Annotated in this window: 49 protein-coding genes, 1 tRNA gene and 1 riboswitch (2 of these 51 only partly in view); of the genes, 24 read left to right on the top strand and 26 right to left on the bottom strand. The window is 70.9% G+C overall.

The window, feature by feature from the left end; genetic code table 11:
* A protein-coding gene (locus tag RF645_RS11710; RefSeq protein ID WP_058870746.1) for an FAD-dependent oxidoreductase crosses the window boundary here: on the top strand, positions 1-1195 show its 3' portion. 551 nt of this gene lie to the left of the window's left edge; 1195 of the gene's 1746 nt are visible here — the last part of the coding sequence; its start codon lies off the left edge, out of view; it ends in the stop codon at positions 1193-1195.
* A 392-nt stretch (positions 1196-1587) separates the two neighbouring features.
* Here RF645_RS11710 and purD read toward each other — a convergent pair whose 3' ends face one another.
* Positions 1588-3945, bottom strand: coding sequence for a phosphoribosylamine--glycine ligase (gene purD / locus RF645_RS11705; protein WP_259903624.1), 2358 nt, complete (start codon positions 3943-3945; stop codon positions 1588-1590).
* Positions 3946-4009: 64 nt separating this feature from the next.
* On the opposite strand from purD, the gene RF645_RS11700 reads away from it, so the two are divergent.
* From RF645_RS11700 to purM, 5 genes are all read left to right on the top strand, one after another.
* Positions 4010-5056 carry an asparaginase gene (locus RF645_RS11700; protein WP_259903626.1) on the top strand — a complete coding sequence of 349 codons (1047 nt, stop codon included), beginning with the start codon at positions 4010-4012 and terminating at the stop codon, positions 5054-5056.
* Positions 5056-5418: a sterol carrier family protein gene (locus tag RF645_RS11695; protein WP_006213814.1), complete on the top strand. Its 363-nt coding sequence runs from the start codon at positions 5056-5058 to the stop codon at positions 5416-5418. Before RF645_RS11700 ends, RF645_RS11695 begins: the two co-directional genes overlap by 1 nt.
* Positions 5419-5487: 69 nt before the next feature.
* Positions 5488-5856 carry a hypothetical protein gene (locus tag RF645_RS11690; RefSeq protein WP_137801827.1) on the top strand — a complete coding sequence of 123 codons (369 nt, stop codon included), beginning with the start codon at positions 5488-5490 and terminating at the stop codon, positions 5854-5856.
* A gap of 4 nt (positions 5857-5860) precedes the next feature.
* Positions 5861-7540 carry an amidophosphoribosyltransferase gene (gene purF, locus RF645_RS11685; RefSeq protein WP_006213816.1) on the top strand — a complete coding sequence of 560 codons (1680 nt, stop codon included), beginning with the start codon at positions 5861-5863 and terminating at the stop codon, positions 7538-7540.
* Between the two features lie 59 nt (positions 7541-7599).
* On the top strand, positions 7600-8763 hold the full coding sequence (gene purM, locus RF645_RS11680) for a phosphoribosylformylglycinamidine cyclo-ligase (protein ID WP_259903633.1): 1164 nt from the start codon (positions 7600-7602) through the stop codon (positions 8761-8763).
* Between the two features lie 144 nt (positions 8764-8907).
* On the opposite strand, the gene RF645_RS11675 is transcribed toward purM, so the two are convergent.
* Together RF645_RS11675 and clpB are read right to left on the bottom strand one after the other, a co-directional pair.
* Positions 8908-9123: a DUF3073 domain-containing protein gene (locus tag RF645_RS11675; RefSeq protein ID WP_024289822.1), complete on the bottom strand. Its 216-nt coding sequence runs from the start codon at positions 9121-9123 to the stop codon at positions 8908-8910.
* 223 nt (positions 9124-9346) lie between these two features.
* Positions 9347-11947 carry an ATP-dependent chaperone ClpB gene (gene clpB, locus RF645_RS11670; RefSeq protein WP_137801830.1) on the bottom strand — a complete coding sequence of 867 codons (2601 nt, stop codon included), beginning with the start codon at positions 11945-11947 and terminating at the stop codon, positions 9347-9349.
* 186 nt (positions 11948-12133) lie between these two features.
* On the opposite strand from clpB, the gene RF645_RS11665 reads away from it, so the two are divergent.
* On the top strand, positions 12134-12601 hold the full coding sequence (locus RF645_RS11665) for a hotdog fold domain-containing protein (protein WP_368819115.1): 468 nt from the start codon (positions 12134-12136) through the stop codon (positions 12599-12601).
* Between the two features lie 92 nt (positions 12602-12693).
* Positions 12694-13311, top strand: coding sequence for a GNAT family N-acetyltransferase (locus tag RF645_RS11660; RefSeq protein ID WP_259903639.1), 618 nt, complete (start codon positions 12694-12696; stop codon positions 13309-13311).
* Here the strand turns inward: RF645_RS11660 and RF645_RS11655 are convergent.
* Both RF645_RS11655 and RF645_RS11650 read right to left on the bottom strand, forming a co-directional pair.
* Positions 13295-13945 (bottom strand): CDP-alcohol phosphatidyltransferase family protein, encoded by a 651-nt coding sequence (locus tag RF645_RS11655; protein ID WP_368819114.1) that lies wholly within the window; start codon positions 13943-13945, stop codon positions 13295-13297. The two genes, RF645_RS11660 and RF645_RS11655, sit on opposite strands and share 17 nt — an antisense overlap.
* 40 nt (positions 13946-13985) lie before the next feature.
* Positions 13986-14540, bottom strand: coding sequence for a hypothetical protein (locus tag RF645_RS11650; RefSeq protein WP_137801834.1), 555 nt, complete (start codon positions 14538-14540; stop codon positions 13986-13988).
* A gap of 146 nt (positions 14541-14686) precedes the next feature.
* Between RF645_RS11650 and RF645_RS11645 the strand changes: the two genes are divergently transcribed.
* The 3 genes from RF645_RS11645 to RF645_RS11635 all read left to right on the top strand — a co-directional run bounded on the left by RF645_RS11645 (position 14687) and on the right by RF645_RS11635 (position 18186).
* Positions 14687-15739 carry a cation diffusion facilitator family transporter gene (locus RF645_RS11645; RefSeq protein ID WP_137801835.1) on the top strand — a complete coding sequence of 351 codons (1053 nt, stop codon included), beginning with the start codon at positions 14687-14689 and terminating at the stop codon, positions 15737-15739.
* A gap of 91 nt (positions 15740-15830) precedes the next feature.
* On the top strand, positions 15831-16703 hold the full coding sequence (locus RF645_RS11640) for a VanW family protein (RefSeq protein WP_137801836.1): 873 nt from the start codon (positions 15831-15833) through the stop codon (positions 16701-16703).
* A 10-nt stretch (positions 16704-16713) separates the two neighbouring features.
* On the top strand, positions 16714-18186 hold the full coding sequence (locus tag RF645_RS11635) for an HAD family phosphatase (RefSeq protein WP_249933741.1): 1473 nt from the start codon (positions 16714-16716) through the stop codon (positions 18184-18186).
* A gap of 172 nt (positions 18187-18358) precedes the next feature.
* On the opposite strand, the gene RF645_RS11630 is transcribed toward RF645_RS11635, so the two are convergent.
* On the bottom strand, positions 18359-20089 hold the full coding sequence (locus RF645_RS11630) for a DEAD/DEAH box helicase (RefSeq protein ID WP_058870755.1): 1731 nt from the start codon (positions 20087-20089) through the stop codon (positions 18359-18361).
* Between the two features lie 490 nt (positions 20090-20579).
* Here RF645_RS11630 and RF645_RS11625 point away from each other — a divergent pair, with 490 nt between their 5' ends.
* Positions 20580-20981 carry a hypothetical protein gene (locus RF645_RS11625; protein WP_006213830.1) on the top strand — a complete coding sequence of 134 codons (402 nt, stop codon included), beginning with the start codon at positions 20580-20582 and terminating at the stop codon, positions 20979-20981.
* Positions 20982-21102: 121 nt separating this feature from the next.
* On the opposite strand, the gene RF645_RS11620 is transcribed toward RF645_RS11625, so the two are convergent.
* The 3 genes from RF645_RS11620 to RF645_RS11610 all read right to left on the bottom strand — a co-directional run bounded on the left by RF645_RS11620 (position 21103) and on the right by RF645_RS11610 (position 24925).
* Positions 21103-21939 (bottom strand): D-hexose-6-phosphate mutarotase, encoded by an 837-nt coding sequence (locus RF645_RS11620; protein ID WP_058870756.1) that lies wholly within the window; start codon positions 21937-21939, stop codon positions 21103-21105.
* A 111-nt stretch (positions 21940-22050) separates the two neighbouring features.
* Complete coding sequence (locus RF645_RS11615) at positions 22051-23490, bottom strand: sodium:alanine symporter family protein (protein ID WP_040560477.1); 1440 nt, start codon at positions 23488-23490, stop codon at positions 22051-22053.
* A gap of 211 nt (positions 23491-23701) precedes the next feature.
* Complete coding sequence (locus RF645_RS11610; RefSeq protein WP_058870757.1) at positions 23702-24925, bottom strand: multidrug effflux MFS transporter; 1224 nt, start codon at positions 24923-24925, stop codon at positions 23702-23704.
* Between the two features lie 87 nt (positions 24926-25012).
* Here RF645_RS11610 and trmB point away from each other — a divergent pair, with 87 nt between their 5' ends.
* Entirely contained in the window at positions 25013-25822 is an 810-nt protein-coding gene (gene trmB, locus RF645_RS11605) for a tRNA (guanosine(46)-N7)-methyltransferase TrmB (protein WP_171004075.1), read from the top strand.
* On the opposite strand, the gene RF645_RS11600 is transcribed toward trmB, so the two are convergent.
* The 5 genes from RF645_RS11600 to dnaK all read right to left on the bottom strand — a co-directional run bounded on the left by RF645_RS11600 (position 25804) and on the right by dnaK (position 32327).
* Positions 25804-27822 carry a BCCT family transporter gene (locus RF645_RS11600; protein WP_058870759.1) on the bottom strand — a complete coding sequence of 673 codons (2019 nt, stop codon included), beginning with the start codon at positions 27820-27822 and terminating at the stop codon, positions 25804-25806. The genes trmB and RF645_RS11600 overlap by 19 nt on opposite strands.
* 125 nt (positions 27823-27947) lie before the next feature.
* Positions 27948-28430, bottom strand: a complete 483-nt coding sequence (locus tag RF645_RS11595; protein WP_058870760.1) for a heat shock protein transcriptional repressor HspR — start codon at positions 28428-28430, stop codon at positions 27948-27950.
* A 101-nt stretch (positions 28431-28531) separates the two neighbouring features.
* Positions 28532-29542 (bottom strand): DnaJ C-terminal domain-containing protein, encoded by a 1011-nt coding sequence (locus tag RF645_RS11590; RefSeq protein WP_058870761.1) that lies wholly within the window; start codon positions 29540-29542, stop codon positions 28532-28534.
* A 168-nt stretch (positions 29543-29710) separates the two neighbouring features.
* Complete coding sequence (gene grpE, locus RF645_RS11585; RefSeq protein ID WP_058870762.1) at positions 29711-30304, bottom strand: nucleotide exchange factor GrpE; 594 nt, start codon at positions 30302-30304, stop codon at positions 29711-29713.
* Between the two features lie 163 nt (positions 30305-30467).
* Complete coding sequence (gene dnaK / locus RF645_RS11580; RefSeq protein ID WP_368819113.1) at positions 30468-32327, bottom strand: molecular chaperone DnaK; 1860 nt, start codon at positions 32325-32327, stop codon at positions 30468-30470.
* Positions 32328-32592: 265 nt separating this feature from the next.
* Between dnaK and RF645_RS11575 the strand changes: the two genes are divergently transcribed.
* Positions 32593-33084 (top strand): low molecular weight protein-tyrosine-phosphatase, encoded by a 492-nt coding sequence (locus tag RF645_RS11575; RefSeq protein ID WP_058870764.1) that lies wholly within the window; start codon positions 32593-32595, stop codon positions 33082-33084.
* A gap of 3 nt (positions 33085-33087) precedes the next feature.
* The gene (locus RF645_RS11570) at positions 33088-33678 is read left to right on the top strand and encodes a hypothetical protein (protein ID WP_006213843.1); all 591 of its coding nucleotides are present in this window, start codon (positions 33088-33090) and stop codon (positions 33676-33678) included.
* 10 nt (positions 33679-33688) lie between these two features.
* Here the strand turns inward: RF645_RS11570 and RF645_RS11565 are convergent, their stop codons facing one another.
* The 9 genes from RF645_RS11565 to RF645_RS11525 form a co-directional block, all read right to left on the bottom strand.
* Positions 33689-36118 carry an ATP-binding cassette domain-containing protein gene (locus tag RF645_RS11565; RefSeq protein ID WP_058870765.1) on the bottom strand — a complete coding sequence of 810 codons (2430 nt, stop codon included), beginning with the start codon at positions 36116-36118 and terminating at the stop codon, positions 33689-33691.
* A complete protein-coding gene (locus RF645_RS11560; RefSeq protein WP_201023854.1) occupies positions 36115-36783 on the bottom strand; it encodes an ECF transporter S component in 669 nt (222 codons plus the stop codon). The genes RF645_RS11565 and RF645_RS11560 overlap by 4 nt, the downstream gene beginning before the upstream one ends.
* Before the next feature lie 113 nt (positions 36784-36896).
* Positions 36897-37001: riboswitch (TPP riboswitch) on the bottom strand.
* 145 nt (positions 37002-37146) lie between these two features.
* Positions 37147-37428, bottom strand: coding sequence for a DUF4235 domain-containing protein (locus tag RF645_RS11555; protein ID WP_058870766.1), 282 nt, complete (start codon positions 37426-37428; stop codon positions 37147-37149).
* Positions 37429-37535: 107 nt separating this feature from the next.
* Positions 37536-37925: a monovalent cation/H(+) antiporter subunit G gene (gene mnhG, locus RF645_RS11550; protein WP_024289798.1), complete on the bottom strand. Its 390-nt coding sequence runs from the start codon at positions 37923-37925 to the stop codon at positions 37536-37538.
* Complete coding sequence (locus tag RF645_RS11545) at positions 37925-38311, bottom strand: monovalent cation/H+ antiporter complex subunit F (RefSeq protein WP_082676849.1); 387 nt, start codon at positions 38309-38311, stop codon at positions 37925-37927. Before RF645_RS11545 ends, mnhG begins: the two co-directional genes overlap by 1 nt.
* Positions 38308-38991: a Na+/H+ antiporter subunit E gene (locus RF645_RS11540; protein WP_058870767.1), complete on the bottom strand. Its 684-nt coding sequence runs from the start codon at positions 38989-38991 to the stop codon at positions 38308-38310. The genes RF645_RS11545 and RF645_RS11540 overlap by 4 nt, the downstream gene beginning before the upstream one ends.
* Positions 38988-40823, bottom strand: a complete 1836-nt coding sequence (locus RF645_RS11535; RefSeq protein ID WP_058870768.1) for a Na+/H+ antiporter subunit D — start codon at positions 40821-40823, stop codon at positions 38988-38990. Before RF645_RS11535 ends, RF645_RS11540 begins: the two co-directional genes overlap by 4 nt.
* Positions 40820-41341, bottom strand: a complete 522-nt coding sequence (locus RF645_RS11530) for a Na(+)/H(+) antiporter subunit C (protein WP_024289794.1) — start codon at positions 41339-41341, stop codon at positions 40820-40822. The genes RF645_RS11535 and RF645_RS11530 overlap by 4 nt, the downstream gene beginning before the upstream one ends.
* Positions 41338-44562 (bottom strand): Na+/H+ antiporter subunit A, encoded by a 3225-nt coding sequence (locus tag RF645_RS11525; protein ID WP_058870769.1) that lies wholly within the window; start codon positions 44560-44562, stop codon positions 41338-41340. The genes RF645_RS11530 and RF645_RS11525 overlap by 4 nt, the downstream gene beginning before the upstream one ends.
* Before the next feature lie 232 nt (positions 44563-44794).
* Here RF645_RS11525 and RF645_RS11520 point away from each other — a divergent pair, with 232 nt between their 5' ends.
* Complete coding sequence (locus RF645_RS11520; RefSeq protein WP_058870770.1) at positions 44795-46165, top strand: MFS transporter; 1371 nt, start codon at positions 44795-44797, stop codon at positions 46163-46165.
* Positions 46166-46215: 50 nt separating this feature from the next.
* Here the strand turns inward: RF645_RS11520 and dcd are convergent, their stop codons facing one another.
* The gene (gene dcd / locus RF645_RS11515; RefSeq protein WP_024289791.1) at positions 46216-46797 is read right to left on the bottom strand and encodes a dCTP deaminase; all 582 of its coding nucleotides are present in this window, start codon (positions 46795-46797) and stop codon (positions 46216-46218) included.
* Between the two features lie 78 nt (positions 46798-46875).
* Between dcd and RF645_RS11510 the strand changes: the two genes are divergently transcribed.
* The 7 genes from RF645_RS11510 (at position 46876) to RF645_RS11480 (ending at position 53139) form a co-directional block, all read left to right on the top strand.
* Positions 46876-46946 (top strand) — tRNA-Gly (locus RF645_RS11510).
* Between the two features lie 184 nt (positions 46947-47130).
* Positions 47131-47580, top strand: coding sequence for an aspartate 1-decarboxylase (gene panD / locus RF645_RS11505; protein WP_058870771.1), 450 nt, complete (start codon positions 47131-47133; stop codon positions 47578-47580).
* A gap of 1 nt (position 47581) precedes the next feature.
* Positions 47582-48604 carry an AEC family transporter gene (locus RF645_RS11500; protein ID WP_058870772.1) on the top strand — a complete coding sequence of 341 codons (1023 nt, stop codon included), beginning with the start codon at positions 47582-47584 and terminating at the stop codon, positions 48602-48604.
* Positions 48605-48753: 149 nt separating this feature from the next.
* On the top strand, positions 48754-50052 hold the full coding sequence (locus RF645_RS11495; RefSeq protein WP_058870773.1) for an extracellular solute-binding protein: 1299 nt from the start codon (positions 48754-48756) through the stop codon (positions 50050-50052).
* Positions 50049-50987, top strand: coding sequence for a carbohydrate ABC transporter permease (locus RF645_RS11490; protein WP_058870774.1), 939 nt, complete (start codon positions 50049-50051; stop codon positions 50985-50987). The genes RF645_RS11495 and RF645_RS11490 overlap by 4 nt, the downstream gene beginning before the upstream one ends.
* Before the next feature lie 4 nt (positions 50988-50991).
* Positions 50992-51825, top strand: a complete 834-nt coding sequence (locus RF645_RS11485) for a carbohydrate ABC transporter permease (protein ID WP_058870775.1) — start codon at positions 50992-50994, stop codon at positions 51823-51825.
* Positions 51826-51879: 54 nt separating this feature from the next.
* The gene (locus RF645_RS11480; protein ID WP_058870776.1) at positions 51880-53139 is read left to right on the top strand and encodes an ABC transporter ATP-binding protein; all 1260 of its coding nucleotides are present in this window, start codon (positions 51880-51882) and stop codon (positions 53137-53139) included.
* A 126-nt stretch (positions 53140-53265) separates the two neighbouring features.
* On the opposite strand, the gene RF645_RS11475 is transcribed toward RF645_RS11480, so the two are convergent.
* Complete coding sequence (locus RF645_RS11475) at positions 53266-53928, bottom strand: hypothetical protein (protein WP_058870777.1); 663 nt, start codon at positions 53926-53928, stop codon at positions 53266-53268.
* Between the two features lie 52 nt (positions 53929-53980).
* Here RF645_RS11475 and RF645_RS11470 point away from each other — a divergent pair, with 52 nt between their 5' ends.
* Positions 53981-54964, top strand: coding sequence for a hypothetical protein (locus RF645_RS11470; protein ID WP_040560442.1), 984 nt, complete (start codon positions 53981-53983; stop codon positions 54962-54964).
* Positions 54965-55050: 86 nt separating this feature from the next.
* Here the strand turns inward: RF645_RS11470 and RF645_RS11465 are convergent, their stop codons facing one another.
* Positions 55051-56900, bottom strand: partial view of an NHL domain-containing thioredoxin family protein gene (locus RF645_RS11465; RefSeq protein ID WP_368819112.1) — the 3' portion only. Its footprint extends 49 nt past the window's final position; 1850 of the gene's 1899 nt are visible here — the last part of the coding sequence; the start codon falls outside the window, past its right edge; it ends in the stop codon at positions 55051-55053.

Here is a 56900-nt window from a genome sequence, read left to right as displayed (position 1 = left end):
GGACCACCTGTATCGGATGGGCACTCCGCACGGGATGCACTCCCCGGATTCCGAGACCGGACGGCGGATCCTGGCCAAGACGGAGGAGGAGATCCGCTGGCCCATGATCAGCGCCTCGGGCCTGCCAGCCGAGCACTGCCCTTCGGCCCGCCACCTCGCCCGGAGGCACTCGGCGAATCACGCCCTCACGGTCGAGCAGCTGCCCGATGAGCTCGATGTCATCATCGTGGGCGCGGGACCCGCCGGGTTCGCAGCGGCCGTCTATGCGGCCAGCGGGGGACTGAGCACGCTCGTGCTCGAATCCGACGCCGTCGGCGGCCAGGCCGGCACGAGCTCGATGATCCGCAACTACCTGGGCTTCCCGCGCGGCATCTCGGGCATGCGCCTGACGTCGCGGGCGCGCACCCAGGCGCTGCGCTTCGGCGCCGTGATCCGCACCGGCTGGCCGGTCGAGCGCCTGGAGCCCGGGATCGACGGAGACCTGCACACCGTGCACACCGAATCCGAGGCCCTGCGCGCACGCACCGTCCTGATCGCCAGCGGGGTCAGCTACCGCCGGCTCGGCGTCGACTCCCTCGAGCAGCTGGTCGGCCACGGCGTCCACTACGGCGCCGCGATGGCCTCGGCCCCGGAGATGGAGGGCCAGGACGTCGTGGTGGTCGGCGGAGGGAACAGCGCCGGGCAGGCCGCAGTGCACCTGGCACGATTCGCCCGCTCCGTCACGATCGTCGTGCGCAGGCCCGGGCTCGGAGAGACCATGTCGCAGTATCTGATCACCGAGATCGAGGCGAACCCCCGGATCGAGGTCCAGGGCGGGACCCGAGTGGTCGACGGCGGCGCCGAGGAGGGAGAGCTGTCCTGGGTCGAGCTCGAGGAGATCGCCACCGGGCAGCGCCGGCACCAGGAGGTCGGCGGGCTCGTCCTCCTGCTGGGGGCGGCCCCGCACTGCGACTGGCTTCCCGCGGCCGTGTGCCGGGACGAGCGGGGCTTCGTGCTCACCGGCAGGGACGTCCCGGCCGACCACTGGCTGCAGGACGTCCCGCCGGCGCAGCTGTCCACCGCGGTGCCCGGCGTGCTGTGCGCCGGAGACGTCCGCGCGGGGTCCATGAAGCGGGTGGCCTCGGCCACCGGCGAGGGAGCTGCGGCAGTGTCGCTGATCCACGAGCACATCTCGGCTGCGCCCGAGCGGCGCTGAGAAGACCCCGGGAAACGTTGAGCGGCCCCTCCATGGGCAGAAGGGGCCGCTCGTCGTTCCACCTCAGGGACCTGCTCCGCGCCGTCCTGCGAGGGGATCCAGTCCTCGCGCGGCTGTCCGGAGTCGAGGCGGTGGGGAGAGCACCGGTCCTCGACAAGTCCTTCAGGAGCGACACCGACACGGACTCCGCGCTGCGCCCTGGATCCGGAAGGTGGAACTTCCCGGGAGCGCGGCGAGGAGTTCCTCACCGAGTCGTCAGCCGCGTCTGGTCGTCACGACTTTCGCTCACCACGAGTATCCGACGAGTCCATGCCTTCGCACTATGGACTTTGGTCCAGGTTCTCGGGATTTTCTGGCGGACCCCGGGATCCGAGCCGCCGGAGGGGACCCGATCAGTCGACGGCGTCGACCTCCAGGAAGGGCCCCTGGGGGCTGAAGCTGCGCCCCGTGAGCCGCTCGAACGCCTCGATGTAGCGGGCCCGCGTGGGCTCCACGACATCGGCCGGCAGCGCGGGCGCCAGCCCCTCGCCGTTCCAGCCGGAGGCCTCGCTGTGCAGCCAGTCGCGCACGTACTGCTTGTCGAACGACGGCTGCGAGCGCCCCGGCTGCCAGGTCTCGGCATCCCAGAACCGGGAGGAGTCCGGTGTCAGGACCTCATCCCCCAGAGTGATGGCCCCGCGGTAGGAGTCCAGGCCGAACTCGAGCTTGGTGTCGGCCAGGATGATCCCCCGCTCCCGCGCAATCGCCTCGGCGCGGGCGTAGATCTGCAGGCTCAGCTCGCGCAGCCGCTCCGAGACGGCCGTGCCCATGCCCTCGGACATCTCCTCGAAGGTGATGGGGAGGTCGTGCTCGCCGACCTCCGCCTTGCCCGTGGGCGTGAAGATGGGCTCCTCGAGCCGCGAGCCGTCCTCCAGCCCCTCGGGAAGGGCCACGCCGCAGATCTCGCCGTCGCGGCGGTAGTCCTTGAGCCCGGAGCCGGTCAGATAGCCGCGCACGATGCACTCGACCGGGAACATCGAGAGGTTCTTGCAGATCACCGCCCGTCCGCGGACCTCCTCCGGGACATCGGTGCTCCACAGGTGGTTGGGGACCTCGCTGAGCTGCTCGAACCACCACAGCGACAGCTGGGTCAGCACGACTCCCTTGTCCGGGATCTCGGTGGGCAGGACCTGGTCGAAGGCCGAGATGCGGTCGGTGGCCAGCACCAGCACGCTGCCCGCCCGGTACTCGGCGTCATCGCCGACGGACGCGCCCGTGGCCGCCATGTGCTCGTCCTCGGGGACGTAGAGCTCGCGGACCTTGCCGGAGTAGATGTGCCTCCAGCCCGGCAGCTCGGGCGGGGCGGGGTGGCCGGGGAACTCGGGGTGCTCCGGTCGACGCTCGCCCTGGGCGGCGGCAGCTGCCGTCGGAAATGCAGGGGCCGGTGCCGCAGCCTCGTCCTCGGCCTGCGCGCGCGCCTGCGCTCGCAGGGCGCCCTCGGCGATGTCGGTGCGGTGCTGAGAGCCCTCCAGCCGGATCAGCTCCACGCCCTGATAGGCACGGGCCCGTGCCTGAGCCAGGTCATCGCCCAGGGCCACGACCGAGAGCACGCGGCCTCCCGAGCTGAGCACGGCCCCGTCCTGGGCGCCTGTGCCGTGCGCCGTGCCCGCATGGATGACCTCGACGCCCTCGAGCGCCTCCGCCTCCTCGATGCCGGTGATCGGATCGCCGGTGCGCACGGTGCCCGGGTAGCCGGCCGAGGCCACGACCACGTTGACCGAGCTGCGCGGGCTCCAGCGCAGCGGCAGGGGGCCGTCGTCGGGCGAGGCCTGCTCCTGGGCCAGCCGCCCCTGGGCCGCAGCCTTCAGCAGCTGGCCCAGCGGCGAGACGAGCCGCGCCAGCACGGATTGGGTCTCGGGGTCGCCGAAGCGCACGTTGAACTCGATGACCTTCAGGCCCTCGGAGGTCACGGCCAGGCCGCAGAACAGCACGCCGTTGAACGGGGTTCCGCGGCGGGCCATCTCCTCGAGCACCGGACGGGCCACGGTCGCCACGACCTCGTCGGCGAAGCCTGCCGGAAGCCACGGCAGCGGCGTGTAGGCGCCCATGCCTCCGGTGTTGGGGCCCTCGTCGCCGTCGAAGATGCGCTTGAAGTCCTGGGCGGGCGTCAGGGCCACGGCCTCGGTGCCGTCGCAGATCACGAACAGCGAGACCTCGGGGCCGTCCAGGAACTGCTCGATCACCACGGTCGAGCCCGCCTCGAGGCAGGCCAGCGCGTGGGCCGCGGCCGCCTGGCGGTCCTCCGTCACCACGACGCCCTTGCCCGCGGCCAGGCCGTCGTCCTTGACCACGTGCGGAGCGCCGAACGCGTCGAGGGCGTCCTGGACCTGCTGCTCGGTCGTGCAGGTCCGGGCCTGGGCCGTGGGCACCCCGGCCTTGTCCATGACCTCCTTGGCGAAGGCCTTGGAGCCCTCGAGCCGTGCGGCCTCGGCCGACGGCCCGAACACGTCGATGCCCTCGGCGCGCAGGGCGTCGGCCACTCCCGCCACGAGCGGGGCCTCAGGGCCGACGACTACCAGGTCCGCGCCGATCGTCCGCGTCAGGGCGAGGACCGAAGCCGGATCCTGGGGGTCGACCGGATGGACCGGCACCTCCCGGGAGATCCCGGCGTTGCCGGGGGCTGCGTGCACCTCCCTCACGGCCGGATCTCGCAGGAGGGTGCGGACGATGGCGTGCTCTCGACCGCCTGAGCCGATGACCAGAATCTTCACGGGGCCAGCCTAGTGCCGACCCGGGACCGGGTGCGCGGACCCGCACATGCCCGATACTGGGGCCATGACGATGCAGAATCCGAGTCCCGACGAGACCTTCGCCGCCTCCTCCGCCGTGGAGATCGCCCGCCTGCGGCGCAGCGGCTTCGTGGAGACCCGCCACATCGGCTCCGCAGTGGTGACCGGCCCGGACGGCTCCCAGCTGATCAGCCTGGGCGATGTCGACACGCCGATCTTCCCCCGCTCCACTCTCAAGCCGTTCCAGACGATCGCCGCCATGAACTCCGGGGCGATTCTCAGCCTGGGCCAGATCGCGATCGCCTCCGGCTCCCACCGCGCCGACGACGACCAGGTTGCCGCCGTGCGCTCCATCCTGGAGGAGGCCGGCGTGGCGGAGACGGCCCTGCAGTGCCCGGCCGTGGGGCGCCACCGCCCGGAGGAGCAGGACTCGCGCCTGTTCTACAACTGCTCGGGCAAGCACGCGGCCTTCCTGGCGGCATGCGCGGTCAACGACTGGGATCCGCAGACCTATCTGGATCCGCAGCACCCGCTGCAGCAGGAGGTGCTGCGCGTGATCGCCGAGGTCACCGGCGAGCAGCCCTCCCTCGTGGGGGTCGACGGCTGCGGGGCTCCCCTGGCCGCGATCTCGCTGAGCGGACTCGGCAGGGCGTACGCCTCCCTGGGCGCCGCCGCGCGCAACATCCGCGCAGAGGCCCGCATGGCCACAGTCGCCACCGCCATGCTCGACTACCCCGAGTTCGTCGAGGGCCCCGGCCGGTCGAACACCGTGATCATGGAGCAGCTCGACGTCATCGCCAAGCTCGGCGCCGAGGGCGTGCTGGGGCTGGGCACCACCGACGGCTACTCGGTGGCCGTCAAGACCCTCGACGGCTCCGGGCGCATCAACGCGCTCGTGGGCCTGAACCTGCTGATCGCCGTCGGGGCGCTCGACCCCGAGCGGGCCCGGCCCGTGATCGAGGACGCCACCCCGTCCATCACGGGCGCCGAGGCGGTCGTGGGCGGATTCGAGCTGGCCCCCGCCGTCGTCGACGTCCTGCGCGAGCACGGGCAGGAGCCGGTCGAGCCGGCCGGAGACCGGAGGCGCGGCTGATGGCCCGGCGACGAATCGATCCCGCCGACGGCACCCTGGCCGTGGCCGCCTGGCGACGCGACGACGAGCCCCCGCGCAGCACGATCGCCACGGCCGTGCGCTTCACCCTCGAGGAGCTCGCCGAGCGCGCGCCGGGCAACTCGGTGGAGGTGCGCGTTCCGCCCCTGGGCGTGACCCAGTGCATCGAGGGCCCGCGCCACACCCGCGGCACCCCGCCGAACGTGGTCGAGACCGACGCCCGGACGTGGCTCGAGCTGGCCACCGGGCGCCTGAGCTGGGCCGATGCCGTGGCCGATCGCCGAGTGGCGGCCTCCGGGACCCGCACCGATCTCTCGGGCGTCCTGCCGCTGCTCGGGGCCTGAGACGCACGCCTCCCAGCGAGAGGCCTCCGGCGGGATCGCTCGGCCTCCGCGGCCGTTATCCTGAGACCCATGCCCTCCGAAGACTCCCCGACCACCCCGCTGCGCGGCTCCACGGCTCCCGTCGAGGACCAGGAGCAGCTCACGACCCTCAGCCTCCGCCGGGCGCCCAGGGTCTCCGTGTTCCTGGGCACCGGCGCAGCGATCGGCCTGATCGCGGGCATCGTCATCGGCGTGCTGGGATCGGGCAACGTGGAGTTCACGACCACCCAGGTCATCGGCTACATGGCGGTGATCTTCGCACTCCTCGGCATGGCCCTGGGAGCGGTGGCCTACGTGGTCGCCGACCGCATCTCGGTGCGACGAGCCCGGGAGGTGCAGGCTCGCCTGGAGTCCCCCACCGCCGCCCCGAACGACCGATCCGCCGACGTGGGAGACTGAACCCGTGCTGCGACCTGATGGACGACTGACCCACGAGACCTTCGACGACGACAGGGCTCCGCAGGACGAATGCGGGGTCTTCGGCGTCTGGGCCCCCGGCGAGGACGTCGCCAAGCTGACGTACTTCGGCCTGTACGCGATCCAGCACCGCGGCCAGGAGTCCGCGGGGATCGCGACCTCCAACGGCGAGCGCATCAGCGTCTACAAGGACATGGGGCTCGTCTCCCAGGTCTTCGACGAGACGACGCTGAACACCCTGATCGGGCACATGGCCGTCGGGCACTGCCGCTACTCGACCACCGGCGGCTCGACCTGGACCAACGCCCAGCCCACCCTGGGCGCCACGCCCCACGGCACGGTCGCCCTGGCCCACAACGGCAACCTCACGAACTCCGCGGAGCTCTACGACAAGCTCATCGACAAGTCGGGCTTCCCCTCGCGAGGCGAGATGGCCCGGGGCAACACCACGGACACCGCCCTGGTGACCTCGCTGCTGGCCGAGCACCCGCACGACTCCCTCGAGGAGGCCGCGCTGGCGCTGCTGCCGCAGCTCGTGGGCTCCTTCTGCCTGAGCTTCATGGACGAGCACACCCTCTACGCCGCGCGCGACCCGCAGGGCATCCGCCCGCTGGTGCTGGGCCGCCTGGAGCGCGGCTGGGTCGTGGCCTCGGAGACCTCCGCCCTGGACATCGTGGGCGCCTCGTTCGTGCGGGAGGTCGAGCCCGGCGAGTTCATCGCGATCGACGAGGACGGCCTGCGCTCGCACCGCTTCGCCGAGGCCCGCCGGGCCGCCTGCGTCTTCGAGTACGTGTACCTGGCCCGCCCGGACACCGCGATCCACGGCCGCTCGGTCTACGAGTCCCGCGTGGACATGGGCCGAGCCCTGGCCCGCGAGCACCCCGTCGAGGCCGATCTGGTCATGCCCACCCCCGAGTCCGGGACGCCAGCGGCGATCGGCTACGCCGAGGCCTCCGGGATCCCGTTCGGCAACGGCCTGGTCAAGAACTCGTACGTCGGCCGCACGTTCATCCAGCCCTCGGACACGATCCGCCAGCTCGGCATCCGCCTCAAGCTCAACCCGCTGAAGTCCGTGGTCGCGGGCAAGCGGCTGATCGTGGTCGACGACTCCATCGTGCGCGGCAACACCCAGCGCGCGCTGGTGCGCATGCTGCGCGAGGCCGGCGCAGCCGAGATCCACGTGCGCATCTCCTCGCCGCCCATCAAGTGGCCCTGCTTCTACGGCATCGACTTCGCCAATCGCGCGGAGCTGATCGCCAACGGGCTGGCCGTCGATGACATCCGCGCCTCCCTGGGCGCCGACTCCCTGGGCTACATCTCCGAGGACGGCATGATCGAGGCCACCCGGCAGGAGCCCTCCGAGCTGTGCACGGCGTGCTTCTCCGGGCGCTATCCCACCGAGCTGCCCGCAGCCGATGCTCTCGGCAAGTCCGTCGTGGAGGCTCGTCGCGCCCCCTCGGCGCCCCACGGCCGGACTGAGTCCGCAGCCGCCGCGAGCGAGGAGAAGACCGTCGAGGCCTCGGGCGAGCGCATCCGGCTGGCCGACGACGCCGAGCCCTCCTCCGAGGTCGGCTCGTGCGATCCAGGACCCGACTCCGAGCTCGAGGACCTGGTCCTGGAGCAGGACACCCGCACCTCCCACGAGCACAGCTCGTCCCAGCGCTGAGCGCGGCCGTCGGCCCCGCATCGCACACCTCACGACCACCACGCCACCCCAGGAGCATCGTGACCGATCAGAAGAGCACAGACGCGGCCCAGAGCATCACCTACTCCTCGGCCGGCGTCGACGTCGAGGCCGGTGACCGCGCGGTCGAGCTGATGCGCGCCGCCGTCAAGGACACCCACTCGCCCCAGGTCGTCGGCGGGTTCGGCGGCTTCGCCGGGCTGTGGGACGCCTCGGCGCTGACCGGCTACCGCAAGCCGTACCTGGCGTCCTCGACCGACGGCGTGGGCACCAAGGTCGCGATCGCCCAGGCCCTGGACATCCACGACACCATCGGCTGGGACCTGGTGGGCATGGTCGTCGACGACATCGTGGTGGTCGGCGCCGAGCCGCTGTTCATGACCGACTACATCGCCACGGGCAAGGTGGTGCCGGAGCGCATCGCCGATATCGTGCGCGGCATCGCCGCCGCCTGCTCCGCGGCCGGTGCCGCCCTGGTGGGCGGCGAGACCGCCGAGCACCCGGGCCTGCTGCGCCCGGACGAGTACGACGTCGCCGGCGCCACGACCGGCGTGGTCGAGGCCGACGAGCTGCTCGGACCGCACCGCGTGCGCTCGGGCGACGTCCTGATCGCCATGGGGTCCTCGGGCATCCACTCGAACGGCTACTCCCTGGTCCGCCGCGTCCTGGACGTGGCCGGCTGGTCGCTCGAGCGCGAGGTCGAGGAGTTCGGGCGCACCCTGGGCGAGGAGCTGCTCGAGCCCACCCGCGTCTACGCGGCCGACGTCCTGGATCTGGCCCGTTCCTTCCCCGTCAACGGCCCTGACGGCACGACCGGCTCGGGTGTGCGCGGGTTCACCCACGTGACCGGCGGAGGACTGGCCGCCAACCTGGCCCGCGTGCTGCCGCAGGGCACCGTGGCCGTGGTCGATCGTGGGACCTGGTCGGTTCCGCCGGTCTTCCAGCTGATCGGCACCCTGGGCAGCGTCCCGCAGCCCGATCTGGAGCGCACGCTGAACCTGGGCGTGGGCATGATCGCGGTCGTCGATCCGTCCGCGGCCGACTCCGCCCTGGCCCGCCTGCACTCCCGCGGCATGGACGCCTGGATCATGGGCCATGTCGAGGACCTGCCGGGCGGCGGCCTGGGCGGAGGACCGGACTGGGTGCAGGGAGCCAAGGGCGTCGACGGCGGCGCAGTGCACCTGGTCGGCGACTACGCCGGCTGAGCGATCGAGCCCCGCGAGGAGTCGCTCACAGCCCACGGGGCGCCCGCCCCGAGATCAGCTGGCATGCGAAGAGCCCCCCACCGAACGGTGGGGGGCTCTTCGCACGCCGGTCGCACCGGCTGACCCCTTCAGGAGAGGGGAGGCTCAGCGGCGACGATCGTCGTACTCGTAGCTGTCCTGATCCTCGGAGTGCGAGTCGACCGCGCTGTGCTGGTCGTCCTCGAACGCCGGGCGCCGACTCTCGGTCGGCCCCGACTGCCGCAGCTCGCGCTGCAGTGCGGTGAGGTCGGTGTCGGGGGTGAAGTACTTCATCTCCCGAGCCTGTCGCGTTGCCTTCGCCTTTTGACGGCCGCGCCCCATGAGCGTGACCCCCTCTGTCTCTCGGTTCCGGTCGGCAGCCAGTCGACACACAGTGCTGCCCCGGTGATGTGCGTATGAATCGTGGCCCCAGGGTACACGTTCGAACGCTCCTGGATCGACCCGGCCCTACCTGGCAGAGACCTGGCCCTACCTGGCAGAGACCTGGCAGTCGCCCCTCCGCGGGAGGAAGGGGCGACCGCCGGGCGGCTGCGGCGTCTGACGATCAGTCGCGCTCGGCGGTGACGACCAGTCCGTCGCTGTCTATGCCCGGATCGACATCCACGCGGACGGTGTCGCCGTCGACGATGTCGCCGGCGAGCAGACCGCGGGCCAGCCGATCGCCGATCTGCTGCTGCACCAGGCGGCGCAGCGGCCGGGCACCGAATGCCGGGTCGAACCCGGCCAGCCCCAGCCACTCGCTGGCCGCCGGGGTCACCTCCAGGCGCAAGCGGCGCGGCTCGAGGCGACGCGCCAGCTCGCGCACCTGGATCTCGACGATGCGCGAGAGGTCCTCGGTGCTCAGCGGATCGAACATGATTGTCTCGTCGAGCCGGTTCAGGAACTCCGGCTTGAACGAGGCATTGACCACGCTCATCACGGCCTCCCGCTTGGCGGTCTCGTCGAGCTCGGGATCCACCAGGAACTGGCTGCCCAGGTTCGAGGTCAGGATCAGGATCGTGTTGCGGAAGTCCACGGTCCGGCCCTGTCCGTCGGTCAGGCGGCCGTCGTCGAGCACCTGCAGGAGGATGTCGAAGACCTCGGGGTGGGCCTTCTCGACCTCGTCGAGCAGCACGACCGAATAGGGCCGGCGCCGCACCGACTCGGTGAGCTGACCGCCCTCCTCGTAGCCCACGTATCCCGGAGGGGCCCCGACGAGACGGGCGACGGAGTGCTTCTCCGAGTACTCCGACATGTCGATGCGCACCAGGGCGCGCTCGTCGTCGAACTGGAACTCGGCCAGCGCCTTGGCCAGCTCGGTCTTGCCCACGCCCGTGGGGCCGAGGAACAGGAAGGAGCCGATCGGGCGGTCGGGGTCGGAGACGCCGGCGCGCGAGCGCCGCACGGCGTCGGCGACCGCCTTCACGGCCTTCTTCTGGCCGATCAGGCGCCGACCCAGGATGGACTCCATCTCGAGCAGCTTCTCCGCCTCGCCCTGCAGCATCTTCCCGGCGGGGATGCCCGTCCAGGCGGAGACCACCTCGGCGATGTCATCGGCGGTGACCTCCTCCGAGACCATGAGCTCGCGATCGGCAGCGGCGTCCTCCTGCTCCTGTGCGCGCTCCAGCTCTTTCTGCAGAGCCGGGATCTCGCCGTAGAGCAGGCGCGAGGCCTCCCCCAGATCGCCGCCGCGCTGGGCGCGCTCGGCCTGCGAGCGCAGCTCATCGATCTGCGCCTTGAGATCGCCCACGCGGTTCAGCCCGGCCTTCTCCTGCTCCCACCGGGAGTTCAGGACATCCAGCTCGGCCTGCTTGTCCGCCTTGTCCTTGCGCAGTGCGGCCAGCCGCTCGACCGAAGCGGGGTCGGTCTCCCCTTCCAGGGCCAGCTCCTCCATGGTCAGGCGGTCCACCTGGCGGCGCAGCTGGTCGATCTCCTCCGGAGCGGAGTCGATCTCCATGCGCAGCCGGGAGGCAGCCTCATCGATCAGGTCGATGGCCTTGTCCGGAAGCTGGCGCTGCGGGATGTACCGGTTGGACAGGCTCGCAGCCGCCACCAGGGCGCTGTCGGCGATCTGGACCTTGTGATGCGCCTCGTAGCGCTCCTTGAGCCCGCGCAGGATCGCGACCGTGTCCTCCACCGACGGCTCCCCCACGAAGACCTGCTGGAAGCGGCGCTCCAGCGCGGCGTCCTTCTCGATGTTCTCGCGGTACTCGTCCAGCGTGGTGGCACCGATCAGGCGCAGCTCGCCGCGGGCGAGCATGGGCTTGAGCATGTTGCCCGCATCCATGGCGCCCTCGGAGCCGCCGCCGGCGCCCACGATGGTGTGGATCTCATCGATGAAGGTGACGATCTGCCCCTCGGAGGCCTTGATCTCATCCAGGACGGCCTTGAAGCGCTCCTCGAACTCGCCGCGGTACTTGGCGCCGGCGATCATGGCACCGATGTCCAGGGCGATCAGGGTCTTGCCGCGCAGCGACTCGGGGACGTCCCCGGCCACCATGCGCTGAGCCAGACCCTCGACGACCGAGGTCTTGCCCACGCCGGGCTCGCCGATCAGCACGGGGTTGTTCTTGGTGCGCCGCGACAGCACCTGGATGACGCGGCGGATCTCGCCGTCGCGCCCGATCACCGGATCGAGCTTGCCCTCGCGGGCGATCGCGGTCAGGTCGGTGCCGTACTTCTCGAGCGCCTGGAAGGTCTGCTCGGGATCCGGCGAGGTCACGCGACGGTCACCGCGCACCTTGGGGATCGTCTCCCGGATGACCGCGGGCGAGGCGCCGGCCGAGGCCAGCAGCTCGGCCGCAGCGCCCTCGCCCTCGGCGATGCCGTAGAGCAGGTGCTCGGTCGAGACGTACTCGTCCCCGAGCTCGCGGGCGAAGGCCTCGGCCGCCTTGACCGCCTGCAGGGCGGCGCGGTTGAACTGGGCCTGGTTGGCAGTGTCGCCAGAGACCGAAGGCAGCGCGCCGAGCTTGGCGGTGACCGCCGCGGCCAGTGCGGCGACGTCCGTGCCTGCGGCCTCCAGGATGGCGACGGCGACGCCGTCGCGCTGCTGGAGCAGCGCGTCCAGCAGGTGCAGAGGCTCGATCTGCGGGTGGCCTCCGGTCGAGGCCGCAGCGGCCGCCGCCGAGACGGCCTCCTGCGAGCGAGTGGTCAGCTGAGTGTCCACAGGTTCCTCCTTGTTCCGGCGCTGCCGCCCGCTGAACTCCTGCGGACCTCGACGCCTCTTGTGTTGTCTTGACTTGACTTGAGTCTACTCCACTCAAGTTTATTGCGCCATACACCATGGGCACGGGCTTGCGTCACCAGAGTGATGCTCGACACCTCTCCCCGCTGTCTTCTCTACCATCGGGGCATGACCTCCACCTACCGGATGTACCAGCAGTTCGCCGCCCGCCCCCTGGGGAAGCGAGCGTTCTCCCTGGCCTACATGCTCAAGGCCCCCTACTTCGCCTCCGTGCGCCCGCAGGTCCTCGAGATGGCCCCGCACCGCGCCGTGGTGCAGATCCGCAAGCGGCGCGCGGTGCAGAACCACATCGGCACCGTCCACGCCCTGGCCGTCGGCAACGGCCTCGAGGCGGCCATGGGCCTGCTGGCCGAGGCCACGCTGCCGGAGGGCACGCGCTGGATCCCCAAGGGCATCCGGCTCGACTACGTGGCCAAGGTCCCCGGCGACGTCCGATGCCTGGCCGAGACCGACCCGGCGGACTGGGAGCAGTCCCTCCCCTGCGAGGTGCCCGTGCGCGTGACGGCCCACCTGCGCGACGGCACCGAGGTGGTGCGCGGCGTCATCCCCCTGTGGCTCTCGGAGGCCAGGCGCTGAATGCCCGCAGGGCCGCCGCCGGACTGGATAGTGTGGCCCCGCTGCCCCGACGCGCTCCGCAGCGGCGCAGTCCCGACCCGAAAGGCTCCGCGATGACCACCTCCGAGACCGCGCTCCGCGTCCGCCCGGCAAGCGCCGAGGACCTCGAGACGATCGCCGGAGTGATGGCACTGGCCTTCACCGACGATCCGTGGGCCCGCGCCCATGCGGCGCCGGGCGAGGACCTCACCAAGCGGCTCGAGGCCCACTACCGCCTGCTGCTCGAGCAGGTATGGCTGCCCCATGCCGCGGTGGACGTCGCGGAGCTGCACGGCGTTCAGGGTCCCCAGATCCTGGGTGCGGCCATCTGGGACCGCCCCGAGTCGAAGGCCCACGAGGACCCAGCGGCCCGGGAGGCCGAGCGCCGCGCCGGCGAGATCCTGGGGACGGACCCGCAGAAGCAGCAGCAGGACAGCCGCACCTACGACCGCCTGCACCCCCAGGAGCCGCACTGGCGCCTGTCCTACCTCACGGTGGCTCCGGCCGCGCAGGGCCGTCGCGTGGGCTCGACCCTGCTGGAGCACGGCCTGACCCGCGCCGAGGGCCTGCCCGTGGGCCTCGAGTCGACCACCCCGGGCAGCCGTCGGCTCTACGAGCGCAGCGGCTTCGAGCTCGTGGAGCTGATCACCGACTCCGCCGGGGTGGAGCAGGCGGTCATGCGCCGCGGCTGATCCGCAGGGCGGTGCGTGCGTAGCCGATCCCGTTGAGCACGTGCAGCACGGCGCCGACCTGCACGCACACCGAGCCCAGGGCGGTGAGCCAGGACCAGTCGAAGGCCGGCCCTGCCAGCACCGCGACCACGCCCAGCATGGTCAGGGCCGTGCGCAGCTTGCCCGCCCAGGTGACCGCCATGCCCTCGCTCAGGCGCAGCCGGACCAGCATGACCAGAAGCGCCACATCGACCGCGGCGATCACCAGGATCGCCCACAGCGGCAGCATGCCCTCGACCGTCAGCGCGATGATCACCAGCCCCAGGCCGATCCGGTCGGCGATCGGATCCAGCTTGGCGCCGAACTCGCTGAACTGGTCCAGCAGTCGCGCCAGGAAGCCGTCGACCCAGTCGGTCAGCGAGAAGATCGCCACCAGCACCAGCGGCATCCAGGGCCGCTCCTGGATCTGCAGGATCGCGATGACCGCCGGGATGATCAGCAGGAAGCGCAGCGCGGTGAAGGCATTGGGGACCGTGACCACGCCGCTGTCCGCGTGCGACGACGACTGCGCGGCACGCCCCTGTCCCGCGGGCTCATCGCCTCGCAGGGACGGCGGCAGGAGTCCGTCGCGCAGAGCGGTCAGGGCCTTGTTCATGGTGCGGATCCGTTGTTCGGCGGGAGGGGTGCAGGCGCGGTCACCGGAAGGAGTCGAGCCACTGCTCGCGCAGGCGGTCCTCGTCCTCGGGCTCAGGGATGAGGGGCACGCCGCGGCTCAGCAGGCGGGTGCGGCGGACGTCGAGGGCCGCGGCCAGCAGGCTCGCGGCGGCCGCCGCGAACATCAGCACGCCCACGGTGTTGGCGAAGCCCGAGCTCAGCCCGGCGGTGGCGCCGGGGAAGACCGCCAGGAAGATCGAGGCGGGCTCGCCGTGGACCAGGTCCGGCAGCAGCGCCCCCAGCACCACGGCCAGGGCCCAGGCGACGATCATGAGCCAGCAGGTCAGGGGCCGGGCTCGGCGCTGGACGTAGCGGCGGGCATCGGCGAGCACCATGCCCGCGGCGATCCACAGCAGGAGCGCCAACGGGGCGCCCAGGGCCCCGAGCCAGATCGGCCAGCGCTGCCCGGGCCCGCCGACGGGCACGGAGGACAGCGCGAGCCAGGCGGCCAGCAGCAGCGGCATCACCGGAGCCAGCAGGGGCACCGTCCGGGCGACGGCTCCGCGGCGTCGGGGGTCATCCAGCGGGGCGCTCATGGCTCCATCCTAGAAGCGCTCTCCGACGCTCCCGCCCACCGCCCCCGGGGTCGGGCAGCGCACCCGACGGCGGAGGAGCTGCTGGCCGCGTGATAATGTCCGAAAGGGTCGGCGTCGAGGAGGACCCGTGCTGCAGGAGGTGCGCCATGGCTGATCGCCCCGCGATCCCCCACCCTCACGACCATGCCTGCGCGCAGACCCGCAGCGCCCATGCCGCCCCCGACGGCGCCGCCGCAGAGGCCTCCGGCCACAGCCACGGCCATGCGCACGGAGGCGGGCACTCCCACGACCATGCAGCGGGTGCGGGCCGTCGCCGCCTGGCCATCGCCTTCGCCATCACGTCGAGCATCCTGATCGCCGAGGTCATCGGGGCGGTGATCACCGGCTCCCTGGCCCTGCTCGTGGATGCCGCCCACATGCTCGTCGACGCCGGCGGTCTGCTGCTGGCCCTGCTCGCCGCCTCGCTGGCGGCCAGGCCGAGCTCGTCGCACCGGACGTGGGGATGGCTGCGCACCGAGATCCTGGCCGCGGGCATGCAGGCCGCCGTCCTGCTCGTGGTCGGCCTCTACGCGATCGTCGAGGGCGTCCGGCGGCTGCTGGATCCCCCGCCGGCCGCGGACACGGATGTGGTGCTGCTCGCCGTGATCGGCGCCGTGGGCCTGGCTGCCAATATCGCCTCGCTGCTGGTGCTGGCGGGCGGGCGCGGGGATTCGATGAACATGCGCGCGGCCTTCCTGGAGGTGCTCAACGACGCCCTGGGCTCCGTCGCCGTGATCGCGGCGGCCGCCGTCATCCACTTCACCGGCTGGACCGGCGCCGATGCCCTGGCCGGCCTGCTGATCTCGCTGCTGATCCTGCCCCGGGCGCTCATGCTGCTGCGCGAGTCCGGCTCCGTGCTGCTCGAATCCGCCCCCCGCGGTCTGGATGTGACCGAGGTCCGCGAGCACCTGGAGACCGTCCCGCATGTGGCGGCGATCCACGATCTGCACGCCTCCGTGGTGGCCACCGGGGTGCCCGTGCTCACCGCGCACGTGGTGGTGGACGACGACTGCTTCCACGACGGCTCCCTGCCCGCCGTCCTGGACGCGCTGCAGCTGTGCGCGGTGGAGCACTTCCCCGTGGCCGTGGAGCACACCACCTTCCAGCTCGAGCCCGCATCGCACCGCCGCCACGAGGCTCTGGGCCCCGCCCACGACTGAGGCTGCGCCGCCCCTCGGCGTCACCTGTTCCCTTCTGCAAACCGGAGGGCCACCCTGGATGGCGTGCCCCCGAGGCCGAAGGAGGCAGATCATGGCACGCCGTCTCTTCTCCGAGCTCTCGCCGACGACCTATCAGATCGCCCTCGCCCGCCGCCGGATGCAGCGCAGGATCGCCGACGGCCTCCGGCGCAGCAGCTTCGCGCGGCAGGCGTCGCAGGAGTCGCTGCCGGTCAAGGTCTACACCCACAACTCGCTGATCCGCCGCCGCCTGGGCAATGCGCAGCCCGAGCTGCAGGAGGGCAAGGCCGTCTCGCTCGGTCTGGCCGCACCGCACGTGGACGGGATCCTGATCCGCCCCGGGGAGACCTTCTCCTTCTGGCGGCTGGTGGGAGAGCCCAGCGCCCGACGCGGCTTCCAGCCCGGGGTGGTGATCTTCGACGACCACGCGGAGACCGGTGTGGGAGGCGGGCTGTGCCAGTTCACCAACCTCCTGCACTGGATGGCGCTGCATTCGCCGCTGAGCATCGTGGAGCACCACCACCACTCCGGCCTGGATCTCTTCCCCGACTTCAAGCGGCAGATACCGTTCGGCACCGGCACCTCCATCGTGTGGAACTTCCTGGACTACCGCCTGCGCAACGACACCGGCATCACCTTCCAGTTCCGGGTCCGCACGGATGACGAGCACCTGCGCGGCGAGCTGCGCGCCGATGCTCCCCTGGACCAGAAGTTCCATGTCCGCGAGGAGGACGGGTGGTTCTACGAGGCGCTGGACCCGCAGACCGGGAAGCTGCAGGTGCGCCGGCACAACATCGTCAGCCGGAGCACCAGGGACAAGCGCACGGGCAACATCGTGGCGAGCGAGACCCTGCTCGAGAACGACGCCCTGGTGGTCTACGACCGCGACCGGATCACCGAGCCCATCCGCCCGCTGTCGGAATCCGAGTCCGCCCAGCGCCGATAGGCTGGTGCGCATGTCCTCTCGCACCTTCCCCCAGGCCGTCCTGTTCGACCACGACGGCACCTTGATGGACACCGAGCCCCTCTGGGACCTGGCCAAGCGGCGGCTGGCCGCTGAGCACGGCGGCACGTGGACCGCCCAGGACACCGACGACGTCATGGGCCGGTCGATCGGGCTGACGCTGCAGCGGCTGCGCGAGCGCGGCGTGGAGCTCGAGGACCGGGCCATGGGCGAGCGCCTGGTGCTGCTGTCCCGCGAGCTGCTGCGCGAGCAGGACCCGGAGCTCATCCCGGGTGTCGAGGCGCTGCTCGAGGAGGTGGCCGCTGCCGGCATCCCGGCCGGGATCGTCACGAACGCCACCACCGAGATCGCCGAGCACACGGCCACCAAGGGGCCCGAGAACATGTTCGACGTCATCATCGGCGACCGCGAGCTCGCCCAGGGCATCGCCGCCAAGCCGTCCCCGGAGGGCTACCTGGAGGCCGCTCGCCGCCTGCGGGTGGACCCGGCGCAGTGCATCGCGATCGAGGACTCCCCCTCCGGTGTGGAGGCCGCCCAGGCCGCGGGCATGACCGTGGTCGTCGTCCCCGGGGCCCTGCCCGTGGACCCACAGCGGGGAACCGTCCATCTGACCGATCACCGCCAGCTCTCCCTGGCCCTGCTCGAGTGGCTGGATCCCCAGCACCGCTCGTGGCCCAAGGCCGTCCTGCTCGATCACGACGGCACCCTGGTGGACACGGAGCCCGAGTGGGCCATCGCCAAGCGCACCGTGGCCCGCTCGTTCGGCCAGGAGTGGACCGAGGAGGACGACATGGCCACCCTGGGCCGCACCGTCCAGGAGTCGGCGCAGCTGATGCTCGATCGCGGAGCGCAAGGAGAGCTGCAGGAGGTCACCGACCGCATCGGCGCCGAGGTGGCGGCGGCGACCGCCGAGCACGTCCCCTTCCTGCCCGCACGCCCGCAGCTGCTCGACGAGCTCGCCGAGGCCGCGATCCCCGCAGCGATCGTGACCAATGCGCTGGCCGCGGTCATCGCGGGCACCGCGGCCGCAGCCCCGCACGCGATCCGCGCGGCGGTCTCGCGCGAGGACGTGGAGCACGCCAAGCCGCACCCGGAGCCCTATCTGACGGCCGCCGAGCGGCTCATGACGGCCCCCGAGGACTGCATCGCCGTGGAGGACTCGATCGCCGGCGCCCAGTCGGCCACTGCCGCCGGCATGCCGGTGGTGATCGTCCCCGGTGAGCGAGAGGTCCCCACCGAGCCGGGCTTCGTGCCCGTGGCCCGGCACGAGGACGTGACCCTCGAGCTGCTTCGCTCGATCGGCCCGCTGGTGCCCGAACTGCCCCGCTGTGACATGACGGCAGATCTGCAGGGGGATCCGTCCGAGGCCTCCGCTCGGGCAGATGCCGCCGATCGCTCCCGCGCCGAGCTCGAGCGGGCCACCCGACGCCCCGCCAGCCAGGTGCTGCGCCTGAACCGCGGCTGATCCCCCGAGCCTGCGGGCACAGAAGAAGCCCGGGACCTCCTCACGGAGATCCCGGGCTTTCGGCCTATCCGGGTCCGGTCGTCCTGGGAGGACGGGGCCCGGAGGCGGGAGGCGGGACCGCGCAGGCTCGGCCGCATCGGCCGAGCCTGCCCGGCGCCTCACGGCGAGGGACTCAGCCGCGCAGCGAGCCGCCGGCGCGGCGGTCACGACGACGAGCCGCTGCCTGCGTGGCGCGATCGGCCACCGCGTCCGCGGTGCCGTGCAGCGCCACAGCGCTTGCCGGGGCGTCCGTGCGAGCAGCGGTGCTGCGAGCGCCGCCGCTGCGTCCGCGGCCCGAACCGGCGGCCCGACCGCCGCCGGAGCGGCCGCCGCCCTGGCCCGGACGGCCTCCGCGGCCTCCGTCGCGCCGGCCCTGGGCCTGGCCCTGGCCCTGCTCGCCGCCGCGTCCACCGCGACCGCCCGAGCGGGACTGGCCGCGCTCACCGGCGCGGCCCTCGGAGCGCCCGCCCCGCTGGCCGCGCTGGGCCTCGGGCTGTGCGCCGCGGCCGCCGCGCGAGCGGCCGCCCTCGGCGCGGGACTCGCCGCGGGCGTCGTCCCCGCCGCGTCCGCCGCGGCCCGAACCCTGACGACCGCCCTGGCGCTGGGCGGGACGACCCTCGCCGCCGCGGCCGCCGGAGCGCCGCGCACCCCGGCCGCCGGAGGGCTGCTGCTGGGCCGGAGCCACGCGCTCTGCGCGCTCGCCCACGAGATCGGCGACGACCGGCGAGCCGATCGAGACCTCGGAGAACTCGGCGGTCACGCCGGCCTGCTTCAAGAGCTTCTCGACGTCGCGACGCTCCTCGCGCGTGGCGATCGTGATGACCTGGCCCTGGGCGCCGGCGCGGGCCGTGCGACCGGAGCGGTGCAGGTAGGACTTGTGCTCGGCCGGCGGATCGATGTGCACGACCAGCTCGACGTCATCCACGTGCACACCGCGGGCGGCCACGTCGGTGGCCACGAGCACGCGGACATCGCCCTGGGAGAAGCTCGCCAGGTTCCGGTCGCGCGCGTTCTGCGAGAGGTTGCCCTGCAGATCGACGGCCGGGATGCCCTTCTGCGAGAGCTTCTTGCCCAGCTTCTTGGCGCGGTGCTTGGTGCGCGTGAACATCACGCGCCGACCCGTGCCGGAGGCCAGGGTCTCGATCAGCGCCTGCTTCTCATCGGCATCGACCACGAGCACGTGGTGCTCCATGGTCGAGACCGCGGCCTTGGGCGCATCCACCGAGTGGGTGACGGGGTCGTGCAGGAACTTCTTGACCAGCACGTCCACGCCGCCGTCGAGCGTGGCCGAGAACAGCAGGCGCTGGCCGTCGTCCGGGGTCTGCTTGAGGATGCGGGTGACCACGGGCAGGAAGCCCATGTCGGCCATGTGATCGGCCTCGTCGATCACGGTCACGCGGATGTCGTCGAGGGTCAGGACCCCCTGCTTGAGCAGGTCCTCGAGGCGGCCCGGGCAGGCCACGACGATATCGGCGCCGCGGGAGAGCGCGCGCTCCTGGTGGACCTGCGAGACGCCGCCGAAGATCACGGTGGTCGACAGCCCGGCCTCCTCGGCCAGTGGAGCGATCGCCCGATCGATCTGGGTGGCGAGCTCGCGAGTGGGGGCCAGCACCAGGCCGGTGGGCCGGTTGGCCCTGCGCGGCGCGCGGCTGGTTCCCTGGGCCAGGCCTGCCAGGCGGGTCACCAGGGGAAGGGCGAAGGCGATGGTCTTGCCGGAGCCGGTGCGGCCTCGGCCGAGTACATCGCGCCCGGACAGCGAGTCCGGGAGGGTCTTGGTCTGGATGGGGAAGGGCTGGTCGATCCCGTGCTGGGAGAGGACGCGAGCCAGTGCCTCGGGCACGCCGAGGTCGATGAAGGACGTCAAGGGAAGAGCACTTTCGATCGGATGTCCCGGCGCCGGTATCGGCCGGCCGGGGTGCGCCGATCTCACGATCCGCATGGAGGCGACGTACCGGACTCGCGCAGTGACGTCCGGGGCTTCCGAGCTCCCGGTCCGCAGCAGGCGTAGACCCGAGGTCTGCCCTCGAGGGTCCGTCTGCGTCCTGCGCCGTCCGCGTGCCCGCGGGGTGTTCGACGCGCTGCCTGCCCATCTCGCTTCAGATCTCACGTCCCTGGCCGATGAACGGCCGTCGGGTCCGGTGCGCGGCGGGCAGTGCCATGTGCAACTCATCGACCCTACATGAATAGGCCCCTGACCGCCGTGAGGCGCAGCACGAGCCCGGCCCTCGCTCAGCGGGGCCGGCGCCCCGACGCGCACCGGCCCACCCCGGGAGGCCCTGCTAACATCGTGACGGATCACCCATCGGCTCCCCGCGGCACGCGGGAGCCGACACCCCCGACCTGAAGGAGCACGAATGCGCCTCTCCAATGCCATCCTCCGCGGCGTCTCCGGCGCCTACCTCATCCAGTCCGGGCTGGGGAAGAAGGACCTCCCCGCGGAGGCCTACGGCCACCTCAAGGGCATGGCCGCCAGCGGCATCCCGCAGTTCGGCGAGTGGGACGACAAGACCTTCGGGCAGTTCCTGTGGCTGTCCGAGGTCGGCATCGGCGCAGCGCTGGTCACCCCGTTCGTGAACAAGCGCCTGGCCGGCGCCGCTCTGCTCGCGTTCTCCGCCGGCATGCTGAGCATGTACTTCCGCAACGACGAGCTCACCCAGGCGGACGGCATCCGCCCCTCCCAGGAGGGCACGCCGCTGTCCAAGGACGTCTGGCTCGCCGCGATCGGCGCCAGCCTGATCGCTCAGGGCAAGAAGTGAGCTGAGCGCTCCGCTTCCGCCCGGGCGCAGCCGCTGACAGCTGCCGCCCCGAGAGCAGGCGAACGCCCCCACCGTCACGGTGGGGGCGTTCGCATGTCCGGGCAGCAGGCTCTCGATGGATTCAGTCGGTCTCGACGTCGATCCGATAGCCGAGCTCGTGGACCTCGCCGGGTGCGACCCGCACGGCGTGCTCGAGCGCATTGGCGCCCTCGAGACACAGCATGGCCGGCCACTCCTCGTCGCCGAAGTCGGACATGGCCGCGGCCTTCTCGCTCCACGGATTCCACACGACGGTGTCCGCCGCCCCGCGCATGGTGATGCGCAGGCGCCGGCCCAGCACAGGATCCGCGACCGTCACGGGCCCGCCCGAGAGGTACACGCGGTCCGTCTCCCCCGTCAGCCGCAGCGACCGGCCGGCGGCGGGCACGAGCGCGTTGTCCTGCGTCTTGTCGATGAACTCGGCGTCCTCGAGGCCGCGCACCTCGACCTCCCGGACGTCGCCGACGGCCAGGTAGGTGTGCAGCGCCTCCTCGATCTCGAAGGCCTCCTCCCCCGTGTTCTCCACGCTGAGCACGACCTCCAGCGACGCCCCGGCACGCACGGAGAGCCGAGCGCGGAACGCGTGCGGGAAGGACTCCCGGTGCTCCTGCGACAGCGTCTCGTCGGTGAGCTCGAAGACGGCCGCATCCTGCTCGGTGCTCACCCGCGCCCAGTCCACGGTGCGCGCGAATCCGTGCGCCGGCTTCCGGTCCCCGCTGCGGCCGGGACCGAACCACGGGAAGCACACGGGGATCCCGCCGCGGATGGACCTGCCCACCTGGAATCCGGAGCGCCGGGACACGAACAGGACCGGGTCGTGGCCGAACGGGGTCCAGGAGGCGACGTGGGCGCCCTGGTCGTAGACGGTGGCGATCCCGGCGTCGCCGCTCAGGGCCAGAGGGTGGTTGAGTTCGCTCATGCTCCCACCCTAGGCACGCTCGGCTGCCGCAGGGGAAGCTGTCGTCGTCGTTTGCCGTGGAAAAGCGACGAGGGGCCTGCCGGTCCGCCGGCAGGCCCCTCCCGAGTGCGCTCAGCGCCCGGTCGACTCGTACGTGTCGATGCCGCCGGGGTGGCCCGCCATGAAGGCGTCGATCTGCGCCTTGCCGGCCCGCAGCTGCGGATCGTTGTCGAGGTAGTACTTGGTCTCCCGGTAGATCAGCCCGGAGAGCACGAGCAGGCCGATCAGGTTGGGGATCGCCATGAGGCCGTTCATGACGTCGGCGAAGTTCCACACGACCGCCAGGGGGACGGTGCAGCCGATGTAGACGACGATCGAGAACACGACGCGGTAGGGCATGACGGCCCTGCGGCCGAACAGCCGCTCCATGCAGCGCTCGCCGTAGTAGGCCCAGCCCAGGATCGTGGAGTAGGCGAACAGGACGAGTCCGATGGTCACCACGTAGTGGCCCCAGTTGCCGGGCAGGCCGTGCGAGAAGGCGTCGCCCGTCATGGTCGCGGCGAAGTCCGAGCCCTGCTCCCACACGCCGGTCGTGATGATCACCAGGCCGGTGAACGTCACCACGATGATCGTGTCGATGAAGGTCTGGGTCATGGACACCAGGCCCTGGCGCACCGGGTGGGTGGTCTGGGCGGCGGCGGCGGCGATGGCGGCCGAGCCCATGCCGGACTCGTTGGAGAACGCGCCGCGGGCCACGCCCATCTGCACGGCCAGGATCAGCGCAGAGCCGGCGAAGCCGCCCACGGCGGCCGTCCCGGAGAAGGCGTCGGTGAAGATCAGGGCGATCGCCGCGGGGACGTCGACGATGTTGACGATCAGGATCCAGATCGCGCCCACGACGTAGAACACGATCATGATCGGCACGAAGCCCGAGGAGACCTTGGCGATCGACTTGATGCCGCCCACCAGCACGGCGAGCGTCAGGATGGCCAGCACCGCTCCAGTGATCCACAGGGGGATGCCGAACGAGCCCTCGACATTCGAGGAGATGGAGTTGCCCTGCGTCATGTTGCCGATGCCGAACGACGCCAGCGCTGCGGCCACCGCGAAGAACAGGGCCAGGAACTTGCCGATGCCGCCCGGGATGCCGCGCTGCAGGTAGTACTGCGGCCCGCCCGAGATCTCCCCCTTGGCATCGGTCGTGCGGAAGCGCACGCCCAGGAAGGCCTCGGAGTACTTGGAGGCCATGCCGAACACGCCCGTGACCCACATCCAGAACAGGGCGCCGGGGCCGCCGATCGAGATCGCGGTGGCCACGCCCACGATGTTGCCGGTGCCCACCGTGGCCGCCAGGGCCGTAGTGAGCGCTTGGAACTGGGAGACGTCGCCGCCCACGGCGTCGTCGTCCGCCCGGTCGAGCAGGGCCAGGCGCAGCGACGGGCCCAGCTTGCGCAGCTGCAGGCCCGAGAGGCGGATGGTCAGGTACATGCCCGTGAGCAGCATCAGCGGGATGAGGCAGAAGGGCCCCCAGATGATCGACCCGAAGCTGCCGAAGCACTGGGCGGCATCGATCGAGCCGGGGGTGAAGCAGTACGAGCCGATGCCCGCGAGCTGGTCGAGCAGGTCCTGGATCACGGGGGGTCCTCTCGTCAGGGAGTCTGGAGCCGGTGAGACGCGCGACACGCCCCATCCGAAAGCATCTAAGCACACAGGTGATTGCCAGCCGGTGCTCGGCCTGCTCACGGGAGAAGTGTGTCGGCAGGCCTGCCCGTCGCTGGTCCGCTCAGTCGGCGTCGGCGCGCCGGGACAGCCGCAGGGCGGTCACGGCGCAGGTCAGCGCCAGTCCGGAGAAGATCAGCATCCACACCGCCATGGGCACCGCAGTGCTGTCGCCGCCGAGTCCGGACAGCGGGCTGGCGATCCCTCCGAGCAGGAACTGCAGCAGCCCGAGAACCGCCGAGCCGGCCCCGGCCCGGTGCCGCGCCTCGGCCTGGCCCAGCGCGATCGCATTGCCCATCACGAATCCGAAGCACGCCTGGGCGGCCACCACGTGGGCGATCAGCGTCCACATCGGCGCACCGGCCAGCAGAGCCGCCAGACCCACCAGGTTGATGCAGCTGAGCGCGATCAGCGCCGTGCGCAGGATAGCGCCTGGGGAGAAGCGGTTCAGGAGGCGGACGTTGACCAGGCCCCCGAGCAGCCCGCACAGCGCGCCGAGGGCGAAGACGAGCGAGTAGCCGAGCTCCGAGAGCCCCACGATGTTCTGGAGCACGAACGAGGAGGCGGAGATGTAGGAGAACAGGCAGCCGAAGGCGAAGGCCAGGGCCAGCGCCCAGCCCATGAACACGGGCTGGCCCAGCATGCGCCACGGCCCCTCGAAGATCCCCACCAGGCCGGCACGGCTGCGCTCGGCCGGAGGCAGCGTCTCCTTGAGGACCACGAGCGTCCCGGTGAGCATGAGCAGGCCGAAGCCCGTGAGCAGCCAGAAGACCGTCTGCCACACCGCCTGCGAGGCGATCACTCCGCCGATCAGCGGCGCGACGATGGGCGCCATGGAGGTGATCGTGCCGAGCAGCGTGTAGACCTTGGCGGCCTCGATGCCGGAGACCGTGTCCGAGACCATCGCACGACCGACCACCACGCCCGCGGCACCAGCGATCCCCTGGACGGCGCGCAGCACGAGCATCATCTCGATGCTCGTGGACAGGGCGATGCCCGCCGAGCTCAGCGTGAACACCGAGGTGCCGGCCACGATCAGGCCGTAGCGCCCCAGGCGATCGGAGACGGGCCCCAGCACGAGCTGCCCCAGGGCCATGCCGATCATGTACGTGCTCAGCGAGAGCTGGACCGCCGTGATCGGAGTCCGGAAGTACTCGGCGGCCGCCGGGATCGAGGCCAGGTAGATGTCCGTGGCCATGGGGCTCACCGCCGCCATGATGCCCAGGGCCACGATGAACATGGCCCGATCTGCTCCGGAGGACAGCTTCAGCCTGGTCAGCGACGACACGGTGCTCCTGCGCGACATGCCCGGTCGGGGCGGGGAGGGGTGGGCGGCGGCCCCATCACCCTAGCGGCTGGCTAGACTCACCGACTGATGAGCGAGCACAGTTCCCCCGATCAGACCGCGCCCGAGACCGACGACCAGACCGGCGGGGATGCGGATCCCACCCGCTTCCACCGCCAGCCGCTGTCCTTCGTGCGCCGCGGCGACCGCCTGACCCATCGCCGGCAGAGGGCCTGGGACGAGCTGGCCCCCGAGCGGATCCTTCAGGTCCCGCGCGAGATCACCGACACCTCCGTGGCCGCCCACGCCGTGTTCGACCAGGAGGCCGTCTACGGCCGGCGCGCCCCGCTGGTCGTCGAGATCGGCTCCGGGCTGGGCGAGGCCATGGCCCACCGCGCCGCCGAGATCCCCGAGCAGGACTTCCTGGCTGTCGAGGTCTACACCCCCGGTCTGGCCGACCTGCTCTCCAAGTCCGACGCCGCCGGGGCCACCAACGTGCGCGCCGTGCAGGCCAATGCCCCCGAGGTGCTCGAGCATTTCCTGGAGCCGGCCTCGGTCGACGAGCTGTGGGTCTTCTTCCCCGATCCGTGGCACAAGAAGCGCCACCACAAGCGCCGCCTGGTCTCCCCCGGCTTCGTCGAGAAGGTCGCCCGCGTGCTGCGCCCGGGCGCCACCTGGCGACTGGCCACGGACTGGCAGGAGTACGCGATCCAGATGCGCGAGGTCATCGAGGCCGACGGCCGCTTCGAGAACCTGCACCCCGGCCCCCTGGCCGATGACGCCCAGCCGGATCAGGGCTGGGCGCCGCGCTGGGAGGGCCGCACCCTCACCAGCTTCGAGCGCAAGGCCAGGGAGGCCGGGCGCACTCCGCGGGATCTGACCTACCGCTTCTCGGGCTGATCCCCGGCGGGGCCGGCCTCGGCGCCCGGCTGGGCGCCGGCCTCCGGGCGCCCCTCGACCGACGACCCGTCGGCGTCCGGGCTGCGGGGCTCGTCCTCCTGAGCGGGGAACGTGCCCGTGCCCCAGTCGTAGTCCACGGGACGGCCGTTCTCATCGGTGCGCTGGTACCAGTCGGTGTACTCGCTGGCCGAGGAGTCGAAATCGGCCGCCGTGGCCCACTCCCGGTCGGGGCCGTCGGCCTTCTGCACGGCGAGCATGAAGTCGTCGCCGTGCTCGTCCACGCCGTGGCGCACGGCCTTCTCCAGGGCCCATTCCCCGTAGGCGCTGCGCAGGATGTAGGGGTCGGTGCGCAGATCCTTGTGAAAGGCCACGGCCATGGCGAAGATGATCAGCGTGAACGGCAGCGCGGTCACGGTGATCATGTTCTGCAGTCCGGTCAGGGCGTTCTCACCACCGACCAGCAGCAGCACGACCGCGATCCCGGCCATGCACAGGCCCCAGAAGACGGTGACGAGCTTGCGGGGCTCGGGGTTGCCCTTCTGCGACATCTGCGAGGCCACGACCGAGGCGGAGTCCGCCGTGGTGATGAAGAAGACCGCGAGCATCACGATCACGATGCCCGTCACGATCGCCCCGCCGGGCAGGGTGTCTGCCACCACGAAGAAGATCTCCTCCGGGGCGGCAAGGGTCGCGGCGGTCCCGTCCGGGGCGATGGTCTGGTTCTGCAGCTGCTCCCGGATGGCGGTGCCGCCCAGGATCGTGAAGGCCAGCACCACGATCGACGACGGGATGAACAGCACGCCGAAGATGAACTGCCGGATCGTGCGCCCGCGCGAGATCTTGGCGACGAACACGCCCACGAACGGCGACCACGACACCCACCAGGCCCAGTAGAACGTGGTCCATGAGGAGAGGAACTCCTGCATCTCGGGGCCGTCGGACATCGAGGCGGAGAGCATCGTGGGCAGCTCCGCGAAGTAGGTGACCACCACGGCGGGGACGTAGTTCGCCAGGAACGCCGTGGGCCCCACGATGAAGAAGAACAGCGCCAGGGCCACCGCCAGCACCATGTTGATGTTGGACAGCCAGCGGATGCCGCGGGAGACCCCGGAGACCGCCGAGGCGATGAACCCGGCGGTGAGCAGGGCGATGATCATCAGCGCCATGGCGTTGCCGGTCTCGCCCAGGCCGGCGAAGATCTCGACGCCGCGACCGATCTGCAGCGCCCCGATGCCGAGCGAGGCGGCCGTGCCGAACAGCGTGGCGATGATCGCCAGGATGTCGATGATCTTCCCCGCGGCGTTGTCCGTGCGCCCGTCGCGGAAGAACGGGGCGAACACCGAGCTCATCAGCGGGACGCGGCCGCGGCGGTAGGAGGCGTAGGCCACGGCCAGGCCCACCATGCCGTAGATCGCCCAGGCATTGAGCCCCCAGTGCAGAGCGGCCTGGGCCGAGGCCAGCTTCATGGCCTCCTGCGTGGCCGGATCCACCGAGCCGGGGCGCGGGGAGAGGAAGTAGGTCATGGGCTCGAACGGCCCGAAGAAGATGATGCCGATGCCGATGCCCGCCGCGAAGAGCATGGCCGCCCACGACGCGGTGGAGTACTCGGGCTTGTCGGTGTCCAGCCCCAGGGGGATCCGCCCGTAGCGCGACAGGGCGAGGCACACCAGGTAGATCAGCAGCCCCACGGCCAGGGAGTTGAAGGCCCAGCCCATGTTCACGCTGGTCCAATGCAGCGCTGCCGTGGAGATCTCGGTCAGCGACTGCGTGTCGAGCAGTCCCCACACGATGAACGCCAGGATCAGCGCTCCGGAGACCACGGTGACGATGCGATCCACGCCGTAGCGGTTGAGCTGGTCGTCCACCGAGATACCGGGCACCAGCACCGGGTGGATGTTGTGCGGGTAGTTGATCTCCCGCAGGAAGGATCGCCCTGCTGCGGCCTCCTTCCCGTGTCGTCGGGATGCGGCGGGGGTGCCGGGCGCTTCGCTGCTGGGCATGGGGGGGGACCTTCGGTGTCGCGGGTGATGTGGACCGTTTCACCATAGGCGAAGGCGGCGGCCCGTCCCGGGGAGGACGGACCGCCGCCTTCACAGCCTCGACGTCCGAGTGCCGCTGTGCTGCCTCAGGGCCGCTGCCGCTCCGTCGCGGAGGCGCGCCCCTGGGCGCGGCTCGGGCGGTAGAGCATCAGCGCCCGGGAGCTGGACAGCTCGGGGCGCTCGGTCGGCAGGCGGCGCCTGCCGCGGGGCAGGCGCACGATCTCGCCGGAGGGCATGGCCGCGAACACGGACTGATCGGACTCCAGCTGCTCGAGGGCCTCGTCGCGCTCCTGCGTGAGCTCGGTGACCCGGTGCTGCAGGGCGGCGACCTGGTTCTCGAGCTCGATGATGCGCTTGATCCCCTGCAGGGAGACGCCATCCTGGGACAGCTCCTGGACCTGGCGCAGCTTCTCCACATCGCGCTGGGAGTAGCGCCGGGCGCGCCCAGGCGCCCGGGACGGGCGCACGAGTCCGAGGCGGTCGTACTGGCGCAGGGTCTGCGGGTGCATGGACGCCAGCTCGGCGGCCACGGAGATCACGAACAGCGGCTTGTCCGCGTCGAGAGCCATTGCACTCACGTTCCTTTCCAGATGATGGGGTTCCAGTGTCCCGGCGGGGGGACCCGGGAGCGTTCCCGGGTCCGCGGCGCGAGGCCGGGCCCGGAGCCGGCTCACGCGCCGGCGCGCTCCATGAGCTTGGCCCGAGGATCCTCGCCGGCGGTGGCGGCGGCGAAGTCCTCGACCGCCTTGCGGGAAGCCTCGTCGAGATCGGCCGGCACCGCCACCTCCACCGTGACGATCAGGTTGCCCTGGCCCTTGGACGAGTGCACGCCCTGGCCCTTCACGCGGAAGCGGCGTCCCGAGGACGTCCCGGCGGGGATGCGCAGCGACACGGTGCCTCCGGTCGGCTTGGGGACCTGCACGGTGGCACCGAGCGCGGCCTCCGGGAAGGAGATCGGCACCGTCACCTGGAGGTCGTCGGTGTCTCCCTTGCGGGAGAAGACGGGGTGGCCGCCGACCTTGACCGTGAGGATCAGATCGCCGGGGCCGCCCGGGCCGCTGTGGCCCTTGCCCCGCAGCTTGAGCTTCTGCCCGTCGCGCACGCCCTGCGGGACCTTGACCGTGGTGGTCTCGCCGTCGCCACGGCGCAGCCGCACCGTGGTGCCCTTGAGCATGTCGTCGAAGGAGATCAGCGTGGATGTGGTGAGGTTCTCGCCCTTGGCAGGCGGCTGAGGGGACTCGTAGCCGTCGAAGCCTCCGGCGCTGTAGCCGCCGCTGTAGCCCCCACCGCCGAAGCCGCCGCCTCCGAAGAGGTCCTCGAAGCTGAAGCCTCCACCGCCGCCGGTGGTGGTGTAGCGGGTGCGGGTGCGCCCGCCCCCTCCGAAGGCGTCGCCGAACAGGTCCTCGAAGCCCCCGCCTCCGGAGCCGCCGGCGAAGCGGGCGCCGGAGCCCATGGCGCGGATCTGGTCGTACTGCTGGCGCTCCTCAGGGTCTGCGAGGACGTCGTGCGCCTCGGAGATCTCCTTGAAGCGGGCCTCCGCCTCCGGGTCACCGGGGTGGCGATCCGGGTGATGCTTCTTGGCGAGCGTGCGGTAGGCCTTCTTGATCTCGGCGTCGGTCGCGTCCTTGGAGACGCCCAGAACGCCATAGAAGTCCTTGTCGATCCAGTCCTGACTGGCCATGACGCCTCCTTTCAGGGGCAGTTGACGGTGTCGGTGTGCGGCCGGCCCGCTTCTTCGGGGCCTGCCGGGGAGCTGACGGGGCCGCCCGCCGAGGCGGACGGCCCCGTCAGCTCAGGTGCTCGAGCCGCAGGCGGCGGCTCGGGGCGCGGTGCTCGTGAGCGCTCGGGCTCACTCGCCCGGGGCCACGGCCACCTGGGCCGCGCGCACCACGCGCCCGCCGACGCGGAAGCCGGAGCGCAGCACAAGCGAGACGTGATCCGCCTCGACGCCCTCGGCCGGCTGCTGCAGCACGGCCTCGTGCACGTTCGGGTCGAAGGCCTCCCCGACCGCGCCCACGCGCTCCAGGCCGCTGCGCTGCAGCGTGTCCTCGAGCTTCTCGGAGATCCGCGCGAAGGGGCCGTCGGTGATCTCCCCGGCCTGGCGGCCGGCGTCGATGTCGTCGAGCACCGGGATCAGCGAGCCGATGACATCGGCGACGACGTGGTCGCGCAGCTGCTCGCGCTCGCGCGCGGTGCGGTTCTTGTAGTTCACGAACTCGGCCTGCAGGCGGCGCAGGTCCTCGAGGCGCTCGCGGGCGAGGTCATCGCCCTCGGGCTGCTGGTCCTGATCGGCCTGGCGGGCCTCCTCGGTCTGCTCCGCGCCCAGGACGTCCTCCGGGGTCAGCGGCTGCTCTGCCGAGGTCTGCTCCTGATCCTGAGCGGGCTGCTCGGAATCGCCGGGCTCCTGGCCCTGCGAGCGCGGATCCTCTGGGTTGGTGGTCATATCTGGCTCCTCAAGCGGTGGGTCGCCGTGCCCGGCCGCTCGGCCTGCGGCTGCGGCGCACGACGGGGTGCGGATGCGGGTGAGGCCCGCCCGGCGCCGTCGCAGGTCCGTCGCTGCTGGGCGACGGATCCTGCGCGGCGCTCGGGCGAGCCTCAGGTGCGGGTCACTTCGAGGAGGAGTCGTCCGTCTCATCGTCCACGACCTCGGCGTCGACGATGTCCTCGTCCTCGTCCTGAGCGGGCTGCTCGCCTGCGGCAGCGCCCTCGGCGCCGTCCTGCGAGTACACGGCCTCGCCGATCTTGCCCATGGAGCCCTGCAGCTTCTCGACGGCCGACTCCACGGCGGAGTCGTCGTCGCCCTCGAGCGCGGTCTTCACCGCGTCGATGTCCGCCTGGACCTCGGTCTTGACGTCGTCCGAGAGCTTCTCGTCGTTGTCCTTGACGAGCTTCTCGGTCGAGTAGGCCAGCTGCTCGGCGTTGTTGCGCATGTCCGCGGCCTCGCGGCGCTTCTTGTCCGACTCGGCGTTGGCCTCGGCATCCTTGACCATGCGATCGATGTCCTCCTGGGACAGCGAGGTGCCGCCGGTGATCGTCATGGACTGCTCGGTGCCGGTGCCCTTGTCCTTGGCGGACACGTGCACGATGCCGTTGGCGTCGATGTCGAAGGTGACCTCGATCTGCGGCACGCCGCGCGGGGCCGGCGCGATGCCGGTCAGCTCGAACGTGCCCAGGTTCTTGTTGTCCCGGGTGAACTCCCGCTCGCCCTGGAAGACCTGGATCGAGACCGAGGGCTGGTTGTCCTCGGCGGTCGTGTAGACCTGCGAGCGCTTGGTCGGGATGGCCGTGTTGCGCTCGATCAGCTTGTTCATGACGCCGCCCTTGGTCTCGATGCCCAGCGACAGCGGGGTCACGTCGATCAGCAGCACGTCCTTGCGGTCGCCCTTGAGCACGCCTGCCTGGATGGCGGCGCCGATCGCGACGACCTCATCCGGGTTGACGCTCTTGCTGGGCTCCTTGCCGCCCGAGAGCTCCTTGACCTTCTCCACGACCGCGGGCATGCGGGTCGAGCCGCCCACGAGGACCACGTGGTCGATGTCCGAGACCTTGATCCCGGCCTCCGAGATGACATCCCGGAAGGGCTTCTCCACGCGGGCCAGCAGATCCGAGGTCAGGGACTCGAACTTGGCGCGGGTCAGGGTCTCATCCAGGTGCACCGGGCCCTCGCTGGTGACGGAGAGGTACTGCAGCGAGATGTTGGTCGAGGAGGCGGAGGACAGCTCCTTCTTGGCCTGCTCGGCGGTCTCCTTGAGGCGCTGCAGGGCGATCTTGTCCTTGGACAGATCCGCGCCGGTCTTGGACTTCACCTGCTCCAGCAGCCAGTCGACGATGCGCTGATCCCAGTCATCGCCGCCCAGGCGGTTGTCGCCGGCGGTGGCCGCGACCTGGATGGTGGAGAAGTCGTCGTCGTCCTTGCCGACCTCCAGCAGGGAGACGTCGAACGTGCCGCCGCCGAGGTCGAAGACGAGGATGTTCTCGTCCTCCTTGCCCTTCTCCAGGCCGTAGGCCAGGGCAGCCGCGGTGGGCTCGTTGATGATGCGCAGGACGTTCAGGCCCGCGATCTCACCGGCCTCCTTGGTGGCCTGGCGCTCGGCGTCGTTGAAGTAGGCGGGGACGGTGATGACCGCATCCGTGACGTCGTCGCCCAGGTAGGACTCGGCGTCCGTCTTGAGCTTCATGAGCGTGCGGGCCGAGATCTCCTGCGGGGTGTACTTCTTGTCGTCGATCGTGGTCGTCCAGTCCGTGCCCATGTGGCGCTTGACCGAGGCGATGGTGCGATCGACGTTCGTGACGGCCTGTCGCTTGGCGACGGCGCCCACGAGGGTCTCGCCGTCCTTGGAGAAGGCGACGACCGACGGGGTGGTGCGGGCGCCCTCCGCGTTGGCGATGACGACGGGCTCGCCGCCCTCCAGCACTGCGACGCAGGAGTTGGTGGTGCCCAGATCGATGCCGACTGCTCGAGCCATGGTGGTTCCTCCTTCTGCCGAAGCCTCTGACGGGGCTTTCGGATCTGTTCTGCGGTGCTCAATCTGCGAGCGGTTGCCGGATCCTTCAGCCCCGGACGGCCTCTCGTTGAGCTTTCTGGACTCAAGTATAGCCCTGCCAACCTTCATGTCAAGAAGACTTGAGTCAGTTCGTATCAACTTTCCGATGTGCCCGTGCACTCCGCTGTCCCGCGCTCGTCAGGGCCCGCTCATACGCCGCACATGCATGCCGCCTACACTGGAGCGCATGTATCGCATCGCAGTCGTGTGCACCGGCAACATCTGCCGCTCGCCGATGGCCGAGCTGGCCCTCGAGCGCGAGCTCGATCGCGCCGGGCTCGCCTCATCGGTCGAGGTGGACTCCGGGGGCATCTCGGACGAGGAGCACGGCAACCCCGTGGACCCCCGGGCGGCGCGGGTGCTCGAGCGCGAGGGGCTCGATCCCTCCGGGCACAGCGCCCGCCAGGTCACCCTGCAGTGGTTCGAGGACCACGACCTCCTGCTGGCCATGACTCCTGAGCACGCTCGGGCCCTGCGCGCCATGGCCCCGGAGGGCGCCCAGGACCGGGTGCGTCTGTACCGCTCCTTCGACCCGCAGGCCGCCGATCTGCCCGAGTCCGAGCAGGGCGTGGCGGACCCCTGGTACGGCGGGGCCGAGGGCTTCGAGAGCACGTGGGAGATGGTCGTCGACGCGCTGCCGGGGATCGTCGAGCACGCCCGCGAACAGGCAGGGGCCTGAGCCATGCAGGACGTCGAGCTGCACATGGACCCCGCGATCGCCGAGCGCAACCCCTCGGGCATCGCCCTCATGCATCAGCTCACCGAGCCGATCCACCGGCCCCACCTCATCGGGATCGACGGGCGCTCCGGAGCGGGCAAGACCTCGCTGGCCGGGCAGCTCGCGCAGGTGCTGTCCGTGACCCGAGATGTCGTGGTCTTCCACCTCGAGGACCTCTACCCGGGCTGGGACGGCCTGGATCGGGGCATCGCCATGTACGAGGAGTCCATCCTCTCCCCGCTGCGCGACGGCCGGGACGCCTACTGGACGGCGTGGGACTGGCTGGCCGACTCGCCGGGCGGACCGCGGCTGACCCGTGCTGCGGAGATCGTGGTCCTGGAGGGTGTGGGAGCCTGCAGCGCACCGGCGCGAGAGGTCCTCGACGTCTCCGTGTGGGTCGAGCTGCCGGAGGCCCAGCGCCGGGAGCGCGCCCTGAACCGCGACAGCGGCTTCGAGCCCTACTGGGACATGTGGGCCCAGCAGGAGCTGGACTACCTGCAGCGCGATCCCGTGTGGGAGTCCGCCACCATCATCCAGCCCGGCCCCACCGGCTGAGCCCTCGGCCTCACTGCCAGATGAAGCGGTGGGTCCCCAGCAGCTCGGAGACCGCCGGCGCGGCCGCCGCCGCTGCAACCGCGACCCCCAGCAGCAGGGCATCGGCCCGTCCGAAGCGCAGAGGTCGAGCCCAGGTGCGGCTGCCGGCGTCCACCACCCCGCCGAAGCCGCGCACCTCCATGGTCACGGCCAGCCGCGAGGCCCGCCGCAGGGACTGCACGAGCAGCCCGAACGCGCGCCCGCCCAGCTCCCGCACCGCCGCCAGGGGGGCTCGGGAGCCGCCGACGCCGCGTGCCCGACGAGCCGTCACGAGCACCTGCCACTGGTCGATCATGACCGTGACCAGGCGCAGCCCCACGAGCGCGGCCAGCACGACCCGCACCGGCAGCCGCATGGTCCGGGCAAGCCTGTCGGCCAGATCGGTCGGGTCGGTGCTCAGCAGCAGCATGACGCCCGGCAGGGCCAGGGCCAGCCCACGCAGCGCGATCGCGGCCCCGGCGGCGATCGAGCCCGAGGTCAGCTGCAGGGGCCCGGCACTCACCCACAGGTGCCCGCCGGCATCCGAGAGAACCGCGGTGCCCCAGCCCGAGAGCAGGGCGGCCACCAGCAGGGGCCAGATCCGCAGCAGCAGAGCACCGGGCCGCTGGCCGATCGCAGCCAGGCCCACGAGCTCCACGGCCAGGATCAGTCCGGAGGTCACGGGATCCGCCGAGAGCAGCAGCGCCAGGCTCAGCACCGCGACGGCCCCGAGCTTGGCCAGGGCGTCGCGGCGAGCCAGGGCGCCCCGCTGCCGAGCGGGCGCGCTCGTGGGCCGCGCTTCCTCCGTCGGCCGGGTCCGGGGTCGCACCGCGATCTCCTCGGCTCCTAAGGCGCGGACCAGGTCATCGTCATGGGTCACGACCACGACGCAGCGGCCCTGCCGCACCTGCTCGGCCAGCAACTCGACGACGGCCGCCCAGGTCACTGCGTCCTGCCCGAAGGTGGGCTCGTCCAGGATGAGGATCTGGGGTGCTGCAGCCATCACCGTGCCCACGGAGAGGCGGCGCTTCTGACCCCCGGAGAGGGTGAAGGGATTGGCCTCGGCGTGGGCCGAAAGATGCAGCCGCTCGAGCAGCTCATCCACGCGGCGGGCGATCTCGTCCTCGGGGACCCCGGCCCGGCGCGGGCCCACGGCGAGCTCCTCGCGCACCGTGCCGGTGAGGAACTGATGCTCGGGCTCCTGGAAGACCGTGCCGATGCGCTCCACAAGCTCCGGGCCGGACCATACCGAAGGATCGTTCGGCAGCCCTCCGGCGAGGCTGCCGGCAGCGCGCACCATACCGGCGCTCGGCACGAGCAGACCGGCCAGCGTCAGGGCCAGCGTCGACTTCCCGGCGCCGTTCGGCCCGGTCAGCGCGAACGCGCTGCCGGCGCGCAGGCGCAGGTCCACCGGCTGCGCCGCCGGGGCGCCGGCCCAGGCCCCGTCGGGCACCGCGTCACCGCGGCGCACGCGGCGACGGCGGCGGGAGAGCAGGCGCTGCGAGGGCTGCTCGCGTGAGACCTCGAGCCCGTCGGCGCGCAGGAGCAGCTCACCGGGGGCGGGGGCCGGGGCGACCGCGGCGGCGCGCTGGCCCGGCAGCCAGATGCCGGCGCGGCGCAGCTGCTCGCGCTGGGCCCCTCGGGCGCCGAGGACGTCCTCGGGGCTCCCGTCGGCCAGCACTCCCCGCGGCCCCAGGACCACGACGCGCTCCACCAGATCCGCCCAGACCTCGGTGCGGTGCTCGACCACGATCAGTGTGGCCCCGGTGTCCTCGACCACCGACTCGACCGCCCTGCGGACGGTCACCACCCCCTCTGGATCCAGGTTGGCCGTGGGCTCGTCGAGCAGCAGCAGGCGCGGGCGCATGGCGGTGATGCCGGCCAGGCCGAGGCGCTGCTGCTGCCCGCCGGACAGCGCCGAGGTGTCCCGGCTGCGGGAGATCTCCAGCCCCACGGCCCGCAGGGCGGCATCGGCTTGGTCCCAGATCTCCTCGGCGGGCACGGCCAGGTTCTCCGGGCCGAACGCGACGTCGTCGCCGGCCCTGGCCAGCAGGATCGAGGACTCCGGATCCTGCTGGAGCAGGCCGGTGACGACGCCGCGCTGGGCTGCGGGCTGTCCGTCCACGAGCAGTTCGCCGCGCGGGCCGCTGCCTCCGGAGGGCGCTGCGCGACCGCCGTCGGGCCCCGGCCCGGGGGCATCGTCCTCGGTGTCCGGGAGCACGCCCGCCAGGGCGTGCAGCAGCGTGGACTTGCCCGAGCCGCTGGCGCCCAGCAGCAGCACGCGCTGCCCCGCGGGGATCTCGAGGTCCACCTGCTCGATGGCTGGGGTCTTCCGACCCTCCGGCTGCCAGCCGAAGCCGCGCGCGAACACGGCGGCTCCGCCGCGCACGGCCCTGTCGGCTCCGTGCGTGCGAGCGGTCATCGACCGGAGGCCAGGCCCGAGAGCACTCCTGTGGAGCGCAGAGCGCGCGTCAGTGCCCACATGGCAAGACCGGCGATGACCGCCCCGGACACCGTGCCCAGCACGACGTAGACCGCCTGGTGGGCCATCGGCCACTCGTAGTAGTAGATCAGGCACTCGGTCAGTGTCCCGAGCGCTCCGGCGGCAGCGCCCGAGGCCACGGCCACGACCGGGCCGAAGCGGCGGTACCCGGCGGCCAGGAAGACGGCCTCCGCCGCCGCGCCCTGGATGAGACCGGAGAGCACGACCGTCATGCCGAAGTGGGTGCCCAGCAGCCCCTCGAAGCACGCCGCCAGCAGCTCGCAGGCCAGTGCTGCGCCGGGGCGGCGGATGATGAGGGCGGCCAGCGGTCCGGCCATCAGCCATCCGCCGACCAGCAGGCCGCCCGCCGGGGGATAGCCGACCGTGACGGCCTGGGAGAGGGGGTAGACCAGAGCGGACCAGGCCCAGAAGATCACGCCGCAGGCGGCGGCCAGCACTGCGAGGACCACGAGGTCGAGCACGCGCCACCTCAGGCGGGAGCGCGCGCTGCGCTGCGGGGAGCCGAAGGTTCCGGGGTCGCGGTCCGAGCGCGTATCGAGGCCGGATCCGCTGCTCATCTGACTGGTGCTGCGATGCTGCGTCATGGTGGTCCTCCTGGGGGCCCGGGGACGCCGCGGCGCCCCTGTCATCAGGAGGGGAGAAGCGCTTCTCGCGCGATGCTGCGTGGGCGGGCGCCCGCAGGAACGCGCGAGAAGCACCTCCGAGATGCTCGACTTCCTTCGCCGGTGCTAGCCGGAGCAGGTTCGAGGGTCTGCGGCGGACCGCACTCTCAGCGCCCTCGGGCGCTCCCCTGTCGTGTGCCTGGGATCCTACGCCAAACGCGCAGCACATGCAGGTCACCCTCAGCCGGACCCGGAACGGATGAAGGCGCCGGGAGCACACGGCTCCCGGCGCCTTCGCCATCGATCAGCAGGCCGCGCGCAGCGGCCAGCCCGGACCGGTCGAGATCAGCCGCGGCCCTTGGCCTTCTCCTGCGCCTTGAGCTCGGCCTTCTCGCGCTGCTCGGCGACCTGGCGGTTGACCAGGGTCCGCACGACCGTGGTCAGCACACCGCTGACCACGGCGAACAGGACGATGTCGAGCCAGCGGTCCTCACGGGGGTCGTCGCCCTTGGACGGGACCTGGCGGCCGGTGACCTTCTTCCACGTGGCGTCGAGGCCCTTTGTGGCGGCCTGCACGCCCAGCACGGACGCGCCGGTGCCGATGAGTCCCATGATCTTGGGGTTCATGTCATCTCCTACCCCGAGTGAGCCACTCGGGAGATCGCGGAACCGGCGCCTCAGCCGGCGCCGGAGGTTCGGTGCTCACCCTAGCGCGCTCGGCGAGCCGTTGCGGATCACGACGGGCGGTCCGCGCCGCCCTGCGACTCGGCGGTGTCGGCCTCGTCCAGGGCTGCGGCCAGGTCATCGGCGATCAGCGTCTCATCGAGCACGTGCTTGGTCCGATAGCTCGAGCGCCCCACCATGTGCGCCGAGACCGGCGCCGTGAGCAGCATCAGGGCCCAGCCCAGCAGGGCCAGCGGCAGCAGCGTCCACTCGCGGGAGTGGATCACCACGGCCAGCAGCATGCACAGCAGACCGAGCACCTGCGGCTTGGTGGCCGCGTGCATCCGCGACAGGACGTCCGGCAGCCGGATCAGGCCGAGGCCGGCCGTCAGGGACATGAGGCAGCCCACGAGCAGCAGCACGCCCACGACGATGTCGAGCACGAGGTCCATGGGATCCATCAGCGGTGTCCCTCCTTCTCGGACGGGGCGGGCTTCTGCATCGGGGCGGGCCGGTGATCCTGCTCGGCCCGCTCGCCCTCGACCGGCTCCTTGGTGGCGCCCTCATCGGTCTGGCCCGTCTTCCGTGGCCGCGTGGGCTGGACGAACCGCGCCACAGACACCGAGCCGATGAAGCCCAGCAGCGAGACGGTCACGATGACCATCATGTAGTCGGAGTGATCGCTCCAGACCATCTCCAGGGCGATCGCGGCGACCACCACGGAGAGCAGGACGTCGCTGGAGAGCACGCGGTCCAGCAGCGAGGGTCCCTTCACCAGTCGGTACAGCACGCCGGCGGCCCCACCGGCGAGCATCACGAGGCACACGGCCATGACGATGGTGCTCATCGGCTCTGCTCCTCATCCCGTCGTTCGGCCTTCGATCTGTGGGCGTAGCCCGCCCAGCTGCGCAGCACGGCCCGGGGGTTGAGTCCACGGCCCTTCTGGGCGTCCTCGCGCCGCAGCGCGGCGTAGTCCTCCGGAGAGCCCATCATGCGGATCCAGGCAGCCTCGGTGTTGCGCACGGACTCCCGGAAGTGCTCGATGTCCTCGTCGTCGTGCACGTCCAGGACGTGGAAGTAGAGGGTCGCGTTCGGACGGTCCACCTCCAGCAGCACCGAGCCCGGGATCAGTCCCATGGTGCTTCCGGTGGCCGTGAGGATCAGATCGGAGTGCGAGCGCATCTGCACGGCGGTCACCGACGAGGAGGCCCTGGGCCCATGGGCGATCACGGTCCACATGACCTCGAAGCTGGCGCGGATGACCTGCCACAGGAAGGTGACGAACAGGGTCACGGCGTGCAGCACGTTGAAGCGGCTGGACAGCTGCACGGGCGGCAGTGCCAGCGCCCGGGTGACCAGCAGGGACAGCACGAGTCCCACCAGGAGGTTCTTGGCCGTCAGCTCGCCCCACAGCACGGCCCATACGAGCATGAGCCACAGGATCAGGGGGATCTCCACGGCCCAGCGGTGCTCGCGCCGCCGGGGCCGGGCGGATGAGGACCCGCGGGATGTCGCTGTCGAGCTCACTGATCTGCCTCCTCGGACTGCTCGGAGCCCTGCCGCTGCGCGTCGGCCTCGGCCGAGGGCCGCGAATCCGTGCCGTCGTAGACCTCGCGCTGGATGCCGGCGCCGCTGTCCTCGCCCACATCCTCCCCGTACTGCTCGCCCTCCGGCACGCTCGGTGCGGCAGGGTCGTCGGAGCTCGGGTCCTCGCCGTCGTCCACGACGCCGCGCGGTCCCGATTCGTCGCCGAAGACCGCCTCGACGTAGCGCTCGGGGTGCATGAGGTTCTCCGCGGCGTTGTCGGCCACCGAGAACAGCGGTCCCGCGAAGACCGTGAGGGCGACCCCGACCGCCACGAGCATCCCGGTGGGCATCACCATGAAGAACGGCATGAGCTGCACGTTGCTGCGACCGGCCCACCGGCCGCCGCCCTCGGCCTCCATGGACACCGAGGCGGCGCTGCGGGGCCCGTGCTCCCGTGCCTCGTCCCGGGAGACCAGCAGGACCGGATCCGGGTAGTCGGCGTCGTCGGGGGCGCGCAGGAACGCCTTGTTCCAGATGCGCATCAGGGCCATCAGCGTCAGCAGCGAGGTGAGCACGGAGCCGGCGATCACGACCCAGATGGCCCAGCCGCCCTGGTCGGTGCCCGCCTGGATCAGGCCCACCTTCCCCAGGAAGCCGGAGAACGGCGGGATGCCGCCCAGGTTCAGCGCGGGGATCATGAACAGCAGGGCCAGCAGCGGTGACAGCCCGACCAGACCGCCCAGGCGGTCCGTATTGGTCGACCCGCCCCGGCGCTCGATCAGACCGGCCACCAGGAACAGGCTGGTCTGGATGATGATGTGGTGGACCACGTAGTAGAGCACCGCGGCCAGCGCGGTCTGCGAGCCGACCGCGATGCCGAAGATCATGTAGCCGATGTGGCTGACCAGCGTGAACGACAGCAGTCGCTTGATGTCGATCTGGGCCAGCGCTCCCAGGATGCCCACGACCATGGTGAGCAGGGAGACCCACAGCAGCAGCTGGTCCGCTCTGTCCCCGGGGAACAGCAGCGTCTCCGTGCGGATGATCGCATAGACGCCGACTTTGGTGAGCAGTCCCGCGAACACGGCCGTGACGGGTGCCGAGGCCGTGGGGTAGGAGTCGGGCAGCCAGAACGACAGCGGGAAGACCGCGGCCTTGATGCCGAAGGCGATCAGCAGCATCAGGTGCAGCTGCATCTGCGTGCCCACCGGCAGATCGCCGAGCTTCACGGCCAGATCCGCCATGTTCACGGTGCCGGTGGCCGCGTAGATCATCGCGATGGCGATCAGGAACAGGACCGAGGAGATCACGGAGACGACCACGTAGGTCACGCCGGCCCGGATGCGCTGGGCCGTGCCGCCCATGGTCATCAGGACGTAGGAGGCCATCAGCAGGATCTCGAAGCCCACGTACAGGTTGAAGAGATCACCCGCCAGGAACGCGTTCGAGACGCCTGCGACCAGGATCAGGAACGTGGGGTAGAAGATCGAGATGGGGCCGTCGTCGTCGCCGTCGGCGATGCCCTGCCCGGTCGCGAACAGCAGCACCGCCAGCGAGACCAGGGTCGAGACCACGAGCATGATGGCCGAGAGCTGGTCCACGACCAGCACGATGCCGAACGGGGCCTGCCACCCGGCGATGTTGATCGAGGTGGGGGCCGACTCCCATGCCGTGGCCAGCACGAGGCACTCGGCCAGCAGCGTCAGCGACAGCGACACGATCGCCACGAAGCGCTGGGCCCGGTTGCGGCGCACCAGCACCAGCGACAGCGCCGCGCCCAGGAAGGGCAGGACGATGGCCAGCGGAGCGAGCTGGATGATGTCGAAGCTCACCGCCGTCCCTCCTTGCGCTGACGCCGCCGCTCAGCGGACTCATGCTCCCTGCGGTGGCGTGCCAGCTCCTCGGCCCTCTCCTTCTCGTGCTTGTCGATCTCGTCGTCGTCGAACTCCGAGTCCTCCTCGGGCACCTCGGCGTCCAGCTCCTCGTCGTACGACGACTGGACTGCCACGCGGCGGTCCTCGGCGTCGTCAGTGATCTCATCGCGATGGGAGAGCACCCAGGAGCGGTAGATCATGCCGAGCAGGAACGCGGTGATCGCGAAGCCGATCACGATCGCCGTGAGCACGAGCGCCTGCGGCAGCGGGTCCGAGTAGGCCCTCGGGTCCAGACCTGAGTCGTAGAGCGGCGAGCGCCCTGGCAGCCCTCCGGTGTGCAGCAGCAGCAGGTTGGTGCCGTTGGTCAGCAGCATGATGCCCAGCAGCACGCGGGTCAGCGAGCGCTCGAGCAGCATGTAGACGCCCACGGCGTAGAGCACGCCCATGACCACCAGCATGGTGAGGTTCAGGCTCATCGTCGTCCCTCCCCCGTCCGGTCGTCATCGGTGCTCGTGCGCTTGCCGGCGCTGAGGATCTGCTGCCGGTCCATGCCCCCGCCGCCGAAGTCCTTGAGGTCGGTCTCGGAGACGGTGACGTCCTGCGTGGCGTCGCTCTTGGTCAGGTCGACGTCGTCGCTGGCCTCTTCGCGCAGGACGGTGATCGCCCCGGTGCTGCCCGGGTCCGAGGAGGGGCGGCGCACCACGCGGATGCGGGCACCGCCGCGACCGGCGGCACGACGACGGCGGCGCAGCGCCTCGTCCTCGGTGTGCCGATCGATCTGCCCGCCGAGCGAGCGCAGGACGTCCAGGACCATGCCCACGACCACCAGGTAGACGCCGACATCGAAGATCATGGCGGTCACGAACTTCACCTCGCCGATGATCGGCCAGGTCCACTCGAACGTGTAGCTCTGCATGATCGAGCCGCCGAAGAAGATCGGGGCTATGGCGTAGACCGCGGCAATGGCCAGGCCCAGGCCCAGCATGGTGCCCGCGTTGATGGGCGTCGAGCGCCACAGCTCGTAGCGCCCGCCCGCGAGATAGCGCAGCGTGAGCGCCAGACCGGCGGTCAGGCCGCCGGCGAATCCGCCGCCGGGGAGGTTGTGACCGGCGATCAGGAAGTACAGCGAGACCATGATGATCGTGTGGAACAGCAGCCGGGTCACGATCTCGAGCACGATCGAGCGCCGCTCCGGGGACAGCGTGCGCCCGGCCACTATGTAGGGATCGTCCTCGTCGCCGCGGAAGGACCGCGAGGCGCGGTCGAACTCGGTCTCGAAGCTGCGCGCGGTGATCTCGGCGCGCTGGCGGATCTGGCGGATCTGCCCGGTGCTGGGCTGAGCCGTGGCGTGCGGGCGGTCCCGGCGCCCGAGCACGAAGATCAGCGAGGCGATGCCGGTGGCTGCCAGGACCAGCACGGAGATCTCCCCGAACGTGTCCCACACGCGGATGTCCACGAGCAGCACGTTCACGACGTTCGCGCCGTCGCCCTCCTCGTAGGCCAGCCGCGGCATGGCGAACGAGACCGGGGACTCGGTGCGCGAGGCCATGGAGAAGGCCGCCAGCAGCATCATGAAGCCGCCGAAGAGGATCGCGATGATGGCCCGCGGCAGGCGGGTGCGATCGGCCTTGCGGTCCCACACGGGCGCCGGCAGGGTCCGCAGCGCCAGCACGAAGGCCACCAGGGCGATGGTCTCCACGAGGGTCTGGGTCAGCGCGAGGTCCGGAGCGCCCTGCAGGGCGAAGGTCAGCGCCAGGCCGTAGCCCGTCACGGAGACGAGCAGCACGGCCAGGAAGCGCTTGCCCGCGCGCAGCACGGCCAGGCACGCGCCGATGATCAGCGCGGCCGCCACGAGCTGTCCCCACGAGTCCGCGATGCGCATGGAGCCCAGCGGCGGGGTCTCGTAGAGGAACAGGACGGTGACCGGCACGACGATCGCCGTGATCAGGATGACCGAGAGGTAGAAGCTCAGCGAGCCCCTCTGGGTCTTGCCCGTGACCCACACAGCCAGCTTGTCCAGGGAGTCGATGACCTCGCGGTAGATCCGCTCGGCCGGGGTCATGTGCGGCAGGGAGTGCAGCACCGCGGCCAGCGTGCGGCGATTGGCGTGCATGAGGAGCCCGAGCGCGATGATCCCCAGCGAGATCAGCAGCGCGCCGTTGATGCCGTGCCACAGCGCCAGGTGCAGCGTGGCCTCGCCGGCGAACTCGCCCACCCAGGGCAGCAGCGAGTGCTCGACCGGTCCGGGCACGAAGCCGTAGACGATCGTCAGGACGGTGAGCACCACGGCAGGGGCCACGAAGGAGCGGGCTGCGTGGTGGGCCGGGGTGCGCATGGGCCGGCCGTCCTCGCCCGTGGGCAGCTGGGCGAACGCGCTGCGCTTGACCCCGAAGGCGCCCCACACGAAGCGGGCCGAGTACACGACGGTGAACACCGAGCCGAGGATCACGCCGAGCAGGCGGATCCAGGCCAGGGCGTCTCCCGTGTCCGCCTGGACGTCGTGGAGCAGGGTGCCGAGCACGGCCTCCTTGGCCACGAAGCCCCCGAACGGCGGGACGCCTGCCATCGAGGCCGCCGCGATGATCGCCACGACCAGCAGGACGGGCATCTGGCGACCGACCTCGGAGAGCTTGCGGATGTCTCGGGTGCCGGTTTCGTGGTCGATGATCCCGACCGTGAGGAAGAGGGTCGCCTTGAACAGCGCGTGGCCCACGAGCAGCGCCATGCCGGCCAGGGCGGCGTCGGGGGTGCCGACGGACAGGACCAGGATCATGAAGCCCAGCTGGGACACGGTGCCGTAGGCCAGCAGCAGCTTGAGGTCGTACTGGCGCATGGCGACCCAGCCGCCGAAGACCATGGTGCCGACGCCCAGCGTGAGCAGCATGGGCTGCCAGGCGGCGGTGTCCGAGTAGCCCGGGGCCAGCCGGGCCACCAGGTAGACGCCGGCCTTCACCATGGAGGCGGCGTGCAGGTAGGCCGAGACGGGCGTGGGGGCGGCCATGGCCTCGGGCAGCCAGAAGTGGAACGGGATCAGCGCCGACTTGGTTACAGCGCCCACGAGCAGCAGCGCGATCGCGACGTCGATGATCGGCCCGTGCGAGGCCAGCTGCGGACCCATGGCCACGAGCTCGGAGATCCGGTAGGTGCCGGCGCTCTGCCCCAGCAGGATGACGCCCACGAGCATGGTCAGGCCGCCGGCGGTCGTGATGATCAGGGCCTGCATGGAGGCGCGACGAGCCGAGAGCCGGACGCGGGCATACCCGATGAGCAGGAACGACAGGACGGTCGTGATCTCCCAGAAGATGAACAGAAGCAGGAGATCATCGGCCACGACGAGCCCGTACATGGCCCCGGCGAAGGCGACCAGCTGCGCGCCGAAGGAGCCCGTGTCCGGAGAGTCCTCCGAGAAGTAGCGGGCGCAGTAGGCCAGCACGAGCGCACCGATGCCCAGCACGATCAGCGACATCACCCACGCCAGGGAGTCGGTGCGCAGGGCGATCGCCAGGTCCATGGTGGGCAGCCAGGGGATCACCTGCTGCCACTGCCCGGAATGCGCGGCCCCGCCCTGCAGCAGCACCCAGATGAACGAGGCCGCCGGCACCGCCGCGATGACGTAGAAGGCGGACCGGCCGAAGCGGGTGAACAGGAGCGGTGCGAGCAGAGCGATGGCTGCGTGGGCTATCAGCACTGCCAGCACGTGCGCCTCCGTTGCGGCTCGAGGAGTCGACGACCAGCGGCTCTGCAGGCCGGCCGATCGGTCGAGGGACCGGCGACGAGGGCAGCGGCTCGTAAGTCGTCTTGCGGGGTCGTCTTGCGGGGAACTGCCCAGCAGACTACCAACTCGCCGGCAGGCCCCGCCGTGCCCAGGGCCACCTTCACCTTGTCGCGAAATCGTCCGACGGCCGCCGTCACCCCTAGTCTTCAGCATCATGGAATCCACTGCGCGGCCCGCGGCCGTCGATCCGACGGTTCCCCCTGCTCCGCTGTCCCCCGCCGGGCCCGGCGCCCTGCGCTCCTGGTACCTCTACGACGCCGCGATCTCCGTGATCGATGCGCTGATGATCACGTTCGTCTTCGGGACGTACCTGACGTCAGGGTCCTTCGGCAGCACCGAGCACGCCACGCAGATGCTGTCCCGGGGAACGGTCGTGGCCGCGGTGATGATCGCCGTGGCGGCTCCGCTGATCGGCTGGCTCTCCGACCGCAGCGGCCGCCGATCGACCGGCATCGCCGTGTTCACAGGGATCTGCGCGGCGTGCACGGCAGCCTGCTTCCTCGTGCGCCCCGAGGAGCAGCTGCTCATGCTCGGCGTCGTCCTGCTCAGCGCCGCCAACGCGGCCAAGGAGCTCGCCGTCGTGGACTACTACGCGGCCCTTCCCGGGCTGACCTCCCCGGAGTCGATCGGACGCGTCAGCGGACGCGGCTGGGCTGTCGGCTACATCTTCTCGATCCTGGCCACCGCGTTCGTGCTGTTCGGCTTCATCACGCCCGGCTTCGTGGGGCTGCCCACGGACGAGGCCCTCAACGTCCGGGCGGTCGCCCTGTTCTGCGCCGTGTGGTGCGTCGTCCTGGCTGTCCCGCTGATCGTGAGCCTGCGCCGCATCGAAGTCCGGTGTCCCAGCCACCGGGTCCCGGGCACCGGCGGCGGAGCTCTGGCTCCCTACCGGGAGATCGTGCGCATGGTGGTCCACCTCTGGCGCACAGATCGTCGGGCGCTGCACTTCCTCGCGGCCTCGGCCGTGTTCCGCGACGGCCTGTCCGCCGTGTTCGCCTTCGGCGGCCTGATCGCTGCGGGGACCTTCGGGTTCAGCCTCACCGAGGTCATGATCTTCGCGATCGCGGGCAACCTGATCGCGGGCCTCGGTGCACTGCTGGGCGGCCAGCTCGACGACCGCCTGGGTCCCAAGCCGGTGATCGTCGCCGCACTGGCCCTGGTCGCCGTGGCCGGCACCGCCCTGATGCTGCTCGAGGGCAAGGGGGCCTTCTGGGTCTGCGGCCTGGCGCTGTGCGTGGCGGTCGGCCCGGCCCAGGCCTCGTCGCGGTCCTATCTGGGGCGGCTGACCACCGAGGGCACGGAGGGCTCCCTCTACGGGCTCTACGCCACGACCGGGCGTGCGGTGAGCTTCCTGGCCCCACTGCTGTTCGGGACGGCCATCGGCGTCTTCGGTGAACAGCGCTACGGGATCCTGGGCATCGTGGCCGTCGTCCTGCTGGGCCTTCTCATGATGATCGGGCTGCCCACGCGGCCCCGGCCCGCCGTGGCCGCCGCCGAAGCGGTCTCCACCGCGCACACCGCCTGAGTCCTGCAGCATGCGGCTGCGCACAGCAGCCCGCACCGCCCGAGTGCTCCTCAGCGCGGCAGCTGCGTGCGGTGGAAGCTCAGGTGCGAGCGCGAGGCCGTGGGTCCGCGCTGGCCCTGGTAGCGGTTCTGGTGATCCCCCGTGCCGTAGGGCTCCTCGGCGGACGACGACAGCCGGAAGAAGCACAGCTGCCCGACCTTCGAGCCCGGCCACAGCTTGATCGGCAGCGTGGCCATGTTGGACAGCTCGAGGGTCACGTGCCCCGAGAAGCCCGGGTCGATGAAGCCCGCGGTCGAATGCGTCAGCAGGCCCAGGCGCCCCAGCGAGGACTTGCCCTCGAGCCGGGCGGCGATGTCGTCGGGCAGGCTCACGCACTCGTAGGTGGAGCCCAGCACGAACTCGCCGGGATGCAGCACGAAGGGCTCCTCCGGATCCACCTCCACGAGCCGGGTCAGCCCCGGCTGCTCGATCGACGGGTCGATCACGGCGTGCTTGTGGTTGTCGAAGAGCCGGAACCATCGATCCAGGCGGACGTCGATGCTCGAGGGCTGGATGAGGTCGAGGTCGCAGGGCTCGAGCCGGACCCGCTGGGCCTCGAGCTCGGCGCGGATATCGCGATCGGAGAGCAGCACGGCTGCCACGGTAGTCCACGCGGGCGCCCGACGCATTGGCGCCGTGTCGTGGACTGCGCTAGAGTCGGCGTTCGTCGCGCGGCTGTAGCTCAATGGTAGAGCGCACGCTTCCCAAGCCTGATACGCGGGTTCGATTCCCGTCAGCCGCTCTCTCGTCGGCCTGCGCCGACCGCGCCCGCAGACCCTCCGGTCTGCGGGCGCTTCTCATCGGAAAGGCCCGTCCCGCTGCGGACGGGGCGCTTCGTGCGGCCGCAGCCCCGACGCCACACGCATATGCCGTCAGCGGCATCCGAGCTTCCCCGCACCCCTGCTCGCGTCTCGTGAAAGGCAGCCATGCTGCGCACCATGTTCACCGGCAAGATCCACCGCGCGACCGTGACCCACGCGGATCTGCACTACGTGGGCTCCGTGACCGTCGACCTGGACCTGCTCGAGGCCGCCGACATCCTCCCGGGCCAGCTGGTCCACATCGTCGACATCACCAACGGGGCGCGCCTGGAGACCTACACGATCCCCGGCGAGCGCGGCTCGGGCGTGATCGGCATCAACGGCGCCGCCGCCCACCTCGTGTCCGTGGGCGACCTCGTGATCCTGATGGCCTACGCCCAGATGGACGACCAGGAGGCCCGCACGTACGAGCCGCATGTCGTCCATGTGGATGCCGGCAACCGCATCGTGCACCTGGGACAGGACCCCGCCGAGGCCGTCGTCGGGGACGTGAAGACCCCCGATCACGCCGTGAGCTCCCCGGACGCGCGCGCCGAGCTGGGCGAGCGCGGCTGAGATGGCCGGGGTCCTCGCGGGATTCGCGGTCATCTGGATCATCATCCTGGTGGGGGCCATCGTCTACCGCGCGGGGATCCTGGGCGATGCCGGCCAGCGCTCCCTGAGCGCCTTCTCCTTCTGGGTGGCCTCCCCCTGCCTGCTGTTCCTGACGGTCTCCGGGGCGGACGTCTCCCAGATCTTCTCCGCCCCGCTGCTCGTGGCCCTGGTCTCCGCCTGGGCCACCGCCTCGCTGTGGTGGGGCTTCGCCTTCGCACGGCGCGCCCTGCGGCGGCGGGATCAACGGGATCGGGCCGCGCAGAGCCTCCCCTCGGCCGACGACGACGGCAGCTCCATCGAGCGCCGCGGCGCCCAGGGCGGACGCGCGCGGCTGGGCTCCGTGATCATGTCCGGACAGTCCGCCTCGATGGTCAACTCCGCCAACCTGGGCATCCCGCTGACGACCTTCGTGCTCGGCGATGCCTCGGCCGTCGTGCCCGTGATCCTGTTCCAGCTGGCGATCTACACGCCCATCTACCTGGCCCTCATGGACATCGCAGTGCTCGGGCGCCGCCCGAACCCGCTGTCGCTGCTGCGCTCTGTGGCCACGAATCCCATGATCCTGGGCTCGCTGCTCGGCGTGGTCTTCTCGGCCACCGGCTGGCAGCTGCCGACCGTGGCCCACCAGCCGATCGAGCTGATCTCCGGGGCGGCCATCCCGTGCATGCTCGCCGCGTTCGGGATGTCGCTGGTCTCCCACCGCCCGCTGCAGGGCACTCGCGCCCACCGCCAGGAGGTCGCGCTGCTCTCCGCGCTGAAGCTGATCGCCCAGCCCGTCCTGGCCTGGCTGTTCGGCCTCGCCCTGGGCCTGGACCCCGCCATGCTCTACGGCGTGGTCCTGATGGCGGCGCTGCCGACGGCGCAGAACGTCTATGTGGCGGCCGTGCGCTATCGCAGCGCTGAGGCCGTGACCCGCGACGTCGTGCTCGTGACCTCCGTGGCCGCCATGGGGACCATGGCCGTCGTGGCCCTGCTGCTCGCCTGAGCCGCCCCCGTTCACCTGCCGTTGCGCGACTTTCGGGGACTCGCCCAGATGATTGTGTGCCAATTCACATCTGGGAGTATTCTGGGCCGTGGAGGTGCCTGCCGTGTCCACGGTGCGCCTCGCACGAATCGAGCACACGGAGGAACCTCGTGAGAGCAGAGCACCATCGGCGAAGGCTGCGCACCGCAGCGCTCGCCTCGATCGGAGCACTGATGCTGGCGGGCTGCGCATCGGATGATGGCGGTCCCACCGAGCTGACGTGGTACATCAACCCGGACAACGGGGGGCAGGCCACGATCGCCGAGCAGTGCTCCGCGGACTCGGGCGGGAAGTACACCATCACCACCTCGCTGCTGCCGCGCGATGCCGCCACGCAGCGCGAGCAGCTGGCCCGCCGCCTGGCTGCCGGCGACAGGTCCATGGACATCATGTCCCTGGACCCGCCCTTCATCCCCGAGCTGGCCGAGCCGGGCTTCCTGGCCGCACCGCCGCAGGAGCTCGTGGAGACAGCTACGCAGGACACCCTCGAGGGCGCCCAGGCCGGTGCGCAGTGGGACGGCGAGTACGTCTCCATCCCGTTCTGGGCCAACACGCAGCTGCTGTGGTACCGCAAGTCCGTGGCCGAGGCCGCCGGGCTGGACATGACCCAGCCCGTGACGTGGGAGCAGATCATCACGGCCGCGAAGGACCAGGACAAGTACCTGGGAGTGCAGGGCGTGCAGGGCGAGTCCATGACCGTGTGGGTCAACAGCCTCGTGGAGTCCGCCGGCGGCTCGATCGTGGAGGGCGACCCCGCCTCGGTCGACACCCTGGAGCTCGCGCTCGATTCCGAGGCCGGGGGCAAGGCCGCAGGCATCGTCGGGACGATCGGCGAGGAGGGACTGGGCGGTCCGGGCATCGACACCCAGGACGAGAACGCCGCCATGGAGCAGTTCCGCGGCGAGAAGGGCTCGTTCATGGTCAACTGGCCGTTCATCTACTCCGCCACCCAGGGCGCTGTCGCGGAGGGCTCGGTCGAGCAGTCCGTGATGGACGACATCGCCTGGACCACCTGGCCCCGCGTGGACGCGGACACCCCGTCGGCTCCCCCGCTGGGCGGCATCAACCTGGGCGTGGGCGCCAGCTCCGAGAACCAGGACCTGGCATGGGAGGCCATCGAGTGCATCTCGGACCCGGCCAACCAGGCGCAGTACATGGTCTCCGACGGCAACCCCGCCTCCTCCTCCTCTGCCTACGAGGACAAGGCCGTGCAGGAGGCCTACCCCATGTACGAGGCTATCCGCGAGTCCCTGGACAGCGCCGCCCCGCGCCCGCAGACCCCGTACTACAACGAGATCTCCTCCGGCATCCAGCAGGAGTGGACCCCGATCCATGAGGTCAACGAGAACACCCCGGCGAACTCGCAGGAGTTCATCGACTCCGTCCTGAAGGGAGAGTCGCTGCTGTGAGCACCTCGACTCAGGGCCGCCGACGGCCCGCCTCCGCCCCGGTCTCCGACCGGCTGAAGTCCGAGCGCCGCCTCGGCTGGCTGCTGGCCGGACCGGCCTTCGCGGTCATGCTGCTGGTGACCATGTACCCCATCATCCAGGCGCTGTTCGACTCGCTGTTCTCCTACCGCCTCACGGCCCCGGATGACCGCGAGTTCATCGGCCTCCAGAACTACTGGACGGTCCTCACGGACGGTGTGTTCTGGAAGGACCTGTGGGTCACGTTGCTCATCACGCTCGTGACCGTCGCCGTGGAGCTCGTGCTCGGCTTCGCGCTGGCGCTGGTCATGCACTCGGCGATCAAGCAGCTGCGCGGCCTGCTGCGCACCGTGATCCTGGTGCCCTACGGCATCATCACGGTCGTGTCGGCCTTCGCCTGGTTCTACGCCTTCGACATCAACACCGGCTACGTGAACTCGTGGTTCGCCTGGCTGCCGGTCATCGGCCCGGACTTCAACTGGTTCGGCCAGAGCTGGTCCGCGCTGCTGGTGATCATGGCCTCCGAGATCTGGAAGACCACGCCGTTCATCTCCCTGCTGCTGCTCTCGGGCCTGGCGCAGGTGCCGAACGAGCTCGGCGAGGCCGCCAGGGTCGACGGCGCCGGCTGGTGGGAGCGCATGGTCAAGGTGACCATCCCCTCCATGAAGGCCGCCATCATGGTCGCGGTCGTCTTCCGCGCCCTGGATGCCTTCCGCATCTTCGACAACATCTACATCATGACCAACGGCCAGTACGGGACCGAGTCGCTGTCGCTGCTGGCCTACCGCACCTCGATCACCCGTCTGGAGATCGGCCTCGGCTCGGCGATCTCCGTGATCCTGTTCATCTGCGTCCTGCTGATCGCCGTCGTGGCCATCAAGGGCTTCAAGGTGGATCTCACCGGAAGGAAGGGCTGATCCCATGACCGGCAAGCAGAAGCTCGGCTGGGCGGTCATCACCGTCCTCGTCCTCGTGTGGTGCCTCTTCCCGGTGCTCTCGATCCTCATGAACTCCTTCAAGTCCGCCTCGGACCTGACCTCGGGCGGGTTCATCCCCACCCAGTTCACGTGGGAGAACTACGAGATGATCTTCGTGGGCTCGGCCCAGGACCTCTTCGTCCCGGCGCTGCGCAACTCGATCGGCATCACGCTGATCGCCACGGCGATCGCCGTGGTGCTGGCGACCCTGTGCGCCTACGCCATCGCCCGCCTGGACTTCCGCGGCAAGTCCCTGATCCTCACGACCTCGCTCATGGTCTCCATGTTCCCCGTCGTGTCGATCGTGACCCCGCTGTTCAACATGTGGCGCCAGATCGGGCTCTACGACACCTGGCTGGGCCTGATCCTGCCGTACCTGTCGCTGACCCTGCCGATCTCCATCTGGACGCTGGCGGCCTACTTCCAGCAGATCCCGTGGGATCTGGACTCCGCGGCCCAGGTCGACGGCGCCACCACCCTGCAGTCCTTCCGCAAGGTGATCGTGCCCATGGTGACCCCGGGCATCTTCACGACCGCGATCATCGCGTTCTTCATCGCCTGGAACGACTTCGTGTTCGGCATCGGCCTGACCTCGACCTCGGCGGCCCGCCCCGTGCCGGCCGCACTGGGCTTCTTCACCGGCGCCTCGCAGTTCGAGGACCCCGCCGGCGCCATCTCCGCCGCCGCGATCGTGGTCACCATCCCGGTGGTCCTGCTGGTGCTGCTGTTCCAGCGCCAGATCGTCGCCGGCCTCACCCAGGGCGCCGTCAAGGGCTGACCCCCGGCACGGACCCGAAACCACACTTCCTCCCCACGAGAGGCGCACAGCACCATGGCATCCATCACCATCGACAATCTCGTCAAGAAGTACGACGACGGCTTCCCCGCCATCAAGGGCGTCAGCATCGACGTCGCCGACGGCGAGTTCCTGATCCTCGTCGGCCCGTCCGGCTGCGGAAAGTCCACCCTCCTGCGCATGGTCGTGGGTCTGGAGGACATCACCGACGGCGAGCTGCGGATCGACGGGACCCGCGTCAACGAGAAGCAGCCACGAGAGCGCAACCTCTCGATGGTCTTCCAGAACTACGCCCTGTACCCGTTCCTGACCGTGTACGAGAACATCGCGTTCCCGCTGCGCCTGGCCAAGGGCTCGGACAAGCTCTCCGAGGACCAGATCGACGCCAAGGTCCGCGAGGCCTCGCGCCTGCTGGATCTCGACGATCACCTGGAGCGCAAGCCCGGCAACCTGTCCGGCGGTCAGCGCCAGCGCGTGGCCATGGGCCGCGCGATCGTGCGCGAGGCCGACGCCTTCCTGTTCGACGAGCCGCTGTCCAACCTGGACGCCAAGCTGCGCGGTCAGATGCGCACCGAGATCGCGCAGCTGCAGCGCCGTCTGGGCATCACCTCGCTGTACGTGACCCACGATCAGACCGAGGCCATGACCCTGGGCGACCGCGTGGCTGTGCTGAAGAAGGGCGAGCTGCAGCAGATCGCCTCTCCGCGCGAGCTCTACGAGCAGCCCGTCAACCTGTTCGTGGCCGGGTTCATCGGCGCCCCGTCGATGAACTTCCTGCCGGCCCGTCGCAACGGCGACGTCTTCGTGACCCCGCTGGGCGAGATCCCGGTCCCGGCCCACGCCCAGGGCCGTCTGGACTCGGCCGGCGAGCTGCTCGTGCTGGGCGTGCGCCCGGAGCACTTCGCGGATGCCCGCGACGTCGCCGACACCCCGTGGTCGGCCAAGGGCGCCACGTTCGATGCCGAGCTCTCGCACACGGAGTGGCTGGGCAACCAGCAGTACGGCTACGTGCAGTTCGAGCAGGACCGGGACGTCAAGGACAAGCTCGACGAGCTCGCCCGCGACCTGGACGCCGATGAGATGCCCGCCCAGGTGGTCGTCGAGCTGCCCGCCAGCTCGCGCGTGCGCGGCGGCTCGCAGGCCAGGCTGTGGCTGAACACCTCCAAGATGCACGTGTTCGACCCGCAGACCGGCGAGAACCTCACCCGCGACGAGGAGGCCGGTGCCGAGCTGACCCGCGAGGCCAACGAGGAGCGCAAGGCCGACATCGCGCGGATGCGCGACCAGCAGGCCTGACCCGCCTCCTGCCTGACGACAGCGGCCGGTCCTCCCCTCACGGGAGGACCGGCCGCTGTCGTCGTGCCGGGTCGCAGGGTGGCCGTCCGCCTGATTCCCGCACGGCGATCCGGCGGGGCCGGCGGCTCAGCCCTGGTTCCAGGCCATCCACACCAGCAGCAGAACCGCGGCGATCGCCGCCAGACCCGTGAGCAGGGGACGCAGCCACGGGAAGCGCATGAAGGGGCCCACGAGCCGCGGCCAGGTCTTCGCCATGTGCGCTGGGCTGGCCTGGGCGAAGCGCTCCGTCTTCACCCCCAGGTGCTCCACGAGGCGGTCGATGGACTTCCGGTCCCAGATCGTCCCGTCCATGCGGAACAGGCGCCGCCCCGCGTCGTCGGCCGCCCACAGGTAGGGCCGAGCGACGCCGCGGCGGCGCTTGGTCCCGTCGGAGCCGGTGCGCGCCGGGCGGCGCAGGGAGTCCACGACCACCAGCCGCTCGATCTTCGCCCGCTCCATCGTGTGGAAGCCGATCGTGCGCGAGCCGAGCACATGGGTGGGCGTGATCGCCACGGTCACGGGCCGCAGCCAGCGCCACGCGCTGACGGCGCAGCCGATGATGACGATGACCAGCACGATGATCCCCATGGGCGCCGGCCGCCGCACCCCCAGCACGGCAAGGCACAGCAGCCCGAGCACGACCGTGGGCAGGCAGGCCAGCAGACGCCGGCCCATCGAGCCGATGCGAGGGTGCAGAACCCGTTCGGCGGTGCCGTACTTCGCGGGGATCTGGCGGATGGACTCGGCCATGGAGTGCGGCTCCTTCGAAGCGCGGGCGGTGTCGTCGACTAGCGTAAGGAGGATGGATCAGAACACGGCGGTGCGCAGGGCGATCGGCATGTGGCTGGTCCTTCTCGTGCTCGCCATGGCTGCCGCGTGGATCACGATCTCGCTGGTCAACAAGTACATGTACGGCCCGGAGACGGACGTCCGCGCCTACTTCGAGAGCCTCCAGGACGGCGACGGCGGCCGCGCCCTGGGCCTGCTCAATGCGCAGGTCGATCCCGAGGACGATGCCGTCCTGCTCGACGGCGAGCCGCTGGCCGCGGCCACCGAGTCGCTCGAGGACCTCGAGATCTCGACCGTCTCCCAGGACTCGGAGGAGGCCGTGGTGCGCGCCGACTTCACCCTGGACGGTCAGCCGCATGCCTCCGAGTACCGCCTGGTGCCCGTGGACACCCAGTGGGGCTTCTTCACGGTGTGGGGCTTCGAGGAATCCGAGCTTCCCTCGGTCACCGTGTCCATGCCCGGGGCCACCAGCGCCGATCTCAACGGAGCCTCGGCGGCGCTGCCGGAGTCCGAGCAGCGCTTCGCAGCATTCCCGCCCGGTGTCTACTCGGCCTCCTACGCCTCGCGCTGGGTCGACACCGATCCTGCCTCGGTCGTGCTGACGGATGAGGCCCAGACCGAGACCATCGCGCTGGAGGCCACCCCGTCGGAGGCTCTGGAGACCGAGATCTCCGAGCAGATCGCCGCTGACCTGAGCACCTGCACCGAGCAGTCCAGCCTGTACCCGACCGACTGCCCGTTCTCCTACGACTTCGACGGCCGAGTGGACGGCGACGTCACCTGGAGCATCACCAAGCAGCCCGAGCCGCCCGTGACGATCGGCGTGGACGGCGGCAAGGACTGGGCCCTGGGCTCGGCGAAGGGCATGGCCGAGGTCTCGTTCACCTCCGTGGACCTGTTCGACGGCACCACCGAGGAGGTCACCGAGTCGGTGCCCTTCACCTACCAGGCCGATCTGGCCGTCAGCGACGACAGCGTGAAGGTCACCCGCCGCTGAGCCCCTCGCGCCTGCTGCCCGCATGCGCTTCCGCGCCGCGCATGCGGCATCCAGGCACACAGGCGCGGGAGGCCGGGTGGGAGGGGTCAGGCGTTCAGACCGCGCAGATCCAGCACCAGGGAGTCCTCGGCGCCCTCGGCGACCGTGAACGGGATCCCCCAGTCCTGCTGGTACAGGTGGCAGGCGGCGTGGTCCGGGATCTCGCCGCCGGGCTCGCCGTCGCAGGCGGCCGCGCGGGCGGTGATGTGCAGGACGCCCTCGGTGACGCCATCGGCGAGCGTGATCTCGCGCTTGAGGCCCTGGGCGGCGCCGCCGCCGTCGACCAGCGCCTCGGCCGGGGAGACCGACAGCTTCAGCTGCGTGGGATCTCCCCAGCGGTCGTCGAGCTTCTGGCCGCTGGGGGCGGCGAAGCGGACGTCGATCGTCATGGTGCCGCCGGCGATCGGGGTGCGGCTGCGCTGGGAGACGGAGGCGCCCTCGTCGACCTGCAGCAGCTTCTCCGGAACGGGCAGGCGCACCAGGCGGTGCCGGTTGGTCTCCACCACGATCAGCTCGGGGGTCTCCCCCGAGTCGTCGACCAGCAGGTCCGACGGCTCGTCGAAGTCGCGCTCGAGCGTGGAGAGCTGTCCCTCGACGGGATCCCAGCGCCGGATGGCGCCGTTGTAGGTGTCGGCCACGGCGATCGAGCCGTCGGGCAGCACCGCGACGCCGAGCGGGTGCTGCAGGCGCGCCTGGGTCGAGTCGCCGTCGCGGAAGCCGAAGTCGTAGAGGCCGAGCCCCGCGGCCGTGGCCACGCCCGAGAGGGCGCCGTCCGCCACCGCGATGGAACGCAGCGCCGAGGACTCGGAATCCGCCGCCCAGATCGTGCCGTCCGGGGCCTCGACCAGCCCCGACGTCTGCGCGAACCAGGACTGCGAGGGATCCCCGTCGACCAGGCCCTCGTCGCCGGTGCCCGCCGCCACGGCCAGCTCGCCGGTGCGCGGATCGAAGGTGAAGATCTGATGCGTGCCGGACATCGCCACCACCAGGGTGTCGGCGGCCGTGGACCACACGGTGTCCCACGGCGAGGACAGCGCGACCTCCCGCGGGTCGGCTTCAGGATCGATGTGATCGGCGTCCACGCCCTTGGCCCGCTCGGAATCCAGCAGGCGCTGCACGCCGCTGCCCGCCAGGGTCGTGACCTCGCCGTCGGACAGGCGCACGCCGCGCAGGCGGTGGTTCACGGTGTCGGCCACGATCACGTCATAGCCCACCTGCTCGCGGACGCCCTGCGGCAGCAGCGCGAGCCCGCGCGGCTCGTTGAAGCGCGCCTCTTCGGGGCCGCCGTCGGCGTGGCCGCGGGTGCCGTCGCCGATCACGGCGCGCACGGTCTGCAGGTCTGCGGCCATGCGGACCAGGCGGTGGTGGCCGGTGTCGGCCACCAGCACGGAGCCGTCCTCGAGGGCCACGGCCTTCTCCGGGAAGCGGAGGTCGCCGTCGGTGATCTCCGGGGGGACGTAGGGACCGTCGCCGCGGTGCAGCGTGCCGGCCGCCTCGTGCTGCTCCACGAGCTGCTCGACGAGCGAGACGATCCCCTGGACGTGGCCCTCCCCCGAGAGGTGGGCCACGATGTAGCCCTCGGGATCCACGACCACCAGGGTCGGCCAGGCGCGCGCGGTGTACGCGTCCCAGGTGCCGAGCTCGGGGTCATCGAGCACCGGGTGGTGGATCTCGTAGCGGTCCACCGCCGAGGCCAGGGCCTCGGGATCGGCCTCGTGCTCGAACTTGGGCGAGTGCACGCCGACCGTCACCAGGACGTCGGAGAAGCGCTCCTCCAGCGGACGCAGCTCATCCAGCACGTGCAGGCAGTTGATGCAGCAGAACGACCAGAAGTCCAGGATGACGATCTTGCCGCGCAGCTTCTGCCAGTCGAGCTGCTCGCCGCCGGTGTTCAGCC

Source organism: Kocuria sp. CPCC 205260, assembly GCF_040981045.1.
GTDB classification, from domain to species: domain Bacteria; phylum Actinomycetota; class Actinomycetes; order Actinomycetales; family Micrococcaceae; genus Kocuria; species Kocuria palustris.
Note: the sequence above shows the minus strand (reverse complement) of the source record. Positions and strands in the feature narration are given on the sequence as shown.

Bases quoted from the DNA above. Each gene is read 5' to 3' on its own strand.
- RF645_RS11700 (WP_259903626.1), top strand. From the start codon at position 4,010: ATGACGATGCAGAATCCGAGTCCCGACGAGACCTTCGCCGCCTCCTCC.
- RF645_RS11695 (WP_006213814.1), top strand. From the start codon at position 5,056: ATGGCCCGGCGACGAATCGATCCCGCCGACGGCACCCTGGCCGTGGCC.
- RF645_RS11690 (WP_137801827.1), top strand. From the start codon at position 5,488: ATGCCCTCCGAAGACTCCCCGACCACCCCGCTGCGCGGCTCCACGGCT.
- RF645_RS11675 (WP_024289822.1), bottom strand. From the start codon at position 9,123: ATGGGGCGCGGCCGTCAAAAGGCGAAGGCAACGCGACAGGCTCGGGAG.
- RF645_RS11665 (WP_368819115.1), top strand. From the start codon at position 12,134: ATGACCTCCACCTACCGGATGTACCAGCAGTTCGCCGCCCGCCCCCTG.
- RF645_RS11660 (WP_259903639.1), top strand. From the start codon at position 12,694: ATGACCACCTCCGAGACCGCGCTCCGCGTCCGCCCGGCAAGCGCCGAG.
- RF645_RS11655 (WP_368819114.1), bottom strand. From the start codon at position 13,945: ATGAACAAGGCCCTGACCGCTCTGCGCGACGGACTCCTGCCGCCGTCC.
- RF645_RS11650 (WP_137801834.1), bottom strand. From the start codon at position 14,540: ATGAGCGCCCCGCTGGATGACCCCCGACGCCGCGGAGCCGTCGCCCGG.
- RF645_RS11645 (WP_137801835.1), top strand. From the start codon at position 14,687: ATGGCTGATCGCCCCGCGATCCCCCACCCTCACGACCATGCCTGCGCG.
- RF645_RS11640 (WP_137801836.1), top strand. From the start codon at position 15,831: ATGGCACGCCGTCTCTTCTCCGAGCTCTCGCCGACGACCTATCAGATC.
- RF645_RS11635 (WP_249933741.1), top strand. From the start codon at position 16,714: ATGTCCTCTCGCACCTTCCCCCAGGCCGTCCTGTTCGACCACGACGGC.
- RF645_RS11625 (WP_006213830.1), top strand. From the start codon at position 20,580: ATGCGCCTCTCCAATGCCATCCTCCGCGGCGTCTCCGGCGCCTACCTC.
- RF645_RS11620 (WP_058870756.1), bottom strand. From the start codon at position 21,939: ATGAGCGAACTCAACCACCCTCTGGCCCTGAGCGGCGACGCCGGGATC.
- trmB (WP_171004075.1), top strand. From the start codon at position 25,013: ATGAGCGAGCACAGTTCCCCCGATCAGACCGCGCCCGAGACCGACGAC.
- RF645_RS11600 (WP_058870759.1), bottom strand. From the start codon at position 27,822: ATGCCCAGCAGCGAAGCGCCCGGCACCCCCGCCGCATCCCGACGACAC.
- RF645_RS11595 (WP_058870760.1), bottom strand. From the start codon at position 28,430: ATGGCTCTCGACGCGGACAAGCCGCTGTTCGTGATCTCCGTGGCCGCC.
- RF645_RS11590 (WP_058870761.1), bottom strand. From the start codon at position 29,542: ATGGCCAGTCAGGACTGGATCGACAAGGACTTCTATGGCGTTCTGGGC.
- grpE (WP_058870762.1), bottom strand. From the start codon at position 30,304: ATGACCACCAACCCAGAGGATCCGCGCTCGCAGGGCCAGGAGCCCGGC.
- dnaK (WP_368819113.1), bottom strand. From the start codon at position 32,327: ATGGCTCGAGCAGTCGGCATCGATCTGGGCACCACCAACTCCTGCGTC.
- RF645_RS11575 (WP_058870764.1), top strand. From the start codon at position 32,593: ATGTATCGCATCGCAGTCGTGTGCACCGGCAACATCTGCCGCTCGCCG.
- RF645_RS11570 (WP_006213843.1), top strand. From the start codon at position 33,088: ATGCAGGACGTCGAGCTGCACATGGACCCCGCGATCGCCGAGCGCAAC.
- RF645_RS11565 (WP_058870765.1), bottom strand. From the start codon at position 36,118: ATGACCGCTCGCACGCACGGAGCCGACAGGGCCGTGCGCGGCGGAGCC.
- RF645_RS11560 (WP_201023854.1), bottom strand. From the start codon at position 36,783: ATGACGCAGCATCGCAGCACCAGTCAGATGAGCAGCGGATCCGGCCTC.
- RF645_RS11555 (WP_058870766.1), bottom strand. From the start codon at position 37,428: ATGAACCCCAAGATCATGGGACTCATCGGCACCGGCGCGTCCGTGCTG.
- mnhG (WP_024289798.1), bottom strand. From the start codon at position 37,925: ATGGATCCCATGGACCTCGTGCTCGACATCGTCGTGGGCGTGCTGCTG.
- RF645_RS11545 (WP_082676849.1), bottom strand. From the start codon at position 38,311: ATGAGCACCATCGTCATGGCCGTGTGCCTCGTGATGCTCGCCGGTGGG.
- RF645_RS11530 (WP_024289794.1), bottom strand. From the start codon at position 41,341: ATGAGCCTGAACCTCACCATGCTGGTGGTCATGGGCGTGCTCTACGCC.
- RF645_RS11520 (WP_058870770.1), top strand. From the start codon at position 44,795: ATGGAATCCACTGCGCGGCCCGCGGCCGTCGATCCGACGGTTCCCCCT.
- panD (WP_058870771.1), top strand. From the start codon at position 47,131: ATGCTGCGCACCATGTTCACCGGCAAGATCCACCGCGCGACCGTGACC.
- RF645_RS11500 (WP_058870772.1), top strand. From the start codon at position 47,582: ATGGCCGGGGTCCTCGCGGGATTCGCGGTCATCTGGATCATCATCCTG.
- RF645_RS11485 (WP_058870775.1), top strand. From the start codon at position 50,992: ATGACCGGCAAGCAGAAGCTCGGCTGGGCGGTCATCACCGTCCTCGTC.
- RF645_RS11480 (WP_058870776.1), top strand. From the start codon at position 51,880: ATGGCATCCATCACCATCGACAATCTCGTCAAGAAGTACGACGACGGC.
- RF645_RS11475 (WP_058870777.1), bottom strand. From the start codon at position 53,928: ATGGCCGAGTCCATCCGCCAGATCCCCGCGAAGTACGGCACCGCCGAA.
- RF645_RS11470 (WP_040560442.1), top strand. From the start codon at position 53,981: ATGGATCAGAACACGGCGGTGCGCAGGGCGATCGGCATGTGGCTGGTC.